The organism is Neobacillus massiliamazoniensis (genome assembly GCF_001048695.1).
Classification (GTDB): Bacteria; Bacillota; Bacilli; order Bacillales; family Cytobacillaceae; genus Neobacillus; species Neobacillus massiliamazoniensis.
Map to the genome: position 1 here is coordinate 1 of NZ_CVRB01000009.1, position 53787 is coordinate 53787.

A 53787-nucleotide genomic window follows, 5' to 3' on the forward strand; every position below is an offset into this window, starting at 1 on the left:
GATAGCGAGAAGGTCACACCCGTTCCCATACCGAACACGGAAGTTAAGCTTCTCAGCGCTGATGGTAGTTGGGGGCTATCCCCCTGTGAGAGTAAGACGTTGCCAGGCAAATGAATGAAAGACAACCGAATTTGGTTGTCTTTTTTGTATTTTATTACTATTTTTATAAGAATCATTACTTTTAACAGTAAATCGTCCTAGTTTTTAACTGTGAATTAAATTATATGCGCGAATCTAGAGATGATATGCGCGAATCGAAGACATCGGCCAGTAAATGGATTTTTGTCTAAGCACTATTTTCAATATATCTGCGATTTCGGTCGGTATATCTGCGGATTTTTTAATATATCTGTTAATCTAACCGATATATCTGCGAATCGCAAATCTCCTTTTATTGAGAAAACAAAGTAACGAACTGAACCAAAAAAGAACGAACTATTCGAAAATAGACATACACCCAAAGGCAAACGGTAACATAAAATAATAAATAAGGATAAGAGTATTCGAAAAAGTGTATACAAATTAAACTAATGGAAAGAATAGGTGTATGGAGGTGGAGGGATTTGAGTTCATTAGCACATTGTCAGCATGGGGAAACGTGTGTGATTTGTGAGGATTTAAAACCGGTAGGCTTACATCTATATACTTCTTTTATTTGTATTGATTGTGAAAAGGATTTAATCCATACGGGAACAAGTGACCCAAAATATAAATATTTTCTTAAACAGCTTAAAAAAATTACAAATCCAGAAATATTTTCATAACAAGTCCTAATAAGGGCTTTATTTTTTTGTTAAAATAGATGAGACGCTTAGAAGGAAGTTAATAATATGACCAAACAATTAAAAATACCTTTATACGAAGCTCTAATGGAGCATTTAAGTAAAAGTCCGGTTTCGTTTCACGTTCCGGGACATAAATATGGCTGTATTTTTCCACAGGGAGCAGATATTTTTCAACAACTATTAAAACTCGATGCAACAGAACTGTCCGGGTTAGATGACCTACATTCACCAGAGGGTGTTATTTTTGAGGCAGAATCACTGTTAGCGGAGTTATTCCAAGTAAAGAAAAGTTTTTTTCTCGTAAATGGTTCAACTGTTGGTAATCTTGCAATGATTATGGCAGTCTGCCCGGAAGAATCACATGTGCTGGTGCAGCGAAATTGTCATAAGTCGGTTTTAAATGCCTTAAAAATGGCGAACGTAAAGCCGATTTTTCTTGATCCGGAATACGATAGCGAATGGAAGGTTGCTTCAGGTGTTAGTCTTGAGACGGTTAAAGAGGCCATCCACTTATATCCTGAAGCAAAAGCGATCATATTGACCTATCCTAATTACTATGGAATGGTATATGATTTACAAGGTGTAATTCAACATGCACATCAACATCGGATCCCAGTATTAGTGGACGAGGCACATGGAGCCCATTTTATTGCGAGTACTATGTTTCCATCATCCGCTGTGCAAATGGGGGCTGATATTGTTGTGCAATCTGCTCATAAAACGTTGCCGGCCATGACGATGGGTTCTTTTTTGCATGTTAATAGCGATTTAGTTAACATTAATAGACTTACGGATTATCTGCAAATGCTTCAATCAAGCAGCCCCTCCTATCCCATTATGGCTTCATTAGATTTGGCACGGAGTTACTTAGCTGCATATGGAGAAAAGGATATACGGTATTTATCTTCAAAAATAAAACAGTTTAAAGAGGAATTAGCGGAAATTACCGCGATAAAGGTATTAGAATATCCAAACAGCCAAGGAGACCTATTAAAGGTAACGATACAATCCACGTGTGGATTAAGTGGCTTTGAGTTGCAGAGGAGATTGGAAGGGGTAGGTATTTATACGGAGCTGGCTGACCCGAATAATGTCTTATTGATTATGCCATTACTAAAGGAAAGACAAAGTTATCCGTTTAAAGACACAGTCATCAAAATGAAAAGTGAGCTGGCCAGTCAGTCGATTCAGCATACAATAGAAGAATTACCTGTAACGGGCCAGAAAATTTCTGAATTAGCAATCCCCTATAAAGAAATGGTGCATTATAAGGAAAAACAAGTAGTCATCGCGGATGCAATTAATCTAGTATGTGCAGAAACGGTTATTCCTTACCCTCCAGGCATTCCGCTGCTTTTAAGGGGAGAAAGAATAACAATGGAAAAAATAAAATACCTAAAAGAGCTATTACAGGTTGGAGGGAGGTTCCAAGGAGGGTCATCTTTGGAACACGGTTTATTAAAGGTTTTTTTGGAGGATTAATAAATGAACAAGGGAATATTTATTACATTTGAAGGCCCGGATGGTGCAGGTAAAACAACCATCATTAACATGGTTACAGAACAACTTGAAAACGTCTTGCTAACGAGAGAACCGGGCGGGATTGATATAGCTGAGCAGATAAGAAGGGTAATTTTGGCTAGGGAAAATACAGCTATGGATCCAAGGACAGAGGCATTACTGTATGCAGCGGCACGGAGACAGCATTTGATGGAAAAGGTTAAACCAGCCCTAGAAGAGGGTATAGTGGTGTTGTGTGACCGTTTCGTAGATAGTTCCTTGGCTTATCAAGGGCATGCACGTGGTTTAGGAATTGACGAAGTATTGAAGATAAATCAGTTTGCCATTGAGGATATGATGCCTGATTTAACTATATATTTTGACATTGAACCAGAGTTAGGTTTGAAACGGATTAATAAAAACAAAGGAAGAGAAGTAAATCGACTTGATTTAGAGAATCTTGATTTTCATCATAAGGTAAGAGAAGGGTACGCAATCTTAATGGAGCGTTTCCCCAACCGAATCGTCAAAATTGATGCTTCCGATACATTGGAGAAAGTTTTTGAAAAAACGATCAAGCTGGTGATTGAAAAGATTGAGCAAAAAAGGCCTTCTGTTTAAGGCTTTTTTCTATAAAATGGCTGTGTTAGACTTGCCTGTTGATTTGCGGTCAAGAAGCGAGCATCCGCGAGCGTTCCGGGGAGCCTCCTCGGCGCTTATGCGCCTGTGGGGTCTCTCCCGCAGGACATTGAATTACATCCTTGAATCTGGCCACGCACGAAGGAAATGCGATAGCATTTTCGAGGAGTCTCGCGCCTTCCGCTCCTATCAACATAGTTTCAAAAATCAACAATGATCTTTAACACATCCTATAAAATAAGAAAATAATGTCGACATCGAGAATTGTCCAGTACCATAAGAATAGGCTTTCGGCGGAGCAACTAGGGGTTCTAAGATCTACGGTCAAGCCGATATGAAGGTTAAAAGGCAACCTTCATATCGGCTTGTCTAGATTGGTGCCCTTGGCAAGTCGTTTCCACTTTTCTATGTAAGGCGAACGAATACCTGATATAATAGAGGAAAAGCAGGACAAATAGTGGAGAGGGTGGTTTAGATGAAACTAATCATTGCTGTTGTTCAGGATCAGGATAGTAACCGACTTTCAAGAGTGCTAGTAGAGAATAATTTTAGAGCAACAAAATTAGCTAGTACAGGTGGTTTTTTGAAATCGGGCAACACCACATTTATGATTGGCACCGAAGATATTCGTGTTGACCGTGCTCTCCAAATTATTAAGGAAAATTGTAGGGCGCGCGATCAATTAGTCGCACCCGTTTCGCCAATGGGGGGAAATGCCGATTCTTATGTCCCTTATCCGATCGAAGTGGAAGTAGGAGGGGCAACTGTATTCGTCCTGCCGATTGAGCAGTTCTTGCAATTTTAAACTTGGTAACAACTTGGTGATCTACAGTAATAGGTAAGAAGGTGATGATCGTGGTAAAGACATGGGAGCAGTTAGAAGTACTGCAGCCGACAGTGCTAAAAATGGTAAAAAACAGTTTAGTAAAAAATCGGGTGGCCCATGCCTACCTTTTCGAGGGAATGAGAGGGACAGGGAAAAAGGAGATTAGTTTGCTGCTAACAAAGGCCCTCTTTTGTCAATCCTTACTAGAAGGTTATAAACCATGTGAATCCTGCAATAATTGCCGGCGGATTAATAATGGGAATCACCCGGATGTTCATATTGTGGAGCCTGATGGGTTATCCATTAAAAAACAACAGATTCAAAATTTGCAGGAGGAATTTTCGAAAAAAGGTTTAGAATCCTCAAGCAAGGTTTATATAATTGTTCATGCTGACAAAATGAGTGGAAGTGCCTCTAATAGTTTGTTAAAGTTTCTCGAGGAGCCAACAGCGCAAACGACAGCCATCCTTTTAACAGAGCAGCCACAGCAAATGCTCCCCACGATCCTTTCTAGATGCCAAATTTTAACATTCAATCCATTATCACCTCAGGCAATGGTGAAACAGTTAACGGAAAACGGCGTGGAATCAACAAAGGCACCTATTTTAGCACATCTAACGAATAACCTTGACGAAGCTTTAGCGTTAAATGTCGATGATTGGTTTGCACAAGCCCAAAAAATAGTGTTAAAATTATATGAGGTGTTGAAAAAGCACCCACTTGAAGCGATGGTAACGCTTCAGGGGGAATGGTTTCAGCATTTTAAAGAAAAAGAGCAAATCAATCGTGGTTTAGATCTATTACTTCTTATTTTTAAGGATTTACTATATATACAGCTAGACAAGCAGGAGCAAATTGCTTATAAGGGAGAAAGTGAACGGTTACAGCAATTTGCTTTACAAGCATCAAGACGACGCTTATCGGATCAAATGTCTGCAATTCTTGAAGCAAAGAAAAGATTAGCGGCTAATATGAATCCTCAGCTTATGATGGAACAGCTTGTGTTAAAATTGCAGGAGGGATCTTCATTTGTATGATGTTATAGGAGTACGCTTCAAAAAAGCGGGAAAAATCTATTATTTTGATCCGGGAGACCTCTCTATTCAAAAAGATGATTATGTGATTGTCGAAACGGTACGTGGTGTCGAATTTGGGAAGGCGGTCATTGCTCGTAAACAAGTTGAGGACCACGATGTTGTTCTGCCACTCAAAAAAGTGGTCCGAATTGCGGATCAGAAGGATCGAATGATTGTTGATGAAAATAAACAAGCTGCCAAAGAAGCGTATGAAGTTTGTAATGGAAAAGTTATAGAACATCAGCTAGATATGAAGTTAGTGGATGTTGAATATACCTTTGATCGAAACAAGGTTATATTCTACTTTACCGCTGACGGAAGAGTTGATTTCCGTGAACTTGTTAAGGATTTAGCAGCCATTTTTCGAACCCGAATTGAATTGCGCCAAATTGGAGTTAGAGATGAAGCCAAAATGCTTGGCGGCATTGGTCCATGCGGAAGAATGCTTTGTTGCTCTACCTTTTTAGGCGACTTTGACCCTGTTTCGATTAAAATGGCAAAGGACCAGAACCTTTCCTTAAATCCAACGAAAATATCAGGTTTATGCGGCCGGCTGATGTGCTGTTTAAAATATGAAAACGATGAATACGAATCCGCAAAGGAGCAGCTGCCTGATTTAGGAGAAATCATTGCTACTCCACAAGGTGAAGGTAAAGTCGTAGGCTTAAATATTTTAGAGCGGGTTCTTCAAGTTGAACTAACGGAACAAGAACGGGTTCTCGAGTATACTTTGGATGAAATTATTAAAGAGGGTGCCTTTTCTATACAATCCACAGATTAATGAGGTGGAAGACGTGGATAAAAAAGAAATATTTGATTCAGTAAGTAATATGGAAACACAAATTGGCCATCTTTACCAACGGCTTGGGGAATTAAAGCAGCACTTAGCTGAAATAATTGAAGAGAATCATTATTTGAAGCTTGAAAATGAGCATTTAAGGCGTCGTCTAGATGTAACCACGGAAATTGAAAAAAAAGATGTGACAACCAAAAGGGATGTAGCTTCAAAGCAATTATCAAGAGCTGGAGTTAAGCCTTTTGATGTGGGTGAAGGGTATGATAATCTTGCCAGGCTTTATCAAGAGGGTTTTCATATTTGTAACCTTCATTTTGGAAGCTTGCGGAAGGATGGAGATTGTTTATTTTGTCTTTCCTTTCTTAATAAGAAATAAGCTAGAGCCTTCCTTAAAAGGGAGGCTATTTTTGAAAGATTAGATAGTATAAAATTATCCTTCCTGCCGGCTCGTCTTGCGCTTGTTGACGATTACGGGCGCCTAACGCTTTTCTAATAGGAGGATTCGATGATTAATTTGAAAGACGATGAACGGTTGGACTATTTACTTGCTGAAAATTTGCGAATTATTCAAAGTCCATCGGTATTTGCCTTTTCACTTGATGCCGTATTATTGGCGAGATTTGTATACGTTCCTATTCAGAAGGGGAACATCATTGACCTATGCAGCGGTAATGGGGTAATCCCATTATTTTTAAGTACTAGGACAAAAGGGAACATTATTGGTGTCGAAATACAAGAACGGCTATTTGATATGGCGCAAAGAAGTATTGAATTTAACGGGCTTCAGGATCGTCTTAAGATGATTCACGGTGATATTAAGGAAATGCCAAAGCAGTTAGGGTACGGAAAGTTTGATGTTATAACATGTAATCCGCCCTATTTTATTACGCCGAAAAAGGAAGAAATCAACCTTAACGAACACTTGGCAATTGCCCGCCATGAAATCCATTGTACGCTTGAGGATGCTGTTAAGGTCTCAAGTCAATTAGTAAAGCAAGGCGGAAAGGTTGCATTTGTACATCGGCCAGGCAGATTCATTGATCTTATTACCTTGATGCGGATGTATCGGCTTGAGCCAAAACGAATTCAATTTATTTATCCAAAGGCAGGGAAGGAAGCAAATACCGTCTTGGTTGAAGCAATCAAAGATGGAAATCCGGACTTAAAAATTCTCCCGCCATTAATTGTCTATAACGAAAAAGATGAATACACACCCGAATTGAGAGAGATTTTATATGGAGAATAACAGCCATTTCTTTTATGTATTAACTTGTAAGGATGGAAGTCTTTACGGAGGTTACACCAATCATCTTGAGCGTCGGATTAAGCAACATAATGAAGGCAAGGGAGCGAAATATACACGAGGAAGAGGCCCAGTTACGTTAACGTTTTATCAATGTTTTGATAATAAAAGTGAGGCAATGAAGGCGGAGTATTATTTTAAACATTTATCTCGGAAAGAAAAGCTTGAGTTTTTACGTATAGAAACGGGTGGTAATGATGTGGCAGCAGAAAAGCTTTGAGAATGAGGAACAAAAAGGAATTCTTTATCTTGTCCCTACTCCGATTGGGAATTTGGAGGATATGAGTTTTCGGGCCATTCGAATGTTAAAGGAAGCGGATGTGATTGCCGCTGAAGATACTAGGAATACAAAGAAACTGTGTAACTACTTTGAAATTGATACACCGATCATCAGTTATCATGAGCATAACAAGGAAACAAGCGGCGAAAGACTCCTTCAAAAGATAAAGGACGGAGGAAAGATTGCCGTAGTTAGCGATGCCGGAATGCCGACAATATCTGACCCTGGATATGAACTCGTTACTGCGGCTATTCAAGAGAAGGTGACAGTTGTCCCGTTACCGGGTGCGAATGCAGCTCTCACTGCCTTAATTGCATCCGGGCTCCCAAGCCAGCCTTTTTATTTTTACGGATTTTTAGACCGTAATAAGAAAGAAAAACAGCGAGAATTAGAAAGCTTGAAGCGGCAGAAGGCGACGATCATCTTTTATGAATCGCCACATAGGCTCAAAGAAACATTATCCTTTATGTTAGATATATTAGGAAATAGAAGAATCGCCATTAGCAGAGAACTAACAAAAAAATTTGAAGAATTTATTAGAGGCAATCTAAAAGAGGCGATAGAGTGGGCAAATCAAGATGAAATTCGCGGAGAATTCTGCCTGATTGTCGAAGGTGCTGAGGAAGAAACAGAGGAAGAAGTAAACTGGTGGAGTGAATTAACGGTGGAAGAACACGTAAACCATTACATAGCCCTGAAAAATATTTCTTCAAAAGAGGCAATCAAACTAACGGCTAAAGATCGAGACTTAAACAAAAGAGAAGTATACCAGGCTTATCATATAGAGCAATAGAAAAGCGCAAGGCGTCCGTTTAGCGAAGTTCACTAGTCGCTGGGCGCCTCCGCCGAAAAACTCACGTTTTTCGGCGTGCGAGGTATCGCTTTCGAAGCTTACTCTTATGAAGCTAGACAATTCTCGAAGCCAAAATATATCTTTCTTAATCTCATTAAAAAGAGGATGTCCCTAAAGTGTTAGGGACATCCTCATTCTTATTATTTCGCCATTTCAAATGCGTTTTCGATTTCTTTTACTAATTGCTCTGCACCCTCACGGCTAAGGATTAGTTTGCCGCCTGCAAGTGCAAAGTTGTCATCAGAAACTTCACCAGTTACTTGGCAAGTCATATTTGGCTTGTATTTTTTTAGAATAATACGCTCGTCATCAACGTAAATTTCAAGAGCATCTTTTTCTGCAATTCCAAGAGTACGTCTTAATTCGATCGGAATAACGACACGACCTAATTCATCAACTTTACGAACAATACCTGTAGATTTCATTTATATGAGCTCCTCTCACTCTAATATTCTATTTTAAAATTTTTTAATTCGTCATTATTCGACAAATTTCTTATGCCTTTATACTACCATCCATTCCCAGATACGTCAATTATTTTATTCTGAAAAAACGTAGAAAAATTATTTTTTTTTTCGAGGAAAAGTTGATTTGCTAGTGTTTATTGAATTATAATTCAATTTTAATTTGTTTTTAATAAAAGGGAATTGGAAATTAAGTAATCATTCAACCTTATAGTTTTCGACATAATTCTACATTATTTGATTTTTTTACTTAATATATTTCGAAACTCTTTTACCATTTTTGGGGGTTGGAATGGAATTTTTTAGATTTGGATCTTTTGTCATGTCGGTTTGTTGCAGAAAGGTTTGTTTTTCGGTAATATTTTGTTGATAGAAGAGGGCAAAAAAAGGTAATAATGGTGAAATCGAGCTATTTAAATTAGGAGGAATACCGATGGAGGAAAAACTAAAGACTTTTTATATTACGACACCCATTTATTATCCTAGTGGTAATCTACATATTGGACATGCATATACAACTGTCGCGGGTGATGCATTGGCACGTTATAAGAGGATGCGCGGCTACGATGTCATGTATTTAACTGGTACGGATGAACACGGTCAAAAAATCCAAAGGAAAGCAGAAGAAGCCGGTATTACGCCTCAAGCATATGTGGATGTAATTGTCGCTGGAATTCAGGAGTTATGGAAAAAGCTTGATATCTCTTATGATGATTTTATCCGCACCACACAAGAAAGACATAAACAAATAGTTGAAAAAATCTTTGCAAGGTTACTTGAGCAAGGGGACATCTACCTTGATCAATATGAAGGCTGGTATTGTACCCCTTGTGAATCATTCTATACGGATCGTCAGCTGGTGGATGGAAATTGCCCTGATTGCGGTAGATCGGTTGAAAAGGTAAAGGAAGAGTCGTACTTTTTCAAGATGGGCAAATATGTCGATCGCCTGCTTCAATATTACGAGGAAAATCCAGAATTCATTCAACCTGAATCTCGTAAAAATGAAATGATTAATAATTTCATCAAACCGGGACTTGAGGATTTAGCTGTTTCAAGGACTACGTTCGATTGGGGTATTAAAGTGCCAGGAGATCCAAAGCATGTAATTTATGTTTGGATTGATGCGTTGTCCAACTATATTACAGCATTAGGCTACGGCACAGAGAATGATAGTAAATATTTAAAATATTGGCCGGCAGATGTTCATTTAGTAGGAAAAGAAATTGTCCGGTTCCACACGATTTATTGGCCGATTATGTTAATGGCATTGGATCTTCCGCTTCCTAAGAAGGTTTTCGCTCATGGTTGGTTATTAATGAAGGATGGTAAAATGTCGAAGTCGAAAGGGAATGTTGTTGACCCTGTCACGTTGATTGATCGCTATGGACTCGACGCTCTTCGCTATTATTTACTGCGCGAAGTTCCTTTTGGAGCAGACGGAGTGTTCACACCGGAGGGATTTGTTGAAAGAATCAACTTTGATTTAGCGAACGATTTAGGTAACCTTCTTAATCGAACCGTTGCTATGGTTGAAAAATATTTTGACGGAATTATTCCTGATTATACTGGGGCTGTTACTGAATTTGATGATTCCTTGCTTCAGGTTAATCGCGAAACGGTTTTAAAATATGAGGAAGCGATGGAGAAAATGGAGTTTTCCATTGCATTAACGTCCATTTGGCAATTAGTAAGCAGAGCCAATAAATATATTGATGAAACACAGCCATGGACGCTGGCAAAGGACGAGAGCCGAAAAGGCGAATTGGAAAGTGTTATGGTCCATTTGGCAGAATCATTACGAAGAATTGGGATTCTACTGCAGCCGTTCTTAACACGCACTCCTAATGCTTTGCTTCAACAATTAGGAATACAAGATACGGCCCTTAAAACATGGGAAAGTCTTGAACAATTTGGTGTAATCCCTTCTGGAACAAAGGTTCAAAAGGATGCTCCATTATTCCCACGACTTGAAATTGCCGATGAAGTGGCATTTATTAAGACGAAAATGCAAGGTGCAGCACCATCAGTCGAAGAAAAGAAAGAGGAAAAGCCTGCAGAAATTGATGAAATTGCTATCGATGATTTCATGAAAATTGACCTACGGGTTGCGGAAGTCATCATGGCAGAACCTATTAAGAAAGCAGATAAGCTTTTGAAGCTGCAGCTTGATCTTGGATATGAAAAGCGTCAGGTCGTTTCAGGCATAGCACAATATTATAAACCGGAAGAATTAGTCGGTCGAAAGGTCATTTGTATTACAAACCTAAAACCGGTTAAGCTTCGTGGAGAATTGTCGCAGGGAATGATCTTGGCTGGCTCTAAAGATGGAGAACTATCTCTGGCAACGGTTGACCAAACTTTGCCAAATGGAGCAAAAGTAAAGTAACTTTCAGGTGACGATTTTCGATAGAAATGTTCCACGTGTAACAATTTTCGGGACATTTCTATTTTTTTATTTAAGATTCGACGTCGATTTTCTACAAAATTAAAGAGAGAGGTGGCTTTATTATGTTATTTGACACACATGCCCATTTAAATGCGGAACAATATAATGAGGATTTAGATGAAGTCATTGCCAGGGCGCAAAAAGAGGGGGTCACTCATATGGTCGTCGTAGGCTTTGACCGGCCTACTATTGAAAAGGCAATGGAACTGGCTGAAGGTTATGACTTTATTTATGCTTGTGTTGGATGGCATCCAGTTGATGCAATTGATATGACAGACGAAGATTTAAGGTGGATCGAGGAACTATCAGCACACCCTAAGGTAGTAGCCATTGGAGAAATGGGGCTTGATTATCATTGGGACAAGTCTCCAAAGGAAGTCCAAAAAGAAGTCTTTCGTAAACAAATTAGGCTTGCAAAAAAAGTAAATCTCCCAATAGTCATTCATAACCGTGAGGCAACAGCAGATATAATGGAAATTTTACAAGAAGAGCATGCTGAAGAGGTTGGGGGTATTATGCATTGCTTTAGTGGGAGCCCTGAAGTGGCTAAAGAATGTGTGAAAATGAATTTTTACATTTCACTTGGCGGGCCGGTTACATTTAAAAACGCGAAAAAGCCGAAGGAGGTTGCGGCGGAAATTCCTCTTGATAAGCTTTTAATCGAAACTGACTGCCCATATTTAGCCCCGCATCCTTATCGTGGACAGCGGAATGAACCGGGCTATGTAAAGCTAGTGGCCGAACAAATTGCCGAAATAAAGGGAATTCCATTTGACGAAGTAGCAGATGTTACGTCGCAAAATGCCAAAAAAGTGTTCGACATAAACTGATAAAGAAACGTGTCGAAGGCAAGGGAAACCTGTCCAATGTTTTTCTGATAACAAAAAGTTCTACAAGTCTCCTTTTCTTCATAGGATAATCGTGTCGATAAGTTTTTCTTTGCATCCATTCCAAGATTATGCATAATTAGGTTACGTTCTCAGGGAATGCAATAGTTGACAGTCGACGGCGTGGTTCTATAAATCTCTCCAAGAAAAGGAGGCGTTTTTCATCGTTTTAAGGCACATGAAAAACCTGTTTTCCAAGACTTTGAGCAAGAAAACATTGACCATCGCTTCTGCTAGTTTTGTAGTTTTCGCAACAACTCTTGGGATTCTTTATTATCAAGGCTCAAAGAAAACAGTTGCTATCACTCTTAATGGTCAGGAAAGGGTCGTAAAAACACATGCAGGTACGATCCAGGAACTATTGAAGGAAATGAATGTACCGGTTCGTTCACAAGATTTTTTAACTCCTTCAGCAAACACAAAGGTGAGAGACCATCTTAAAGTTGTTTTGAAGCAGGCAAAACAGGTCCAACTCGATGATAACCATAAAGAAAAAACGATTTGGACAACAGCTGATACAGTGGCTGAGCTTCTGAAGGAACGGAAAATTGTTTTGAACGAACACGACCAAATCTCACCCAAACCACAAGCGGCAATAAGAAATAAGATGAAAATAGGCATTCAAACGGCCATTCATCTTACTTACAATGATGGCGGAAAAGAGCAGCAAGTATGGTCCACTTCGGCTACGGTCGTTGACTTTTTGGTCCAGCAGGGCATCAAACTAAATGAATTTGACCGAGTTGAACCGTCATTAACTGCGACAGTATCAGAGAATGATGTGATAAACATTTTTCGGGTAGAAAAGGTCACCGATGTAGTGGAAGAACCAATTGATTTTGCTGTGATTACACAAGATGATAGCAGTTTAGAAAAAGGCCAACAGAAAACCATTAGTGCAGGGTTGCACGGACTTGTTTCTAAAGAATATGAAGTTATTCTTGAAAACGGCAAAGAGGTCGCGAGAAAACTGATAAATGAACAAAATGTTAGAGAAAAGCAGGATAAAGTAGTCGCTGTCGGAACAAATGAATTAGCTAACCAGATTTCCCGTGGTGCAACGGATACAGGTGTAGAGTATTATGTGAATTCTACCGCCTATACAGCAGATTGTAATGGCTGTTCCGGAGCTACAGCAACCGGGATCAATCTCCGTGCAAACCCGAACGCAAAAATAATTGCTGTTGACCCGAGTATTATTCCGCTTGGAACAAAAGTTTTTGTGGAGGGCTATGGCTATGCGATAGCTGCTGACACAGGTTCAGCAATTAAAGGATACAAAATTGATGTTTTCTTCCCGTCTACAGCGGATGCATATCGTTGGGGAGTGAGGAAGGTGAAAATCAAAATTTTAAACTAGTGGGTGCAGAGAATTCTTTCTCTGCATCTTTTTACTTTTTTCCTAAACTTCTTTATACTAACAACTGATACATACCGGATTCAGCTTTACTTTAGTGTATGAATGATTTCGTTAATATAGACGATAGACATTACAAAATTGTTTCAGTTTTTTTTCAATTTATTTTTATTTTTTGGAGGCAATAAATGAAGTTAAGAGAAGTTATTGTTGTTGAGGGTAAGGATGATACAGTAGCAATAAAACGGGCTGTTGATGCAGATACAATTGAGACGAATGGGTCTGCCGTTAACCAGGCAACCATTGAGAAAATTAAGCGGGTGCAGAAAACAAGAGGGGTGATTATTTTCACCGATCCTGATTTTCCAGGTGAGAAAATCAGGAAGACCATTGAGCAGCAAGTTTCAGGGTGTAAACATGCCTTTTTACCAAAAGAGGCTGCCATTGCAAAGGGTGGCAAAGGGCTTGGCGTTGAACATGCCCACCCCGATGCGATTAGAGAGGCATTAAAAGATGCTCACATGATGCAAGAAACGATTACGGAAGAAATTACTCAAGAAGATTTAATTACTGCTGGGTTGATTGGCGGGACAGGCGCAAAAGAGAGAAGAGAATGGTTAGGGAAACTTTTAAAGATAGGGTATACAAATGGAAAACAGCTACATAAACGCTTGATGATGTTTCAGATCAGCAAACAGGAATTTGCCGAAGCTCTAGAAGTGATACGAAAGGAGAAAACCAATGAATAAGGACATTGCAACACCTGTAAGGACGAGGGCAATCCTCGAAAAATATGGCTTTTCCTTTAAGAAAAGCCTTGGTCAAAATTTTCTTATTGATACCAATATTTTACGTAAAATCGTTGAGTTTGCCGATATGAGTGAAAATACTGGTGCCATTGAGGTAGGGCCGGGAATCGGGGCTCTTACAGAGCAGCTTGCCCGCAGCAGTAAGAAGGTGGTTTCATTTGAGATTGACCAGAGATTATTACCGATTTTAAATGATACGTTGGCCGACTATAAAAATGTAACGATTATTCATAAAGATATCCTCGAAGCGGATGTTCGTGCAGTAATGGAGGAAGAATTCCACGAGATAGATGATATCATGGTGGTGGCGAATTTACCTTATTATGTGACAACGCCGATTATCATGAAGCTGCTTGAAGAGCATCTGCCTATTCGTGGCATCGTGGTGATGCTTCAGAAGGAGGTAGCCGACCGAATATCGGCAAAGCCTGGTACAAAGGATTACGGATCATTATCGATTGCTGTTCAGTATTATACTAAAGCTGAGACGGTAATGATTGTTCCAAAAACAGTGTTTGTTCCGCAGCCTAATGTCGATTCAGCCGTAATTAGGCTGACCGTTCGGGAAAAACCTGCTGTAATCGTAAAAGATGAAAAATTCTTTTTCACTGTAACAAAGGCAAGTTTTGCACAAAGAAGAAAAACGTTACTAAATAATTTGACCAGCCAGCTTCCTAGTGGAAAAGAGAAGAAGGAGGAAATCCTTCAGGCACTAGAGAAAAGCGGGATTGAACCTTCAAGAAGGGGAGAAACTCTTTCATTAGACGAATTTGGTCGGTTAAGTGACGAATTATATCCCTATTTCCATTAAAGACCCGAGGTAAAGGGTCTTTTTTTCTTTTTCTATAGATAAGGCTGTGTTAAAGGTCATTGCTGATTTTTGAAACTATGTTGATTGGAGCGGAACGCCCGCGGATGCTCGCTTCTTGAGCGCAAATCAATAGGCAAGTTTAACACGGCCAAAGATAAAAAAGGTTTAACTTCCATCACTCCCTAGCCTAGCAAAGTAACATCTAAAAGGGCATTTGCATAGCCTATTTAAAGAAAACTTTATTTGAAAGGCCTATTTCCTGGTCTTATTGGAGTGACAGCAGTGGATATAAAATTAATGGAAATGGTCGGCAGACGGTCATATCACTGTGATATTCTGTTTCGAGTAATCGATATCCGGGAAACAAATGGTCGGAAAATGGCCGTTTTATATGGTGAAGATTTCCGTCTGATTGCGGATGCACCATGCGAAGATTTAGTCATCATTAATCAAAATGATAGGGTTAGGATGACACAGGAGTACAGAACCCTAGAAGAACAGTCTTTTCGGCTTTTTACGCAAGATGTGTATCTACTAAAGGAGAGGCAGGAATATGAGGCAACAAGCGGCTATGTGAAGCCAAGCAGTTATTTTCAGATTCCTGGCAAGGTTCTCCATTTAGATGGCGATCCAAATTATTTGAGGAAATGTATGGGGTTGTATGAAAAAATAGGCGTACCTGTCATTGGCATCCACTGTAATGAAAAGGAAATGCCGAATAAAATAGGTGAACTGATTGACCATTATCGGCCTGATATTTTGGTTATTACCGGACATGATGCTTATTCCAAGGCGAAGGGCAAGATTAGTGATATTAACGCCTACCGCCACTCGAAGCATTTCGTCCAGACGGTAATAGAAGCAAGAAGAAAAGTTCCTCATTTAGACCAACTTGTTATTTTTGCTGGTGCCTGTCAATCACACTTTGAGTCACTAATTAATGCTGGTGCCAATTTTGCCAGTTCTCCAACAAGAATTAATATTCACGCCCTCGACCCCGTATACATTGTCGCAAAAATAAGCTTCACACCGTTTATGGAAAGAATCAACGTTTGGGATGTGCTACGCAATACGTTAACAGGAGAAAAAGGATTGGGAGGTTTAGAAACAAAAGGAGTCTTACGAACAGGAATGCCCTATCGACCTGTAAATAATGAAGAAGAATAAGCCTTTACGGAAAATAGGGCTTATTTTTTTAGCTAATAGGGGAGTATAAATTTACTCAATTTATACTTTCCTATGTCACAAAAATTAAACTCAGTCTTACGAACGGTCTTAACGTTTTTTTCCTTTCGGCGAGTTTTCATTTATTTATACATAATTCTGTCCAAAATAGGCAACTATAACTAATGTTGAAATTTAGAAGAAAAAGTAGAGGAAAAAATGTTGACAATTAAATTGTTGTGCTGATATAATTTATATTTTTATTTGACATAACTGTGTCAATGTGATAAACTTTACATAGTGAGGTGGACCGAATGCCAAAAACTTTAGCCGATATAAAAAAGGCTCTTGATTCAAATTTGGGTAAAAGATTGTTACTTAAGGCAAACGGAGGACGCAGAAAAACAATTGAACGTTCAGGTGTGTTAGCTGAAACGTACCCATCTGTTTTTATTATTGAGTTAGATCAGGATGAAAATGCTTTTGAACGGGTTTCTTACAGTTACGCGGATGTTTTAACGGAAACAGTTCAAATCACCTTCTTTGAAGATACAACAGGACATGCAGCGTTAAGCTAAAGTATATAAGCAATGAATGGCAGTAAACGAGAGTTTACTGCTTTTTGCTTTTTTTAGAAACGTCTTAAACTAGTTGGGGCTGAGCAAGCGCTTTCGCTTTTCTTATTGTCTAGCTGCAGCGCCTAGCCCCTCGAGGTCATAAGCCACTTCCAAAATGAAGGCAAAGAGCGCCTTCTTTTTGGAAGCGTCTTATGCTTGTCGGGGCTGAGCAAGGCGCTTTCGCCTTTCGTATTGTCTAGCTGCAGCGCCTAGGGGCTCGGGTCATAAGCCAATCCGTCAAGAAGGTTAAAAAGCAACCTTCATGCCGGCTCGTCTTATGCCTGTCGCCCCTGGACGAGGCGCTTTCGCTTTTCGTTTTCCCTATCACTAATTCTAAAGGTTTTATTACATACTAATAATGCTGCATGTGATGAAAGGGGTTGTTTAGATGGGTAGAAGAAGAGGGATTATGTCCGATCAGTTTAAAGAAGAACTGGCAAAAGACCTTGGCTTTTATGACGTTGTTCAAAAGGAAGGCTGGGGCGGTATCCGGGCAAGAGATGCAGGAAATATGGTGAAACGCGCCATTGAGCTTGCAGAGGAACAGTTGCGGAGTCGGGGACAACAATCGTAAGCCCTAAGTTCGGACCAGGATGGTCTGGCTTCTAATAAGTTTAAACAAAAACAAATCATTCACTGCGGCAATGCCAGAGGGGTTAACCTTCTGGTATTTAATTTTTATAAGAAAAGTATATAATTTTGACTTTGAGAATGGTCCAGCTCCATAAGAGTTAGCTTCGAAAGCGATACCTCGCACGCCGAAAAACGTGAGTTTTTCGGCGGAGGTGCCATCGGCTCGAGGTCACAAGCCAATCCGTCACGAAGGTTAAAAAGCAAACCTTCATGCCAGCTCGTCTTGTGCTTGTCGACGATAAGCGGGCGCCTTCTTTTCTGAATTCAGGACTTTTTTCTCTATCGTTGATTTGGTAGGATTATCATAGTCGTGTCTTACAATAACCCTTTTGTGGTAAAATAGGACAAAACAGAACGGAATATACAGAAGTAGGTGGACAAGTTTGAAGCTTTTAGTAAAAGCACCGGCAAAGATTAATTTATCATTAGATGTTCTACATAAACGCCCTGATGGCTATCACGAGGTTGAAATGATTATGACCACAATTGATCTGTCCGACAGGGTTGAATTAACATTATTAAATCAAGACGCCATACATATTCTTTCCCATAATCGGTATGTCCCAGATGACCAGCGCAATCTAGCTTATCAAGCGGCGCAGCTTTTAAAGGATCGTTTTCAAATAAAACAAGGCGTAGTGATTTCAATAGAAAAAACCATTCCGGTTGCTGCGGGACTTGCTGGCGGGAGCAGTGATGCTGCTGCTACTTTAAGAGGGTTAAATAAGCTGTGGAATTTGGGCTTAACCTTAGATGAATTGGCTGTATTGGGGGCAGAAATTGGTTCAGATGTTTCGTTCTGCGTCTATGGAGGGACTGCTCTTGCAAAAGGACGTGGAGAAATCATTACAGAGCTTCCTGCACCGCCAACCTGTTGGGTGATTCTTGCCAAGCCTTTTATTGGTGTTTCGACATCTGATGTTTATCGGAGACTAGACGTAAATGGGATTAAACATCCGAGTATTCACGGCATGATTGAAGCGATTAAATGTAATGATTACCAAAGAGTGTGCCAGAATGTAGGCAATGTTCTCGAGGATGTGACGTTAAGCCTCCATCCGGAAGTTGCTCAGATAAAGGAGCAAATGAAGCGTTTCGGAGCAGATGCTGTTCTAATGAGCGGAAGCGGACCTACGGTGTTTGGAATTGTCCATCATGATTCAAGGATGCATCGAATTTATAATGGGTTGAGAGGGTTTTGTGATCAAGTTTTTGCGGTTCGGTTGTTAGGTGACCGTCATCCTCTTGAATAATTACGTACGATAATGGTATTATGTGGGTACAATATTCGCCTTTTAGGGGGGTCGCCATGAAATTTCGCCGTAGTGAAAGATTAATTGATATGACAAATTATTTACTTGATCATCCACGTCAGCTAGTACCGCTTACGTTCTTCGCAGAGCGCTACCAATCCGCTAAATCATCCATAAGTGAAGATTTAACAATCGTGAAAGAGACGTTAGAGCAAAGAGGAATTGGTACATTAAAGACCGTGCCGGGGGCTGCAGGAGGAGTCAAGTTTTTTGTAAAGGTAAGCGAAAAAGAGGTTACATTATTTATTAATGAACTTTGTGAGTTAATTGCACATTCTGATAGATTGCTACCTGGAGGGTATTTATATTTAACCGATATTCTTGGCAACCCCCAGATCGTGCAAAAGGCCGGACGAATTATTGCCTCTCGTTATGCAGATTCTCAAATTGATGTTGTGATGACGGTGGCTACTAAAGGAATACCTCTTGCCTATGCAGTTGCTAGTCAGTTAAATGTACCGGTTGTTATTGTGAGAAGAGATAATAAAGTAACAGAGGGGCCGACGGTAAGCATTAATTATGTTTCAGGTTCAGCTAAAAGAATCCAAACGATGGTCCTTTCAAAAAGAAGCCTCGCAGAAGGGTCTCGTGTCCTCATCGTCGACGATTTTATGAAAGCGGGCGGAACCGTAATGGGAATGATTAGTTTACTTGAGGAATTTAATGCAAGTGTTGCGGGTATTGCTGTTTTGGTTGAAGCAGAGAAAATCGAAGAGCGTCTCGTAGATGATTATTTGTCGCTTGTACAGTTATCGGACGTTGATGTAAAAGAAAAAAGGATTAATGTAAGAGAAGGAAATTATTTTAAGGGGCGAAAGTAAATGAAGATAGTTCAAACCAATCAAGCACCAGCAGCAATCGGTCCGTATTCTCAAGGAATGGTTGTCAATAATCTGTTCTTTAGTTCAGGACAAATCCCTTTGACTGCAGAAGGTACTATGATTCAAGGCGGGATAAAGGAGCAAACACACCAAGTTTTTCAGAATTTGAAAGCGGTCCTGTCAGCAGCAGGTGCATCTCTTGATACAGTAGTAAAAGCAACGGTATTTATCAAAAATATGGACGAATTTGCAGCTGTAAACGAAGTGTACGGAGAATACTTTTCTGCACATAAACCTGCACGTTCATGTGTTGAGGTTGCCAGGTTGCCAAAAGATGCCTTAATTGAAATTGAAGTGGTTGCGCTCGTAAAGTAAACGAGCGTTTTTTTTGTAGGCTGTGTTAAAGGTCATTGTTGATTTTTGAAACAATGTTGATTGGAGCGGAAGGCGCGAGACTCCTCGAAAATGCTATCGCATTTCCTTCGTGCGTGGGCGGATTCAAGGATGTAATTCAATGTCCTGCGGGAGTACGGGGCAGGGGAGATCCCACAGGCGCTTAAGCACCCAGGAGGCTCCCCGAAACGCCCGCGGATGCTTGCTTCTGGAGCGCAAATCAACAGGTAAGTTTAACACAGCCTTTTTGTAAATTAACAGGTTTCAACCATTAAGGTGGGTTTAATATTGTGAAAATAAAACCATTTTTTACAAACGTTCACTATTTTGACCTAATTTTTCAAAAATATTTTAAATTTAAGAAGGACTATTGAAGTTTTTGTGGAATTTATTAACTAGCATTTTATTTACAGAGAAAAGGGTGTGAGCACATGGAAGTAACAGACGTAAGATTACGCCGCGTTAATACTGATGGCCGTATGAGGGCAATCGCTTCAATTACATTAGATAACGAATTTGTTGTCCACGACATTCGTGTTATTGACGGAAACAACGGTTTATTTGTCGCTATGCCAAGTAAACGGACTCCAGACGGAGAATTTCGTGACATCGCGCATCCAATCAATTCTGGAACGCGCGGAAAAATCCAAGAAGCAGTTTTGGCTGAGTATCACCGTTTAGGTGAGATGGAAGTAGAATTTGAAGAAGCCGGAGCTTCATAAGGATTTTAACAACTAGGGCCTACTTCACAAGTAAGGCTCTTTTTATTTGATAAAGTTTATTAATTTCGACTTCGAGAATGGTCCGGCTCCAGCGCCTAGCCCCTTCCAAAATGAAGGCAAAAAACGCCTTCTTTTTGGAAGGGTCTTAGCTTGTCGGGGCTGATCAAGGCGCTTCCGCTTTTCTTTATTCTTCATCAACTCCACTAATTCCCTCTACATCCAGTAAATTTCCCTTATAAACAATTTTGACACTTTGCGTTCCTTCCTTGAAATGAATGACCAAGTACGATAATATTTGTAATGGATAAAAAGGTAAATGGAGGCCTGTTTATGTCTAATCGTTATGCTGTGATTTTGGCCGCGGGACAAGGAACGCGGATGAAATCAAAGCTTTATAAAGTATTGCACCCAGTATGCGGTAAACCGATGGTTGAGCATGTTATCGATCAAATCAAGAAGCTTCATATACAAGATATGGTCACCATTATCGGCCACGGGGCAGAAATGGTTAAAGCTCAGTTAGGAAACGTGTGTTCATATGCGCTTCAGGAAGAACAGCTTGGGACGGCACATGCTGTTATGCAAGCGTGTCCAAGATTAGAGGGGAAACAAGGGGTAACCCTTGTAGTGTGCGGTGATACCCCGTTAATTAGAGCAGAAACAATGGAAGCTCTTTTTAAGCAACATGAGGAATCATCTGCAAAGGCTACTATTCTCACAGCAAGCATTGAGAACCCGACAGGATATGGACGTATCATCCGTAATGATAGCGGCTTTGTGGAAAAAATTGTCGAACACAAGGACGCTACAGAGGAAGAGCGTAAAATAAATGAAATCAATACAGGGACATATTGCTTTGACAATATCGCATTATTTGAAGCATTAAAAAATGTTTCCAATGACAATGTTCAAGGGGAATATTATTTGCCAGATGTCATTGAAATATTGAAGAAACAAGGGGAAGTGGTAACGGCTTTCCAAACAAATGAATTTGAAGAAACATTAGGTGTCAATGATCGGGTAGCATTATCTGAAGCAGAGAGGATTATGCGACATCGTACGAATGAAGCTCATATGCGTAATGGGGTCACTATTATTGATCCTGCGACTACTTACATTGAAACAGATGTGGAAATTGGACGGGATACAGTTATTTATCCAGGTTCAATGGTAAAGGGTAAAACGATTATTGGTGCTGATTGCCAAATCGGCCCTAATACGGAAATTGATTCATGTAAAATTGGGGATGCAACCGTTATCCGCCATTCTGTAGCCAACGATAGCTTAATTGGGGACCGGGTCAATATTGGACCTTTCGCCCATATCCGCCCTAAATCAGCTATTAGTGATGACGTGAAAATTGGCAACTTTGTTGAGATTAAAAAGTCGAATTTCGGCACAGGAAGCAAAGCAAGTCACCTCAGCTATATTGGTGATGCGGAGGTTGGTAGCAATGTCAATATTGGCTGTGGTTCGATCACGGTTAATTATGATGGGAAAAATAAGTTCTTAACGAAAATTGAAGATGATGTCTTTATTGGCTGTAATTCTAATCTTGTTGCACCTGTTACAATCGGAAAAGGTTCTTATGTAGCAGCAGGCTCAACCATTACGAAAAACGTTCCTGGTGAGGCGTTGTCCATTGCCCGTGCTCGGCAGGAAAATAAAGAAAATTACGTTCAAAAGCTGAATTTTAAGAAATAAAGCTAATCATTCAGGAGGCCCTCATGTCAAATCAATATTTAGACCCAAATTTAAAGGTATTCAGTTTAAATTCAAATGTTTCCTTGGCGAGAGAAATTGCAAAAGTAATTGGTGTTGAATTAGGAAAAAGCTCTGTTATGAGATTCAGCGACGGAGAAATTCAAATTAATATTGAAGAAAGCGTACGTGGCTGTAATGTTTATGTGATTCAATCAACAAGTTCACCTGTTAATGAAAACCTCATGGAATTGCTTATCATGATTGATGCACTAAAGAGAGCATCTGCAAAAACGATTAATATTGTAATGCCATACTATGGCTATGCCCGTCAGGACCGTAAAGCACGCGCACGTGAGCCGATTACTGCGAAGTTGGTGGCAAACCTGCTTGAAACGGCCGGAGCCACTCGCGTATTATGTCTCGATTTGCACGCGCCGCAAATTCAAGGTTTCTTTGATATTCCAATTGATAATTTAATGGGTGTGCCTATTTTATCAGATTACTTTAAGAATAAAGAATTTAATGGGGATATTGTGATTGTTTCTCCGGACCATGGTGGAGTGACAAGAGCCAGGAAAATGGCAGAGCGCCTAAAAGCTCCTATTGCGATTATCGATAAACGTCGTCCAAGGCCAAATGTTGCTGAAGTCATGAATATTGTTGGTAATATTGAGGGTAAAATAGCAATCTTAATTGATGATATTATTGATACGGCTGGAACAATAACCCTTGCTGCCAATGCCTTGGTTGAGAACGGTGCAGCGGAAGTATACGCCTGCTGTACTCACGCTGTTTTATCAGGCCCGGCAATTGAAAGAATTCAAAATTCCAAAATTAAAGAATTAGTAGTAACAAATTCGATTGCGCTTCCGGAAGAGAAAAAATTTGACTGCATTATTAACCTCTCTGTTGCAGGGTTAATTGGTGAAGCGATTATCCGTATCCATGAGGATCAATCCGTAAGTACGTTGTTTGATTAATGTATGATGATAGGATCTGCTATTTAAGCAGGTCCTTCTGTTGTCATTTTTTCGTAGTTTTTAAGAGAATCTGTACTTTTATGTTTAGACCAACCTGTTTTGGGGAAATTTCTATATAGGAGTGAACTAAAATAGGAGGGTGATCAACACATGAGTACCGTTTTACAAGCAACCGAGAGAAAAGAGTTCCGAAATTCAGTCTTAAAGCAATTAAGGGATAATGGAAATATACCTGCAGTTATGTATGGAAAAAAGGTAGAAAGCAAGCCGATTTTTGTCAGCTCGGCTGACTTAACAAAAATCATTCGGACAGTAGGCAGGAATGGAGTCATTTCTTTGGATGTTAACGGCAGTAAACATGATGTCGTGTTAACGGATTATCAAGAGGATTCATTTAAAAAGGAACTTATTCATGTTGACTTTCTTGCCGTAGATCGGTCATCAAAAATAAATGTAATGGTAGTACTGATTCTCGTCGGTGATGCACCAGGTGTGAAGGACGGCGGTGTTCTGCAGCAGCCTGTACATGAACTATCGATTACCTCTACACCAAACGAAATACCACAGCATATTGAAGTAGACATTTCGAATCTTAAAGTCGGAGAAACAGTGACCATCGCTGACATTCTCTATCAAGGTAATTTTACGATCAACCATCCGGATGACGAATTAGTGGCATCGATTCTGCCGCCTAGACAAGAAGTGGAAATTAACGCAGGCGAACAACAAGCGGGCGGGCATCCTGATAACGAAGAAGGAAGAGAAACCGAACCGGTTAGTGAATAGAAAGCAAGACGTAACCATTAACGGTTACGTTTTTTGCGATTTTCTTTTACCCTTTTGGCTCTGTTAAACATTGACTTTGATTTTTATAAAAATTAGCACTCATTGTAAAACGATTTAATATTGATCATCAATAAATGCTTGTTAGAGGTTTAGTAATCTAAGCGACCGAAAACAGAGTGAAATCGAAAAAACAGTAGCTTATGGGGATTCTAAGCGACCGAAAACAGAGTGAAATCGAAAAAACGGTAGCTTATGGGGATTCTAAGCGACCGAAAATAGAGTAAAATCGAAAAAACGGTAGCTTATAAAGGTTCTAAGCGACCGAAAACAAAGTGAAATCGAAAAAACGGTAGCTTATAGAGGTTCTAAGCGACCGAAAACAGAGTGAAATCGAAAAAACAGTAGCTTATGGGGATTCTAAGCGACCGAAAATAGAGTAAAATCGAGAAAACGGTAGCTTATGTGGGTTTTAACCATGGCGATCCCCCTAAAAGGCGAATATTGTACTCTTGTAGCCGATTGGCGGGCGCCTTACTCTTTTCTTACAGGAGAAAAATAAATGTTAAAAAAAATATTTAGAGGATGGACTAAGCGGGAAGTGGTGGGGAAAATGAAATGGATTGTTGGTTTGGGGAATCCAGGAAAGCAGTACGAGCATACTCGGCATAATATTGGCTTTGAGGTAATCGACGCATTATCAAGCCAATTTGCTATACCGCTAGACCAGTCGAAATTCAAAGGACTGTATGGAATGGGCCATCACAAAGGGGAAAAAATTTTATTGCTGAAGCCTTTAACCTATATGAATTTATCTGGTGAATCCGTCAAAGCGGTAATGGATTATTATAAATTGGATTTGGAAGATTTACTTGTCATCTATGATGACCTTGATTTACCTGCTGGTAAAATAAGGCTTCGTCAAAAAGGGAGTCCAGGTGGTCATAACGGAATTAAGTCTACGGTGGCACATCTTGGTACACAACAGTTTAACCGAATTCGTATTGGGATTGACCGCCCTAAAAACGGGATGAGCGTGTCGGATTATGTATTAGGAAAATTCCATAAGGATGAGCAGCCGTTCATGCTTGAAGCCGTTAAAAAAAGTACAGATGCATGTGAGGCCTGGCTGGATAAACCGTTTTTACAAGTAATGAATGAATTTAATCAGTAAATGGTTCATGATAGCCCTTCTATTTTCATAAAATAAAGAAAACATCTATCGACAGTGATCTGACGGTGATGTGATCCGGTTGAAAATGTTGAATAATTTCTCCCTATCAAGTTAATACTAGTAGCGAATTGAGAATAGGGAGGGACGGGCGTGGCAATCCATTATCATTGTCGTCATTGTGGTACGAATTTGGGTTCTATTGAGAGGACATCTATACACAGCGAAACGCTTGGTCTTCATAAATTAACAGAGCGAGAAAGACAAGAAATGGTATCCTACGATTCATCAGGAGATATTCACATAGCTGCCATTTGTGAAAACTGTCAAGAAGCTTTGGAACGAACCCCAGACTACCATCAATATGATTATTTCATTCATTAACCGGCTTTGGAATGAACTCCAAAGCATTTTTCTGTTTAATAAATGGCATATTAGGGTATTAAGTATTTTGATTAATCAGAGTTTAAATCATTGGACATTGAGAATTGTCCAGTTACAGCGCCTAGGGGCTCGGGGTCATAAGCCAATCCGTCATGGAGGTTAAGAAGCAACCTCCATGACGGCTCGTCTTATGCCTGTCGCCCCTGAGCAAGGCGCTTCCGCATTTCTTATTGTCCAGCTACAGCGCCTAGGGGCTCTAAGGTCTACAGCCAATCCGTCATGAAGGTTAAAAAAGCAACCTTCAAGCCGGCTCGTCTAGCCTCGTGCCCCTGAGCAAGGCGCTTCCGCATTTCTATGAGAGGAGGATGATCGTTTGAAAGGTTTAAAATCATTGATTCTTCAGCAGGAGGATGTTCGCTCTATTATCTCCGGTGTGAAGGCAGGGCTAAAGGAACAGCTGATTGCCGGGCTATCTGGGTCGTCTCGAACCGTGCTGGCAGCTTCGATTTACGAACAAATGAAAAGGCCCATCATGATGGTTACTCATAATCTATTGCAAGCACAAAAGCTATATGATGACCTTGTGAATCTATTAAGTGAAGATGATGTTTTTCTTTTTCCGGCAAATGAATTAATTGCCGCTGAGATGAGCATTGCCAGCCCTGAATTAAAAGCCCAAAGAATTGAGACGTTGAACCATTGGAGCAAAAAGAACGAAGGAATATTAATTGTCCCCATCGCAGGATTACGAAAAATGATTCCACCTAAATCAAGGTGGAAAACCTATCAACTTTCAATCAAATTAGGGGAAGATATCGATATAGAGTCCCTATTAAATAAACTAGTTAAAATGGGCTATGTTAGGACGGAAATGGTCTCAACCCCGGGGGAATTTAGTGTAAGGGGCGGTATTATTGATATATATCCGCTGACTGAAGCTAATCCAATAAGAATTGAATTATTTGATACCGAAATTGTCTCGATTCGTTATTTCTCGCTCGAAGACCAGCGTTCGAAAGAAAAGGTCTCCGAAATGATGATTGGGCCGGCAACTGAGGTGTTGCTTGAAGCAGAGGACTATAGTCGAATCATAGGTAAACTAGAGGACAGCTTATCGGCTAGCTTAAGAAAAATAAAAGATGAAAAAGCCAAACTTCAACTGTCACAAAACATTAGTTATGAACTCGAACTTCTCAAAAATGGGCAGAAGCCTGACCAGGTCTTTAAATATTTATCACTAGCCTATGAAAGTAGAAATAGTTTGCTAGACTACCTGCCAAGCAATGGTATTGTGTTTATTGATGAAATAAGCAGAGTTCAAGAGATGAATGATTCCCTTGTCAAAGAAGAGGCAGAATGGTACATCTCATTGCTTGCAGAAGGTCAGATTGTTCATGATTTACATATGTCACATGACATTCAAGGGCTACTTCAAAAAAGGGAATTTCCTGTTCTCTATTTATCATTATTTCTTCGCCATGTAGCGAATACTAGCCCGCAAAATATTATTAATCTCTCCTGTAAGCAAATGCAAAATTTCCATGGGCAGATGCATTTGTTAAAGTCAGAAGTAGAACGGTGGAAAAAAGGCCATTATTCGATTCTATTTTTAGGACAGGATGAAGAGCGGGTACACAAACTTGAGCGTGTATTAGAGGATTACGATATTGATGTTACCCCTTTAACAGGAGACCAGCAGCTTTTACCTGGTAAGGTACAGATTATGAAAGGGAACCTGCAAACAGGCTTTGAGCTTTCCATTCAAAAGATTGCTGTCATTACAGAGGAAGAGTTATTCAATAAACGGGTAAAAAAACCAAAAAGCAGGCAAAAGTTATCAAATGCCGAAAGGATTAAAAGTTATTCTGAACTTCGGGTCGGCGATTATGTTGTCCACGTCAGTCATGGAATTGGAAAATATTTAGGGATTGAGACACTTGTTATTAACGGAATCCATAAAGATTATCTTCATATCCGCTATCAAGGAACAGATAAGCTTTACGTTCCGGTAGATCAAATTAATCTTGTTCAGAAATATGTAGGTTCGGAAGGAAAGGAACCAAAGATTTATAAGCTTGGCGGAACCGATTGGAAAAAAGTGAAAACGAAGGTCCAATCGTCTGTTCAGGATATTGCCGATGATCTCATCAAGTTATATGCGGAGCGGGAAGCGGCTGTGGGTTATGCCTTTACCCCGGATGGGGATATGCAAAGGGAATTTGATGCATCCTTCGCCTATCAAGAAACTGAAGATCAGTTGCGCTCCATTCATGAAATTAAAAAGGATATGGAAAGACCGCGCCCAATGGACCGATTATTATGTGGTGATGTTGGTTACGGTAAGACTGAGGTGGCCATTCGGGCAGCGTTTAAAGCGATTGCGGATGGGAAGCAGGTAGCCCTCCTTGTGCCGACGACAATTTTGGCACAGCAGCATTTTGAAACGTTAAGAGAAAGGTTTCAAGACTTCCCTATCAGTATTGGTCTATTAAGCCGCTTCCGTTCAAAAAAGCAACAAACGGAAACGCTTAAAGGACTTAAAGCTGGTACAGTTGATATTACCGTCGGCACACATCGCTTGCTGTCAAAGGATGTGGTTTATCGGGATTTAGGTTTATTGATTATTGATGAAGAGCAAAGGTTTGGGGTTACCCATAAAGAAAAGATTAAAAAGTTAAAAACAAATGTAGACGTGTTAACGTTAACCGCAACTCCTATCCCAAGAACTCTTCATATGTCCATGCTCGGTGTTCGGGATTTATCTGTCATTGAAACACCGCCTGAGAACCGTTTCCCTGTTCAAACCTATGTAATGGAATATAACGGTTCGTTAGTAAGGGAAGCCATCGAACGGGAGCTTGCCCGCGACGGACAAGTTTATTTTCTCTATAACAGGGTAGAGGATATTGAACGGAAAGCAGAAGAAATTTCTATGCTTGTACCGGATGCACGTGTTACCTATGCACACGGTCAAATGACGGAAAATGAACTAGAATCCGTGATGATTAGTTTTTTAGCTGGGGAATTTGATGTGCTTGTCAGCACGACAATCATTGAAACAGGGGTAGATATTCCCAATGTCAATACGCTGATTGTCTTCGATGCCGATCGAATGGGACTTTCCCAGCTCTATCAGCTGAGGGGCCGGGTGGGCAGGTCGAATCGTGTTGCCTATTCCTATTTTACGTATCGGAAGGACAAGGTTCTGACAGAAGTAGCAGAAAAACGACTCCAGGCCATCAAGGAGTTTACAGAATTAGGGTCCGGTTTTAAAATTGCGATGCGAGATTTATCAATTCGCGGGGCCGGTAATTTGTTAGGTGCACAGCAGCATGGTTTTATTGATTCCGTTGGTTTTGATCTTTATTCGCAAATGTTAAAAGAAGCGATTGAAGAAAGAAAAGGGGATCTTGTAGCTGAACAAAAAACAGCCACCGTCGAAATGGATTTAGAAATTGATGCGTATATTCCAGATTCATACATTAAGGATGGGCATCTAAAAATAGAAATGTATAAGCGGTTTAGGGGTGCGCAGACATTAGAAGATATTGAAGAACTACAAAAGGAAATTATTGACCGTTTTGGTGAATATCCGGATGAAGTCGCCTACCTTTTTCAAATCGCTGAAATGAAGGTCTATGCCATCCTCGCAGGTGTCGAGCTTGTAAAGCAGGTGAAACAGGAAGTTACGATCTTACTTAATGAAAGGGTAAGTGAAGAAATTGATGTTCACAAGCTCAAAAAGATTTGCAGTCAGTATGGAAGAACCGTTAACCCTGGAATGGAAGGTAAAAAGTTTAAGATGGTTATTCAAATAAGAGGATATGAAACAACAGCGTGGTTAAATATAGTTTATGAAACAATAAAAGGATTAAACGAGGCAAAAAAAGGCAAGGAAGAAACAGTAAAATAAGGTTGCTCCTGCCTCTAAATAAATCTGATTTTTAGACCTATCCAAGTTTGGAAAATTTATTGTAAATGTGACAAAAAATATAAACGTTTGTGTATAGAAGTTTCCAGATGAAAGATACTAAGTTCAAAGTTGGCGATTGCTAGAAAAGCGGAAGCGCCTTGGTCAGGGGCGACAGGCATAAGACGAGCCGGCGTGAAGGTTGGGTTTTACCTTCATGACGGATTGGCTTATGACCCCGAGCCCCTAGGCGCTGAAGCTAGACAAAGAAAAGCGGAAGCGCCTTCGGAACAAGCACAGCTTGTTCCTGCGAAGAGCATTCTAATGAGCATTCCTTAATGCTCAGGGGCGCTGAAGCCAGACAGTTATCTATGTTCAAAGCTATATTTCATATATTTAGCACTCAATCGCCAAGTTGAAAAAATCATCAGATGAAAGTGAGGCAACATTGGATGAAAGCAACTGGAATAGTTCGTCGAATTGATGATTTGGGGCGTGTTGTCATTCCGAAAGAAATACGCAGAACCCTGCGTATCCGCGAAGGGGATCCGTTAGAGATCTTTGTCGATCGAGACGGAGAAGTGATCTTGAAGAAGTATTCACCAATCAGCGAGTTAGGCGATTTTGCCAAAGAGTATGCAGAAGCCCTTTTTGACAGCCTCGGAAATCCTGTTTTGATTTGTGATAGAGACGCTTATATCTCCGTTGCTGGAGGATCTAAAAAAGATTATTTAAATAAAAACATTAGCGATCTAGTGGAAAAAACAATGGAAGAACGCAATTCCGTTCTTGTTACCCATCACGGAGATATTTCTTTGGCCGAAGGAAGCCAGGAAACTGTTACATCTTATACAATTGGGCCCATCATTGCAAATGGTGATCCAATTGGAGCAGTTATTATTTTTTCAAAAGAGGGAACGCTTAGCGAAGTAGAGAAAAAAGCGGTGGAAACAGCAGCAGGATTTTTAGCAAGACAAATGGAACAATAAAATAGAAAAGCGGAAGGCGCCATCGTCTCGAGGACACGAGCCGATGGCGCCTTCCGCTTTTTTTATTATTACTATATAATACTCTGTAGTTTGTTTTTGGTGGTGTATGAATGAAGCCTGTGAATCAATCGAAGGCTCTTTTTCGGGGAGCTTTCATTTTAACTCTTGCCTCTCTCATTACAAAAATTTTGAGTGCCTTTTACCGAATCCCGTTTCAAAACATCGTTGGGGATGTTGGTTTTTACATTTATCAGCAAATTTATCCATTTTATGGGATGGCTATTGTGCTTTCTACAACTGGCTTCCCAGTCGTCATTTCCAAGCTATATGCTGAACAGAAAGAAAAAGGCGATGAAGATAGGAATCGGCTCCTTCTTTTAACCTCGTTTCTCTTTTTGCAAGCTTTTGGGTTTCTTTGTTTTCTTGTGTTATATTTTGGTGCCGGACTAATCGCAGATTGGATGCATGATGAGCAGTTATCGGTTTTACTAAGAGTGGTTTCTGTTGTATTTTTAACTTTTCCGATTGTTTCTTTACTAAGAGGCTATTATCAAGGGATTGGGGAAATGGTTCCTACTGCCTTGTCGCAAGTTGGCGAGCAGACCACCCGTGTTTTAACGATTGTCCTGCTGGCGTACTTCTTCACAAAAGAGGGTTACTCCCTTTATTTTGTTGGTGGCGGTGCGATGTTTGGATCGATTACGGGAAGCATTCTTTCTGCTCTTATTTTGTTTACTTTTATCTGGATACGTAAAGAATGGGGAATAATTGCCCCAAAACGTGGGATGCTTAAGAATTACTCCCATGAGGCAAAGCTAATTTTAAAAGCTCTTGTGTTTCAAGGATTAGCTATTTGCATTAGCGGAATGCTGATGATTTTTATCCAAATGGCGGATGCTTTAAACCTTTATTCTTTGCTTGTATCAAACGGTGTTGGTAAAGATGTAGCCAAAAGCTTAAAAGGAGTATTTGACCGCGGTCAACCGTTAATTCAATTAGGTACGGTTGCTGCGACTTCGATGTCATTGTCGCTTGTTCCGCTCATTTCCAGTGGAAGGGTAAAGGAAAATCCCTCCTTTTTAAAAAATAAAATGATAACTGCCATCAAGATTAGTATGGTGATTGGTGTCGGAGCTTCTGTGGGATTATGGGCCATTATTCGCCCAACGAATATGATGCTTTTTGAAAATGAATCTGGCTCCTCCGTATTGGGTGTACTTAGTTTTGTGATTTTGTTTACTTCCATAATCACAACTATCATTGCCATTATGCAGGGGCTGGGGAAGATGCTCTTTCCTGCTGTTGCTGTTGCTGCCTCATTTCCAATCAAGTATGGTTTAAATGCTTTATTAATTCCATTATTCGGGACAATGGGTGCGGCAATATCCAGCGTCATCACATTAGCGCTAATCACACTGCTTTTGATATTTAAATTTAAACATAGTTTAGGCATAAGGATCTTTTCTTTAAGATTTCTGTTGACGCTTATAACAGCGGCGGCTGCGATGATTTTGTTTTTAAAGGGCTATTTATTTGTGACACATTTCATGTTGGGCGGTTATGTCGGTCCTCGAATAGAAGCAGCTTTTCAATCATTAAGCTCAGCGTTATTGGGAGGATTTTTGTTCCTGCTGATTATTGTAAGAGGGGGCGTGTTCCTACCTCATGAACTTACCTTATTTCCGTTTGGAAGCAAATTAATGCTGTTATTGCCTAAAAAGGATAGGAGTTAATGATATGAGAAAAAAAATTGAAATTATCGGCCTAGGGGCTGGGGACATAGACCAGCTGTCATTAGGGGTATATAAGAAATTAAAAAATTCGAATCATGTATACCTTAGGACAAAGGAACATCCTGTTGTGCAGGAACTGGAGAAGGAAGGCTTTCACTATCTATCTTTTGACTCCATCTATGAAAAGCATGATCAATTTGCGGATGTTTACGAGGAAATTGTCCAAACCTTATTGAATAATGCACAAAATGATTCGCTTATTTATGCTGTTCCGGGACACCCGCTTGTAGCGGAGCAAGCCGTACAGACTCTACTAGAAAAAGGACCATTAGCGGGTGTAGAAATCGCGATTGGCGGCGGACAAAGCTTTATCGATCCGCTATTTCAAGCACTAAAAATAGATCCTATTGAAGGTTTTCAGTTGCTAGATGGTACATCCCTTTCTTCAAACCAGCTACAAATTGACCAGCATATTTTTATCAGTCAGGTATATGATTCATTTGTTGCATCCAACGTAAAGCTAACTCTTATGGAAAAATTACCGGATGAGTATGAGGTCTATATCGTTACAGCTGCAGGCAGCAAGGATGAGGCCGTAGAAAAGGTCCCATTGTATGAGTTAGACAGAAGGGTAACCGTAAATAACCTCACCACTCTTTACGTTCCGCCTGTTAAGAATGAGCAAATCATGCTCAAGAGCTTCTCGAAGCTACGTGAAATTATTGCGGAATTAAGGGGGCCAAATGGCTGCCCATGGGATAAGGAACAAACCCATGAATCGCTAAAAAAATATTTAATAGAAGAAACGTATGAGGTGATGGCTGCGATTGACAGTGGTGATATAGATAACTTAATCGAGGAGCTTGGCGATGTTCTCCTTCAGGTGATGCTTCATGCACAAATTGGCGAAGATGAAGGGTATTTTTCGATTGATGAGGTAATTGAGACCCTTTCTGCGAAGATGATTCGCAGACATCCCCATGTCTTTGGTGAAACACAAGCTGACAACGCAGAAGAGGTCGTTCGTAACTGGGAAGAAATCAAGAAACAGGAAAAGGGAGAAACAACAAAGTCATTTCTTGATGGTGTTGAAAAATCACTGCCTAATCTTTTAAAAGCTTATGAATTGCAAAAAAAGGCTGCAAAAGTTGGTTTTGATTGGAAGGAAATAACGCCTGCATTAGAGAAAGTAAAGGAAGAGCTACAGGAGTTTGAGGATGAACTAACCGGGTTAAATGGCGATCAAGTCCGAGCTAAAAAAGAATTTGGCGATATATTGTTTGCGTTTGTGAATGTGGCAAGGTTCTTAAGGATCCATCCTGAAGAGGCTTTGTTTGAAACGAATGAAAAGTTTATTCGCAGATTCCGCTATGTTGAGGAAAAGGTAATGGCAAGCGGGAAGCCATTCGAGGAACATTCCCTTGAGGAACTGGATCTATATTGGGATGAAGCGAAAGTAAAGGGACTTTAAAATAGGGGGAGTAAGGATGCGCTTAGATAAGTTTTTGAAGGTTTCAAGATTAATTAAAAGGAGGACCTTAGCAAAAGAGGTTTCTGATCAGGGCAGAATTGAAGTGAACGGAAAAGAGGCAAAGGCAAGTACAACAGTTAAAGTTGGGGATGAGTTGACACTCCGCCTCGGGCAAAAGCGAGTTACAGTCAGAATTGACCGAATTCAAGAAACCTCACGGAAAGAGGATGCCGCTGAAATGTATACCATTTTGAAAGAAGAAAAGGTAGGTTCAGTAGAAAACGACATTGACTAGCTTGTTCTATTTCATCGTTTCTGCACATACATATGTACTAAATGGTTGTACAAATGATTGTGAGGGATGAATGATGAGCCAATTTTATGAGACGAACACAACAAAGGCGAATATTCCAGACCATGATGTCATCATGAGAGGCCGAAAGCTGCTTGATATTACTGGTGTTAAACAAGTAGAAAGTTTTGATAATGAAGAATTTTTATTAGAAACTTCGATGGGCTTTTTAGCTATTAAGGGTCAAAACCTTCAAATGAAAAATCTTGATGTCGAAAAAGGAGTCGTTTCCATAAAGGGAAAAGTCTATGAATTAGTCTATTTAGATGAACAACACGGGGAGAAAGCTAAAGGCTTCTTTAGTAAGTTGTTCCGATGACACTATCGACTCAATTTCTCACGATGCTATCCATGGTTGGGATGGGTTCGGCGTTTGGTGCGATGTTTGATACGTACCAGCGCTTTTTAAATCGACCGCAAAGAAAGTATTGGATTGTGTTCGTAAACGATGTATTATTTTGGATTCTTCAAGCTGTTTTAATCTTTTATACGCTATTTTTAGTAAATAACGGGGAATTAAGGTTCTATATTTTTGTTGCCCTCCTTTGCGGTTTTGCGGCGTATCAGAGCTTGTTTAAACGGATTTATTTAAGGTTCTTAGAAATTCTTATTTATTCTGTCCTTACGATCTGTAGATTTATAAAAAGCACCTTTCAAATTCTCGTATATAAGCCGATTGTTGGATTGATCCATTTGGTCCTCTTCATTGCCCTTTTTCTTGGGAGGGGAATCTATACCCTTGTTAAATTTGTATTAAAAGTTTTATTTACTGTTGTAAAATTTTGTATTTTCATTCCGTTCAAAAAAATATTTTTAATTTTATGGGATCTTTTGCCGAAAGGTCTTAAAAAAAACGTCGAGAAGTTATATAATAAAACAGCAGGAAATTTCAAGGAAATAAAGAATTATTGTAGTAAATGGTTTCATAAATGGAAAAAGCGAAAAAAGTAAGGAGGCTATGGGATGAGTGCGGTACGAGAAAAAAATGTGGCAAAAATTCAGACAACCTATGTAAAACAGCAGGAGTTTGCTGAAATTGCTTCAGCGAGGAAAAGGAAACTATTGCTTCGGAGGCTATCATTGTTCTTGGCTTTTGCCGTTTTTGTCTCGTATATCATGATCTCAAGCATTCTTTCTCAAAAAGCTACCTTGGATGCAAAAACTACTCAAAAAAAGCAGGCTGTAAAGCAATTAGCTGATTTAAAAAAGCAGCAGGATAACCTGAAACAAGATATTGTCAATTTAAATGATGATAATTACATTGCCAAGCTTGCAAGAAAAGATTATTTTTTCTCGGATAAGAATGAAGTCATTTTTAATATCCCTGAAAAAAAGAAGGAAAAATGAACCAACGAGTAGTCTTGTTGACACTGAATTTTTCCTTTCTGTATAATATATAGTAAGATTGATTTTTTATATTTTTAAGGAGGAACATTCTTTTTATGTCAATTGAAGTAGGCAGCAAGTTACAAGGAAAGGTAACAGGGATTACAAATTTCGGAGCGTTTGTGGAGCTACCGGATGGTTCAACTGGACTCGTGCACATCAGCGAGGTTGCGGACAACTACGTAAAAGATATTAATGATCATCTTAAGGTTGGCGACCAAGTAGAAGTGAAGGTCATCAACATGGAAAAAGATGGAAAAATTGGACTATCGATAAAAAAAGCAAAAGATAGGCCGGAGACACCAAGGTCTCATTCACACTCCCACACCGGGCGTCCTCGTCAGGGCAGAGCAAATGATCGGAATAACACTAAACCCGAAAACTTTGAATCAAAAATGGCACGTTTTTTAAAAGATAGTGAGGATCGTCTATCTTCCTTGAAACGTAATACAGAGTCTAAGCGTGGTGGACGTGGAGCTAGAAGAGGTTAACTTGCTGCTTATTGTTTAAAATAGAAGGCAGGTTTTTTGGGCTATTGAATAAGTAAAGACAAGTCACAGCGACTTGTCTTTTTTGTATTTCTAATATTTTTACAATTTTCCGACATATATTTAGTTTATTCATATTAATTGGGTAAAAATAGTGAAAACGGTCGAACGAATTTTTAAATTTTTTCAATAGTTTGACAAATTTTTAACTCTATCACTTTTATAATAGTTTTCAACGATAAAATGATAGGGGAGTGTAATTTATGGAAAAGGTAGAACGGAGATTCATAGAGCCAATTAGTGAAGTCAGCTTTGATCCAATAAAGCAGGATATGGCTAAGGGAATGAAAAAATTCTTAGTCAAGATCGAGTCCTTTTTTATCAAAAAGGGATACATTTTAGTGTTGTTAGGTTTTCTGCTCGGCCGTGCCTTAATCTTGTCTAAATTAACTCCTTTTAGTCTCCCGTTCTTTGCCACTATTTTTTTGCTGAAGCGGGATCTTGCACCACTTGCTCTGATTGGATTGATTGCTGGTGGGGCGACTCTTTCACTCGAAAATTCTGCTTTTACTTTCTTCATTAGCCTAACATTTCTAATTATCTTTCGAATTAGTAGGAAATGGCTCAAAAATGAGATGCGTGCCATGCCCTTTTTTGTCGGGATTATTCTAGGGGCCGGTAAAATAGCCGAAACCTTTTTACTTACAAAACAGTTGACATTGTATGATGGAATGATGGCAGGCGTACAGATGAGCTTATCGTTTATTTTAACGCTTATCTTTTTGCAAAGCATTCCATTGATCACCTTTAATAAACGCAGGCAATTGTTAAAAACGGAGGAAATTGTCTGTTTAATTATCATGATTGCCTCAATTATGACAGGTACCATTGGCTGGAACGTATATGGTTTATCTGTTGAACATATTATGTCGAGATATTTGGTCTTAATCTTTGCGTTTGTTGCGGGTGCAACGGTAGGGTCGACAGTAGGGGTCGTTACCGGGTTGATTTTTAGTCTTGCTAGTGTTTCGAGTTTCTACCATATGAGCCTGCTCGCTTTCTCAGGCGTCTTAAGCGGATTAATGAAGGAAGGGAGAAAGATTGGTGTAGCAATTGGTTTATTTATAGCAACACTGCTCATCGGAATGTATGGCGATGGAGGAGGGGGAGGCAATCTCTCCATCAATGTACTAGAAACGACAGTAGCCGTCATCCTATTTCTATTAACTCCACAGTACCTTACTTCTAGATTGGCAAAGTATATTCCAGGAACGCCGGAATTTACGTCAGAGCAGCAGAAATACTTGCGAAAAATGCGAGATGTAACAGCACATCGAGTGACTCAATTCTCAAATGTTTTCCAGGCCCTTTCAAAAAGTTTTTCACAAATAGACGTAGAACATGATGAGGACCAAAATCAGCGGGAAATGGACTTTTTCTTGAGTAATGTGACAAGAAAAACATGTCAAACATGCTTTAGAAAGGATCAATGTTGGTCTAAGAATTTTACTACAACCTATTCCTTTATGGAAGAGATGATCCATGAAATGGACCAAAATGGTGGAATTGTATCTAAAAAGCTATCAAGAGAATGGGAAAAATTATGTTCGCGTTCAAATAGAGTCTTTGATGCAATCGGGCAAGAATTGACTTTTTATCAAGCAAATCAAAAATTAAAAAAACAAGTACATGAAAGTAGAAAACTAGTAGCTGAACAATTATTAGGAGTTTCCGAAGTAATGGATGACTTTGCAAAGGAAATCCTGAAAGAGAGGGAAAATCATCATAAACAGGAAGAACAAATATTAGAGGCGATTCAGGAGTTTGGCATTCATATCGAACAAGTGGAGATTTATAGTCTAGAAAAAGGAAATGTCGATATTGAAATATCGATCCCTTATTGCCGTGGCCACGGGGAATGTGAAAAGTTAATCGCCCCGATGTTGTCAGATATTCTCGGGGAAACGATCGTCGTAAAAAGGGAGGAATGTGCCACATATCCAAGTGGTTTTTGCCATGCTACATTCAGTTCTTCGAAAGCCTACAAGGTAGAAACAGGGGTTGCCCATGCTGCTAAGGGTGGGGGATTTGTATCGGGAGACAGCTTTTCCACAGTTGAACTTGGTGGCGGCAAGTATGCAATTGCCATCAGTGATGGGATGGGAAATGGAGAAAGAGCCCATTATGAAAGCAATGAGACTTTACAGCTTTTGAAAAAAATCCTCCAGTCAGGTATTGAAGAAAAGACAGCGATCAAATCGATAAATTCAATTCTTTCCCTTCGGACAACAGATGAAATTTTTGCAACCTTGGATTTGGCCATGATCGACCTGCAAAACGCATCAGCAAGATTTCTAAAAGTCGGCTCAACCCCAAGTTTTATTAAACGAGGAAAAAAAATCATAAAAATTCAGGCAAGCAATTTGCCCATTGGTATTCTAGATGATGTTGAAGTGGATGTGGTAAGCGAACAGTTAAAAGCAGGCGACTTATTAATTATGATGAGCGATGGTGTCTTTGAAGGACCTAAGCATGTGGAAAATGTTGAAGCATGGATGAAGAGAAAAATTCAGGAGATAGAAACAGATGACCCACAAGAGGTTTGTGATTTAATCATGGAGGAAGTCATTCGTTCACGAGAGGGTTTCATTGAGGACGATATGACGGTGGCAGTTGCAAGAATAAAACACAATACTCCTAAATGGGCAAGTATTCCAGTCCAAAAAGTTAAGCGGATGGCCTAAACGATTATTTTGATCCTCTAGTCAAGGAAATATGTATAAATCCCGATGTCCTAGTCGAAAATGGTACTAATTACATGACTGGAGGGAGAAGGACTATGTACACTGGTAAAATACGTCAAATATTATTGATTACAGATGGCTGTTCAAATCAAGGCGAAAATCCTATTGCTATGGCTGCCCTTGCAAAGGAACAAGGTATCACCGTGAATGTCATTGGTGTAATGGAGCGTGATGTCATTGACGAAAAGGGAGTGACAGAAATTGAAGAAATTGCCCTATCAGGCGGCGGAGTAAGTCAGATTGTCTATGCCCAGCAGCTTAGTCAAACAGTGCAGATGGTGACTCGTAAAGGGATGACCCAAACAATCCAAGGAGTTGTCAATCGAGAATTACAGCAGATTTTAGGACGTTCGAAAACGATCGAGGACCTTCCGCCTGAAAAACGCGGCGAAGTCATGGAGGTTGTCGATGAATTGGGGGAAACTGTCGAATTAGAGGTGTTGATTCTTGTCGATACAAGTGCAAGCATGAAGCACAAGCTACCAACGGTTAAAGAGGCGTTACTTGACCTTTCCCTTAGTCTTAATGCCCGCTCAGGCAATAACTACTATTCTGTTTTTATATTTCCCGGGAAAAAGAATGATGTCGAAAATTTGCTGGACTGGACACCAAATCTACAAAAACTGACAACTGTTTTTTCCCAGCTTTCAACAGGTGGCATTACACCGACAGGACCCGCCTTAAGGACAGCGCTGTCATCCTTTAATCAACAGAAATCGGTAAGGAGCCTACTTTCAAACGATGATGAATCCTATCTCGAAGAATCAATGTAAAGTACCTTCTGGCACAGTTATTATCGGCAAATGGCATTCCAATCACTATACCATCTTAAAGGAACTAGGATATGGAGCAAACGGGATTGTCTACCTTGCACAGCATAGAAACACTCATGTCGCATTGAAAATGAGTGAGAACAGTATGTCCATTACTTCTGAGGTGAATGTATTAAAATCCTTTGCAAAGGTCCAAGGGTCAGCCCTCGGGCCTTCTTTGCTTGATGTTGATGATTGGCTCAAAGGGCGTGGTCAAATCTCCTTTTATGTAATGGAATATATCCATGGGCCAGACTTACTTAGCTTTCTTCAGCAAAAGGGAAAGTCCTGGACGACCGTTTTATTTTTGCAGCTTTTACATGATTTAAATAGGCTTCATGAAAATGGGTGGGTCTTCGGTGATCTAAAGCCTGAAAACCTGATTGTAACCGGGCCGCCTCCGAGGATTCGCTGCATTGATGTTGGCGGCACTACCATTCAGGGAAGGGCCATTAAAGAATATACAGAATTTTTTGACCGGGGGTATTGGGGATTGGGCACGAGAAAGGCAGAGCCCTCATATGATTTGTTTTCAGTTGCCATGATGATGATTAACACTGCCTATCCCAAAAGATTTAATAAAACAACCGGGGGAATTGAACAGCTAAAAGCGATGATAAGACAAAAATCAGAATTACTCCCACTTGAAAAAGTCATTCTCAAATCGCTGCAAGGGTATTACACCAGTGCAAAGCAAATGAGGTCTGATCTAGTAGATATAATGATGGATAAAAAAATAACAGAACCACCTACAAGACACTCAGGTTTACCCAACCAAAAGCAAACGCAATCTCCGTTACCGAAATCTAACACAAATGGAAAAAATACCAGACAAGCTTACCGAAAGAAGAAGAAAAAGAGCGGCTTGATTGAAACGTGGATCATTACCATTTTAATGATCATTATACTTGGAATAGGAATGTGGTATATTACTACAAAATAAATTTGAAACCATTCTTATGAATTTGCGTATAAATTAAGAAATATTTTTTTATTTTTCTTAATAAAATGAAGCCTTTGTTTTTGATAGATAATTTATAATAATGGTAAGCTATAAAGAAAAGCGAAAGCGCCTTGGTCAGGGGCGCTGGAGCTGGACAATTTTCAAAGTCAGATGTTTAAGGAAGAGCGCAAATGTTAGAAGGAAAGGTAGAGGCATTTCTCGATCGTCACTCGTTTACATTAGAACATAAAAAAATAGTTGTGGGTGTTTCGGGGGGGCCTGATTCGCTTGCATTACTTCATTATCTCTTGAGGCAAAAAGAAAAGAGAAGCCTCTCCATTGTAGTAGCACATGTTGACCATATGTTTCGTGGTCAGGAGTCCTTTGATGATGCAATGTTTGTGAAAAACTATTGTGAACAAAATGCCATTCCGTTTGAAATGGCACAAATAAATGTACCTGAAAGAATGAAACTGTCAGGGAAAAGTTCAGAATTAGAAGCAAGGGAAGCTAGATATGAATTCTTTGCAAAAGTCATGAAAAAGTATGGGTATTCCATTTTAGCGCTTGCTCATCACGGAGACGACCAGGTCGAGACGATTCTTATGCGATTAACAAGAGGTAGCACGGGGAAGGCACGTGCAGGGATCCCATTTACCAGACCATTTGAAAATGGAGTAATTTTCCGCCCCTTTTTATGTGTAACAAAGGATGAGATTAAGCAATATTGTAATCAGTACTACTTAGAGCCAAGGATTGACTCGACCAATGAAACAGATCTATATAGTAGGAATCGCTTTAGGAAGAAAGTATTACCCTTTTTAAAGAAGGAAAATGGTCATGTCCACGAACATTTTCAGCGATATAGTGAAGAATTACAAAGTGATGAATCCTTCTTGCAGGAATTAACGGTTCAAAGCATGAATACAGTAATGAAAATAGATGAAGTGAATGGAATATCTATTGATATTAAAAAATTTCTTGAAATGCCTTTGCCTTTACAAAGAAGAGGGATTCAACTAATATTAAACTATCTTTACAAGGAAAAGCCTGCTTCACTTTCCGCAATACATATCGATCAAATTTTATCGTTCATTCATCAGCCTCGGTCCTCGGGACAACTTGATTTACCCAATGGGTTAAAAGTCATTAGGTCTTATTTTGACCTTTGCTTTCAATTTCAAGTAATCGAGTCGGAATCGTATCATATTGAAATGAACGGTCCAGGAGTGGTTGATTTACCGTATGGCGGAAGCATTCAATTGTCCTTAATCGAGAAACCTGTCATTACACACCATTCCTATGCTGTGTTTAATGCAGATAAACTGAAATGGCCGATCACAATCCGCTCAAGGAAAACAGGGGATCGAATGACCTTGAAAGGGATGCCAGGATCAAAGAAGCTAAAGAGCATTTTTATTGATTCTAAAGTTCCACTTTCGGATCGAAATAAGTGGCCTGTCATTACCGATGGAGAAGGATGTATCATTTGGCTTCCCGGTTTAAAAAAATCTTCAGATGAAGGCATGGATGATAAAGCAAATCATTATATATTACTCACATATTTATCTTCTAGGGGGCACAATTTATCATGAAACACGACATTGAAAAGGTGTTAATTTCGGAAGAAGAAATTCAGGAAAAGACAAAGGAACTAGCAGTTCGTCTTACAGAAGAATATAAGGATCGCTTCCCTCTCGCAATTGGTGTCTTGAAGGGTGCAATGCCTTTTATGGCCGATCTACTTAAAGGGATGGATTGCTATCTTGAGATGGATTTTATGGATGTCTCAAGTTACGGTAATTCCACAGTATCTTCCGGTGAAGTTAAAATTCTTAAGGATTTAGATACTTCAGTAGAAGGAAGAGACATTTTAATCATTGAGGATATCATTGACAGCGGTTTAACTCTTAGCTATTTGGTTGATTTATTTCGTTACCGAAAAGCTAAATCCATAAAAATCTGTACACTTCTCGATAAGCCTACTGGTCGAAAAAGCGACATTAAGGCAGATTATGTTGGTTTTATTGTGCCAGATGAGTTTGTTGTAGGTTATGGTTTAGATTACGTTCAAAAATATCGAAACCTTCCATACATTGGTGTATTGAAACCAGAAGTATATAGCAAATAACTTTTACGAAAAGGCTATATTCTTCCTTTTTGGGAAGAATACATAAAAGATTGTTACTAGTTGTAATTGCTTGAATTGGAATGATTTTCTATGATACTATTTAATATAGTTTGTTTACCCGTGGGAGGAGGTAAGAGATGAATCGGATTTTCCGTAATACCATCTTTTATTTATTGATATTTTTAGTCATTATTGGCGTTGTCAGCTTCTTTAATGGAACTAATGAGCCTACGAATCATATATCGTATGATCAATTTGTTTCTTCTTTAGACAAAAATGAGGTCAAATCCTTTACGATGCAGCCAGACCGAGGAGTATTTGAAGTCCGGGGTGAAATGAAAGATACGAATAAAGGGAAAAACTTTATCACTTATGTTCCAAACAGTGAAAAAATTCTTGATCGTATCGATAAATCCCCTGCAAAGGTCGAAGTGATGCCTGCGAAGGAAACAAGCGGATGGGTAACCTTTTTTACTTCCATCATCCCGTTTGTGATTATCTTTATTCTTTTCTTCTTCTTATTGAACCAAGCTCAAGGCGGCGGAAGCCGAGTAATGAACTTTGGGAAAAGTAAAGCAAGGCTTTATAACGATGATAAGAAAAAGGTCCGTTTCAGAGATGTAGCGGGAGCGGATGAAGAAAAAGCCGAATTGGTCGAAGTAGTGGAGTTTTTAAAGGACCCACGAAAATTTGCTGAGCTAGGTGCCCGTATTCCTAAAGGGGTGCTTCTAGTTGGACCTCCAGGAACAGGTAAAACATTACTTGCCCGTGCTGTTGCTGGTGAAGCAGGCGTACCGTTTTTCTCAATCAGCGGATCTGATTTCGTTGAAATGTTTGTTGGGGTCGGGGCATCCCGTGTTCGTGATTTATTTGAGAACGCAAAGAAAAATGCTCCATGTATTATATTCATTGATGAGATTGATGCGGTGGGACGTCAGCGTGGTGCCGGTCTTGGCGGCGGTCACGATGAACGTGAACAAACTTTAAACCAATTATTGGTTGAAATGGATGGATTCGGCGCAAATGAAGGTATCATCATTATTGCTGCGACCAACCGTCCCGATATTTTGGACCCTGCCCTATTACGTCCAGGTCGTTTTGACCGTCAAATCACTGTTGACCGTCCAGATGTCAATGGCCGTGAAGCCGTTTTAAAAGTGCACGCAAGAAACAAGCCTTTGGATGAATCGGTTAATTTGAAAAATATCGCTATGCGTACACCTGGTTTTTCAGGTGCAGACTTAGAAAATCTTTTGAACGAAGCAGCCTTAGTTGCAGCTCGGTTTAATAAAAAGAAAATTGACATGGTTGATATTGATGAAGCAACAGATCGTGTCATTGCCGGTCCAGCGAAAAAGAGCCGGGTAATTTCTGAAAAAGAACGGAACATTGTGGCCTTCCATGAAGGTGGTCATACTGTCATTGGTTTAGTGCTTGATGAAGCGGAAATGGTTCATAAAGTGACCATTGTACCGCGTGGCCAAGCGGGCGGCTATGCCGTTATGCTTCCAAAAGAAGACCGTTACTTTATGACAAAGCCGGAATTACTTGATAAAATCGTTGGCTTATTGGGCGGACGTGTGGCAGAAGAAATTGTCTTTGGGGAAGCGAGTACAGGTGCTCACAATGACTTCCAACGCGCCACAGGAATTGCTCGCAAAATGGTTACTGAATTTGGTATGAGCGAAAAGCTCGGTCCATTGCAGTTCGGTCAAGCTCAAGGCGGTCAAGTATTCTTAGGTCGTGACCTTCATAATGAGCAAAATTATTCTGATGCAATTGCCTATGAAATTGACCTTGAAATTCAGCGGATTATTAAAGAATCATATGCAAGGTGTAAAAAGATTCTTACAGAAAATCGTGATAAGCTTGACTTAATCGCGAAAACATTGCTTGAAGTAGAAACCCTAAATGCAGAACAAATCAAATATTTAGTGGATAATGGGCAATTACCGGACAATCCTGAGGAATTAGCTAAGGTAGATCCAAAGAAAACAGAAGATGTTAAGGTAAACATCAATATAAAAAAGGAAGAGAAGGAGAAAGAGGAAACATCTTTCTTGGACCTTCCTCCTGATGATATTGATTATAAGTAATAAGTAAATGGGGTGCTTCATTGAAGCACTCTTTTTTTTGTCTTATGCCTGTTGGGGCTGGACGAGGCGCTTAAGCTTTTCTTATCATGATTGTCATAATTATGGTATTATGTTTGCAGTTGAAAAGAATAATCTGAAAAAGTGAGTGATCATTTTGATTTTCGTATTTGATGTAGGAAATACCAATATTGTTTTAGGTGTGTATAAAGGGGATGAGCTTTGTCATCATTGGAGGATTGAGACAAATCGTAACCGGACGGAAGATGAGTTTGGAATGATAATAAAATCATTGTTTGAACATGCGGGCCTTTCCCTTTCGGATATTGATGGGATTATTATCTCTTCCGTTGTTCCCCCGATCATGTTTGCCTTAGAGAGAATGTGTCAAAAGTATTTCCATCGAAAACCACTTATTGTCGGCCCTGGTATCAAAACAGGATTGAACATAAAATATGAAAATCCGCGCGAGGTGGGGGCAGACCGAATTGTAAATGCCGTTGCTGCCATCCATGAATACGGAAGCCCGCTGATCATTGTCGATTTTGGAACAGCGACAACCTATTGTTATATCAATGAACAGCGTCAGTATTTGGGTGGTGCAATTGCTCCTGGCATTGGAATTTCAACTGAAGCTCTATATTCAAGAGCAGCAAAATTGCCGCGAATTGAAATCACCCGCCCAGAAGGTGTGATTGGAAAAAATACCGTTGCAGCGATGCAGGCGGGGATTGTGTATGGATATGTGGGACAAGTGGAAGGCATCGTCAAGCGCATGATGGAACAAAGCGAGAAGAAGCCAACCGTAATCGCCACGGGGGGGTTATCCACTTTAATTGCCCAAGAATCAAAGATCATTGATATTGTTGATCCATATTTAACCTTAAAAGGCTTAAAGCTTATCTATAAAAGAAATATGGAGAACCTAAAAACGAATAGCTAGAAAGGAGATAGGTGATGAACGATTATTTAGTAAAGGCACTTGCTTATGATGGCTATATTAGGGCTTATGCTGTCCGCACAACGGAGACAGTCAGCGAGGCGCAAAGGCGCCACAAAACATGGAGAACGGCTTCGGCTGCTTTAGGTCGTACTCTCACAGCAGGGGTGATGATGGGGGCCATGCTTAAGGGAGAGGAAAAATTAACAATAAAAATTGACGGCGGAGGTCCTATTGGCGTCATTCTTGTTGACAGCAATGCTAAGGGTGAAGTCCGCGGTTATGTTTCCAACCCTGAGGTAGATTTTGAGGCCAATGAACTTGGAAAGCTTGATGTCCGCCGTGCGGTTGGTACTACGGGCTCCTTAACGGTTGTCAAGGACATCGGCTTGCGTGACTTTTTCTCCGGTCAGATTCAGCTTGTTTCAGGAGAATTAGGGGAAGATTTCACCTACTATTTTGCTACGTCTGAACAGGTACCTTCTTCGGTTGGTGTTGGCGTTTTAGTGAATCCGGATGATACCATCTTGGCGGCAGGCGGTTTTATTTTTCAATTGATGCCTGGTATTGAAGAAGCAGTCATTACAAAAATAGAGAATCGCTTAAAAGAGATTCCACCCATTTCTAAGTTAATTGAAAAAGGATTAACTCCTGAAGAAATATTGACAGAGCTTTTTGGCAAAGAACAGGTAAAGATATTGGAAACCATTCCTGTGAAGTTTCAATGCACATGTTCGAAGGAGCGTTTTGCTGATGCGATTGTTAGCTTGGGGGCAGCAGAAATTACCGATATGATTAATGAGGACGGTAAGGCGGAGGCTCACTGCCATTTTTGCAATGAGAGATATCAATATTCTAAAGAAGAATTAGAAGAGTTGCGAAACGCAGCGAAATAAATGTTTTTATGGGGGGAGGAGTAGTTTGAAAAAACAGCAGCTTTGGCTAATCATTGCCGCCTTATTGCTACTAAATGTCTTTACGTTTACCTTTTTTCTTTCGAAATCGAAGGAAACGAGCGGAAATGCTTCCGAGAACGAGGTAATAGCCAATGTGGGGAAGAACACGATTTCACGTCAGCAATGGCTTGATGAACTAGTAGCGAGATACGGAAAAGATGTTCTAAAAGATATGATCGATCAACAAGTCATTAAAAATATGGCAGAAAAATATAAAATTCAAGTATCAGATCAGGAAGTAGAGCGGGAATATAGATTACTGGAAACCACTAATTACTCTCCTGGGAACAATAAAAATAGGGATGAAAAAAAGTGGAAGGAGCAAATTCACAATACCCTTCTTCTTGAAGAAATCCTGACGAAGGATGTTGTCCTCTCAGATAAAGATATGCAAGCTTATTATCAAAAAAATAAAGCTCAATTTAATATTCCGACTGCTTATCACTTATCCCAGATTATTGTTCCAACAAAGGAAGAAGCAGTTAAGGCAATAAAAGAATTAGAACAAGGATCGAACTTTTCTGCTTTAGCCATGGAACGTTCAACTGATCAGTTTTCAGCGAATGAAGGCGGAGATATTGGTTACATAACTGAAAATGATGAGCGATATCCTGCTGAATATATTCAGTCAGCTAAAAAGCTGAAGTCAGGAGATGTCAGCTCCCCGATTAAGGTCGACCAAGGATACGCAATTGTAAAGCTTGAAGGAAAAATAACGGGCAAGGATTATTCGTATAGTGAGGTAAAAGAGCAAGTTCGCAGGCAAATGGCTCTTGAGCAAATAAAAACACCGGTCTCAGCAGGAACTTTTTGGAAGGAAGCAAATGTAGACTGGGTTTATGGGAAAAAGGGTACAAACTAGTCAGAGGCTGTCATAAAAGAGTCTACCCCTTCACAAAACACAATATATCTCGGTTGAATTAGAGTATATTGTGATTGAAAGGTATGACCTTTTGGGCAGTCTTATTTTTAATAATTTGTCTGTGTTAAAGGTCATTGTTGATTTTTAAAACTATGTTGATTGGAGTGAAATGCCCGCCGAAAACGAAGCGCCTGGAACTCAAATCAACAGGCAAGTTTAACACAGCCAATAATTTATCAAAATATTAGGGAAAGTAATTGACAAAACAAGCATAATACTGGTAAATTGTTAATAAATCCAATCAAAATACTCGGAATAGGGGTGCCCTAAATGGTTCGTGTAGCAAATTCAGTTGCCGATCTAGTCGGTCAAACGCCAATTGTTAAGTTAAACAGAATAGTAGACGAAAACAGTGCTGATGTGTATTTGAAGCTTGAGTATTTTAATCCAGGTAGTAGTGTAAAGGACAGAATTGGTTTATCGATGATTGAGGCTGCTGAAGAACAAGGTTTAATAAAACCGGGTGCTGATACCATTATTGAGCCTACGAGTGGAAATACCGGTATTGGTCTTGCTATGATTGCAGCCGCAAAAGGTTACAAAGCAATTTTTGTTATGCCTGAAACAATGAGCTTGGAAAGACGGAACCTCCTTCGTGCTTATGGTGCTGAGCTTGTATTAACACCAGGACCAGAAGGAATGAAAGGGGCCATTGCTAGGGCGGAGGCATTAGCTGCTGAACATGGTTATTTTATGCCGCAGCAATTCAAAAACGAAGCCAATCCTGAGGTTCATCGAAGAACAACAGGGAAAGAAATTGTTGAGCAAATGGATCAACTCGACGCATTTGTTTCAGGAATTGGCACGGGAGGAACGATTTCGGGAGCAGGCAGCGTACTACGTGAAAATTTCCCGAATGTAAAAATATATGCCGTTGAGCCGCAGGATTCTCCTGTCCTATCCGGTGGTAAACCAGGTCCTCATAAGCTTCAAGGACTTGGTGCAGGGTTTGTTCCTGATACTTTAAATACAAAGATTTATGATGAAATTGTTCAAGTTGGAACGGAAGAGGCTTTCGCTGCATCAAGACGCGCAGCAAGAGAAGAAGGAATCCTTGGAGGAATTTCGTCAGGTGCCGCTATTCATGTGGCGTTACAGGTTGCGAAGAAGTTGGGAAAAGGGAAAAAAGTGCTAGCAATCATTCCGGATAACGGCGAACGTTATTTAAGTACATCACTTTATCAATATGAAGCTGAATAAAACCATAGAGGTGCTGGCGTAGTTGGCCGGCGCCTCTTTTTTGTAAATGCTATGTTAAAGCTTAATGTTGATATTGCTCTATGTTGATTGGAGCGGAAATCAACAGTCAAGTTTAAAAGAGCCTTTGCGAAAAAAATAAACCTTTTGTATGATGAAACAAGACAAGATTTTTTTAGGAAGAAAAAGGGGATGAAAGCTGTGAATGAACAGAAAATCGATTGCGGTCCATATACCTTAGACATTAGCAAAAAGACGATGGTGATGGGAATATTAAATATCACACCGGATTCGTTTTCGGACGGCGGAAGGTTTAATGATAGGGAGAAGGCTGTTCTTCAAGCAAAAGAAATGGTTGCAAATGGTGCTGATATTATTGATATTGGCGGAGAGTCTACTAGACCGGGATTCGCAAAGGTTCCTTTGGAAGAGGAGCTCAGACGCGTTATTCCCATCATCGAGGCTATTTCAAAGCAAGTTAACGTACCGATTTCTATCGATACATATAAAGCGGAGGTTGCTAAACAGGCAATTGAAGCAGGAGCCCATATCATTAATGATGTTTGGGGGGCAAAAGCAGATGAAAGAATGGCCGATGTAGCAGCAGCGTACAATGTGCCAATAATCTTAATGCACAACCGCCATGATCGAAACTACTCTTCTTTTTTCCGAGATGTACTCAATGATTTATATGAAAGCATTGCAATAGTAAAAAAAGCCGGCGTAAAGGATGAGAACATTATCTTGGACCCGGGCATCGGTTTTGCGAAGGACTTTCACGAAAATATCCTCATGATGCAACATTTAGATAAGCTTACGGCAATTGGCTATCCTGTCTTGTTAGGCACTTCCCGAAAATCCATGATTGGTACGGCACTGGACTTGCCTGTGAACGAAAGAATGGAAGGGACGGGTGCGACCATTTGTTATGGAATTCAACAGGGGTGTAAAATCATTCGTGTTCATGATGTTAAAGAAATGAGCAGAATGGCCAAAATGATGGATGCCCTAATGGGAAAGGGTGAAGGTATTGGATAAAATATATGTGGATCGAATGGAGTTTTATGGCTACCATGGTGTCTTTCCAGAGGAAAACCGTCTCGGGCAGCGCTTTGCAGTTGACCTCACTGTTTCCTTGGATTTAAAAAAAGCGGGAGAGACAGATGATCTAGATTACTCCGTTAATTACGGCGAGCTTTATCAAGTTTGTAAAGAAATTGTTGAAGGGAAGCCGTACAAGCTGGTTGAATCAGTTGCTGAAAAAATAGCAGGCAGCCTGCTGCAGCAATTTCCTCTTATTGAGGAAGTAAAGGTTAAAGTGATAAAACCAGATCCGCCAATACCGGGCCATTACAGGTCTGTAGCAGTAGAAATTACAAGGGGTAGATAATAGTGGAAAATTCGGCATTTATTGCTCTTGGATCAAATTTAGGAATTCGGTATGATTATTTAATGAATGCTATCAAGCTATTAAAGCATGATACCAAAATCCAGTTAGTAAATATTTCTTCGATCTATGAAACCGACCCTGTCGGATATGAAGATCAAGATTTATTTTTAAATATGGTAATAGAGATCAAAACGGATTATAATGCTCAGGAGTTATTAGATGTGTGTTTAAATACTGAAGCAAAACTTGGTAGAAAAAGGGAAATAAAATGGGGTCCCAGAACAATAGACCTTGACATTCTCCTCTTTAACCAAGAAAATATTGAAACAGAGAAGCTAATGGTTCCTCACCCGCGCATGCATGAGAGGGCCTTTGTACTGATTCCTTTGCTAGAGATTCAATCAGACCTTTTCATTCCAAGGATGGAAAAGCCTCTTAAAACCTACTTAAATGAATTAGCAGACAAAGAAGGAGTGCGAGTATGGAAGCAGAAAAATGGGGAAGACGTATCCGGGCCTATCGAAAACTAAAGGGTTTTACCCAAGAAAGCTTTTCAAAGCAATTAGGTGTTTCTGTATCAATCATGGGGGAGATTGAGAGAGGAAACCGTCTGCCGGGAGAAGATTTGCTTAAAAAAATCCAACAAACTTTAAATATAAGCTTAGATGAATTAGCACCACCAAGTGAAGATTATTAGAATAGGAGAGGAGAGTATTTCGTGTTAAAAATCGGCGATATTGTTATGAAAAACCCGGTTGTTTTAGCACCGATGGCCGGTGTCTGTAACTCCGCCTTCCGGTTAACGGTTAAGGAGTTTGGCGCAGGACTGGTTTGTGCTGAAATGGTCAGTGATAAAGGCATCGTGTTTAAAAATGAAAAAACCATGAATATGCTGTATATGGATGAGCGAGAAAAACCGCTCAGCTTGCAAATTTTTGGCGGTGAAAAAGAAACATTAGTAGAAGCAGCCCGATTTGTTGATCAAAATACCAATGCGGATATTATTGATATTAACATGGGTTGCCCAGTACCGAAGATTACAAAATGTGATGCGGGAGCAAAATGGCTTCTTGATCCAAACAAAATCTATGAAATGGTTTCTGCTGTTGTTGATGTTGTTGAAAAACCAGTTACTGTAAAAATGCGGATGGGCTGGGATGAAGATCATATTTTTGCCGTTAAAAATGCCCAAGCAGTCGAACGTGCGGGCGGTAAGGCAGTTGCTCTCCATGGTCGTACACGTGTGCAAATGTATGAAGGGAAAGCAAACTGGGACATCATCCGTGAAGTAAAACAATCCGTTAACATCCCTATCATTGGCAATGGCGATGTGCAAACACCTCAGGATGCAAAAAGAATGCTGGATGAGACAGGTGTTGACGGCGTGATGATCGGCCGTGCAGCCTTAGGAAACCCATGGATGATTTACCGTACTGTTCTATACCTTGAAACAGGGAAACTAATGGATGAACCATCTGTTCGCAAAAAAATGGATGTTTGTATCCTCCACTTAGATCGCTTGATTGCATTGAAAAATGAGGATATTGCTGTTCGGGAAATGCGCAAGCATGCGGCTTGGTATCTAAAAGGGGTCCAAGGAAATGCAAGAGTTCGGAATGCTATCAATGAGTGTGACACAAGAGATCAATTAGTTACGTTATTAAACGATTTAGTTTTAGAAGTAGAGGAAAAAGAACAGGCTCAAGTCATTTGACATAAAGAATCTTTTTTTCTATAATTTTGTAAAAGATTGAACTGCCAGTAGGACTGGCAGTTTTTATTCTATTTAGAACTTTTTTAATGTCTGAACCTCTTAAATTGTGTAAAATATAAAGTATATAGAAAAATTAATACTTTTGTTTGTGTAGAATTCTACATCATAAGAAACTATTGGAGTTGATTAGGAAATGAATTTGGAAGAATTAAATGACCAATTGCTGGTCAGACGCGAAAAAATGGCTGCCATGCGTAAAGAGGGACTTGATCCTTTTGGTAAGCGTTTTGAACGCACTCATAGTGCGATGGATTTGATTAATCAATATGGCGACCTTGATCACGATGAACTGGAAGCTAAAAATATATCCGCTATACTAGCGGGACGCATCATGACAAAACGCGGAAAAGGGAAAGCTGGGTTTGCTCATATTCAGGATTTATCTGGCCAAATCCAAATTTACGTTAGACAAGACGCGATTGGGGAAGAACAATATAACATTTTCGATTCTGCTGATTTAGGGGACATTATTGGGGTTTCCGGAACGGTATTTAAAACAAAAACAGGTGAACTTTCTGTAAAAGTACTGGATTTTACGTTTTTGTCGAAGGCACTTCGTCCATTACCAGATAAATTTCATGGCTTAAAGGATATTGAGCAGCGTTACCGTCAACGCTATCTAGATTTAATCATGAATCAAGAAAGCAGAGAGACGTTTATTGCTAGAAGCCGTATTATTAGCGAAATACGTAACTATTTAGATGCACATGGCTACCTGGAAGTTGAAACCCCTATGTTGCATGCAATTCCAGGAGGCGCAGCTGCACGTCCATTTATTACGCATCACAATGCCCTTGATCTTCCGTTTTATATTAGGATAGCCCTTGAACTTTATTTAAAGCGGCTGGTTGTCGGAGGATTTGAAAAAGTATATGAAATAGGCCGCGTATTTAGAAATGAGGGTGTTTCGACTCGTCATAATCCAGAATTTACAATGATTGAGCTCTATGAGGCATATGCCGATTATCGAGATATCATGAGCCTAACTGAAAACTTAGTTGCCCATGTTGCTCAAAAAGTTCACGGCACAACCAAGATTCAATATGGGGAGTATGAGGTTGATTTAACGCCAGAATGGACAAGACTCCACATGGTTGATGCGATTAAAGAATATACCGGTGTAGATTTATGGAATGTTGACCTAGAAGAGGCACGCCGATTAGCGAAAGAAAACGGTATCGAAATTAATGAACATATGCTTTATGGTCATATCGTAAATGAATTCTTTGAACAAAAAGTAGAAGAAAAACTAATACAACCGACGTTCATTTATGGACATCCAGTGGAAATCTCTCCTCTTGCTAAGAAAAATGATGAGGATCCAAGATTTACTGATCGCTTTGAACTATTTATCGTAGCTCGTGAACATGCGAATGCCTTCACAGAGTTAAACGATCCAATCGATCAAAGAGAGCGTTTTGAAGAGCAATTAAAAGAGCGTGAACAAGGAAATGATGAAGCACATCCAATGGATGAGGACTTCATTGAAGCATTAGAATATGGAATGCCTCCAACAGGTGGATTAGGAATCGGAATTGACCGATTGGTCATGTTGTTAACAAATTCTCCATCTATACGTGATGTTCTATTATTCCCGTTAATGCGTAATAAATAAATGGAAAAAGTGCCGGACAAACCGGCACTTTTTCATTTCTAGCAGAAAATAAAAATTTAGAATATTATTTCTTTAAATAAACCTATTGCGCTTCGCTTTGTATGATGATATATTAGTATCCGTTGCTGTGAAACAGTTAGGCAGCAACAAAAAAAGAAATAAAAAAAGTTATTGACTTTTAAACGATAACTTGGTAAGATAATATAGTCGCTTTCGAGCGATGATAAAGATTGCTCTTTGAAAACTAAACAAACAAAAACGTCAACAAACAATAATTATTCACTTCATTTAATGATGTGAAGCCAACGTAAATTTCGAGCTAAATCAACTTTCTTGGAGAGTTTGATCCTGGCTCCCATAG

Annotated in this window: 54 protein-coding genes and 1 rRNA gene; 54 read left to right on the plus strand and 1 reads right to left on the minus strand. The window is 39.8% G+C overall.

Annotation, left to right across the window (positions count from 1 at the left end; all coding sequences use genetic code 11):
- The 11 genes from rrf to rsmI all read left to right on the plus strand — a co-directional run.
- Positions 1 to 108 (plus strand): 5S ribosomal RNA (gene rrf, locus BN1082_RS26425); the annotation flags it as partial.
- A gap of 422 nt (positions 109 to 530) precedes the next feature.
- Entirely contained in the window at positions 531 to 764 is a 234-nt protein-coding gene (locus BN1082_RS26430; protein WP_090640379.1) for a sigma factor G inhibitor Gin, read from the plus strand.
- 66 nt (positions 765 to 830) lie between these two features.
- On the plus strand, positions 831 to 2267 hold the full coding sequence (locus BN1082_RS26435) for an aminotransferase class I/II-fold pyridoxal phosphate-dependent enzyme (protein ID WP_090640381.1): 1437 nt from the start codon (positions 831 to 833) through the stop codon (positions 2265 to 2267).
- Between the two features lie 3 nt (positions 2268 to 2270).
- Positions 2271 to 2906 (plus strand): dTMP kinase, encoded by a 636-nt coding sequence (gene tmk / locus BN1082_RS26440; RefSeq protein ID WP_090640383.1) that lies wholly within the window; start codon positions 2271 to 2273, stop codon positions 2904 to 2906.
- Between the two features lie 493 nt (positions 2907 to 3399).
- Positions 3400 to 3729, plus strand: a complete 330-nt coding sequence (locus BN1082_RS26445; protein WP_090640386.1) for a cyclic-di-AMP receptor — start codon at positions 3400 to 3402, stop codon at positions 3727 to 3729.
- A 50-nt stretch (positions 3730 to 3779) separates the two neighbouring features.
- Positions 3780 to 4787: a DNA polymerase III subunit delta' gene (gene holB / locus BN1082_RS26450; RefSeq protein WP_090640389.1), complete on the plus strand. Its 1008-nt coding sequence runs from the start codon at positions 3780 to 3782 to the stop codon at positions 4785 to 4787.
- Positions 4780 to 5607, plus strand: coding sequence for a PSP1 domain-containing protein (locus BN1082_RS26455; RefSeq protein ID WP_090640392.1), 828 nt, complete (start codon positions 4780 to 4782; stop codon positions 5605 to 5607). The genes holB and BN1082_RS26455 overlap by 8 nt, the downstream gene beginning before the upstream one ends.
- 13 nt (positions 5608 to 5620) lie before the next feature.
- Complete coding sequence (gene yabA, locus BN1082_RS26460) at positions 5621 to 5998, plus strand: DNA replication initiation control protein YabA (protein WP_090640396.1); 378 nt, start codon at positions 5621 to 5623, stop codon at positions 5996 to 5998.
- 129 nt (positions 5999 to 6127) lie between these two features.
- The gene (locus BN1082_RS26465; protein WP_090640399.1) at positions 6128 to 6868 is read left to right on the plus strand and encodes a tRNA1(Val) (adenine(37)-N6)-methyltransferase; all 741 of its coding nucleotides are present in this window, start codon (positions 6128 to 6130) and stop codon (positions 6866 to 6868) included.
- Positions 6858 to 7145 (plus strand): GIY-YIG nuclease family protein, encoded by a 288-nt coding sequence (locus BN1082_RS26470; RefSeq protein ID WP_090640401.1) that lies wholly within the window; start codon positions 6858 to 6860, stop codon positions 7143 to 7145. The genes BN1082_RS26465 and BN1082_RS26470 overlap by 11 nt, the downstream gene beginning before the upstream one ends.
- Positions 7123 to 7998, plus strand: coding sequence for a 16S rRNA (cytidine(1402)-2'-O)-methyltransferase (gene rsmI / locus BN1082_RS26475; protein WP_090640404.1), 876 nt, complete (start codon positions 7123 to 7125; stop codon positions 7996 to 7998). Before BN1082_RS26470 ends, rsmI begins: the two co-directional genes overlap by 23 nt.
- A 200-nt stretch (positions 7999 to 8198) precedes the next feature.
- On the opposite strand, the gene BN1082_RS26480 is transcribed toward rsmI, so the two are convergent.
- Positions 8199 to 8483, minus strand: a complete 285-nt coding sequence (locus BN1082_RS26480) for a transition state genes transcriptional regulator AbrB (RefSeq protein ID WP_090640407.1) — start codon at positions 8481 to 8483, stop codon at positions 8199 to 8201.
- Positions 8484 to 8955: 472 nt separating this feature from the next.
- Between BN1082_RS26480 and metG the strand changes: the two genes are divergently transcribed.
- From metG to lysS, 43 genes are all read left to right on the plus strand, one after another.
- Entirely contained in the window at positions 8956 to 10911 is a 1956-nt protein-coding gene (gene metG / locus BN1082_RS26485) for a methionine--tRNA ligase (RefSeq protein ID WP_090640410.1), read from the plus strand.
- 122 nt (positions 10912 to 11033) lie between these two features.
- Positions 11034 to 11801 carry a TatD family hydrolase gene (locus BN1082_RS26490; RefSeq protein ID WP_090640412.1) on the plus strand — a complete coding sequence of 256 codons (768 nt, stop codon included), beginning with the start codon at positions 11034 to 11036 and terminating at the stop codon, positions 11799 to 11801.
- A 235-nt stretch (positions 11802 to 12036) separates the two neighbouring features.
- The gene (locus BN1082_RS26495) at positions 12037 to 13218 is read left to right on the plus strand and encodes a G5 and 3D domain-containing protein (protein ID WP_090640416.1); all 1182 of its coding nucleotides are present in this window, start codon (positions 12037 to 12039) and stop codon (positions 13216 to 13218) included.
- A gap of 185 nt (positions 13219 to 13403) precedes the next feature.
- Positions 13404 to 13964, plus strand: coding sequence for a ribonuclease M5 (rnmV, locus tag BN1082_RS26500; protein WP_090640419.1), 561 nt, complete (start codon positions 13404 to 13406; stop codon positions 13962 to 13964).
- Positions 13957 to 14835, plus strand: a complete 879-nt coding sequence (gene rsmA, locus BN1082_RS26505) for a 16S rRNA (adenine(1518)-N(6)/adenine(1519)-N(6))-dimethyltransferase RsmA (protein ID WP_090640421.1) — start codon at positions 13957 to 13959, stop codon at positions 14833 to 14835. Before rnmV ends, rsmA begins: the two co-directional genes overlap by 8 nt.
- 297 nt (positions 14836 to 15132) lie before the next feature.
- Positions 15133 to 16002 carry a sporulation peptidase YabG gene (yabG, locus tag BN1082_RS26510; protein ID WP_425412238.1) on the plus strand — a complete coding sequence of 290 codons (870 nt, stop codon included), beginning with the start codon at positions 15133 to 15135 and terminating at the stop codon, positions 16000 to 16002.
- A 311-nt stretch (positions 16003 to 16313) separates the two neighbouring features.
- The gene (gene veg / locus BN1082_RS26515) at positions 16314 to 16577 is read left to right on the plus strand and encodes a biofilm formation stimulator Veg (RefSeq protein WP_090640424.1); all 264 of its coding nucleotides are present in this window, start codon (positions 16314 to 16316) and stop codon (positions 16575 to 16577) included.
- Positions 16578 to 17004: 427 nt separating this feature from the next.
- Entirely contained in the window at positions 17005 to 17190 is a 186-nt protein-coding gene (locus BN1082_RS26520) for a small, acid-soluble spore protein, alpha/beta type (protein WP_090640426.1), read from the plus strand.
- A 442-nt stretch (positions 17191 to 17632) separates the two neighbouring features.
- A complete protein-coding gene (gene ispE / locus BN1082_RS26525; RefSeq protein ID WP_090640429.1) occupies positions 17633 to 18502 on the plus strand; it encodes a 4-(cytidine 5'-diphospho)-2-C-methyl-D-erythritol kinase in 870 nt (289 codons plus the stop codon).
- 56 nt (positions 18503 to 18558) lie between these two features.
- Complete coding sequence (gene purR, locus BN1082_RS26530) at positions 18559 to 19383, plus strand: pur operon repressor (RefSeq protein ID WP_090640431.1); 825 nt, start codon at positions 18559 to 18561, stop codon at positions 19381 to 19383.
- Positions 19384 to 19758, plus strand: a complete 375-nt coding sequence (locus BN1082_RS26535) for a RidA family protein (protein WP_090640434.1) — start codon at positions 19384 to 19386, stop codon at positions 19756 to 19758.
- Positions 19759 to 20207: 449 nt separating this feature from the next.
- Entirely contained in the window at positions 20208 to 20498 is a 291-nt protein-coding gene (spoVG, locus tag BN1082_RS26540) for a septation regulator SpoVG (protein ID WP_007084183.1), read from the plus strand.
- 330 nt (positions 20499 to 20828) lie between these two features.
- Positions 20829 to 22202, plus strand: a complete 1374-nt coding sequence (gene glmU, locus BN1082_RS26545) for a bifunctional UDP-N-acetylglucosamine diphosphorylase/glucosamine-1-phosphate N-acetyltransferase GlmU (protein ID WP_090640435.1) — start codon at positions 20829 to 20831, stop codon at positions 22200 to 22202.
- A 23-nt stretch (positions 22203 to 22225) separates the two neighbouring features.
- Complete coding sequence (locus BN1082_RS26550) at positions 22226 to 23182, plus strand: ribose-phosphate diphosphokinase (protein ID WP_090640438.1); 957 nt, start codon at positions 22226 to 22228, stop codon at positions 23180 to 23182.
- Positions 23183 to 23332: 150 nt separating this feature from the next.
- Entirely contained in the window at positions 23333 to 23968 is a 636-nt protein-coding gene (locus tag BN1082_RS26555; RefSeq protein ID WP_090640440.1) for a 50S ribosomal protein L25/general stress protein Ctc, read from the plus strand.
- Positions 23969 to 24578: 610 nt separating this feature from the next.
- Positions 24579 to 25139, plus strand: a complete 561-nt coding sequence (pth, locus tag BN1082_RS26560) for an aminoacyl-tRNA hydrolase (protein ID WP_090640517.1) — start codon at positions 24579 to 24581, stop codon at positions 25137 to 25139.
- 150 nt (positions 25140 to 25289) lie between these two features.
- Positions 25290 to 25520 carry an anti-sigma-F factor Fin gene (fin, locus tag BN1082_RS26565; RefSeq protein WP_090640443.1) on the plus strand — a complete coding sequence of 77 codons (231 nt, stop codon included), beginning with the start codon at positions 25290 to 25292 and terminating at the stop codon, positions 25518 to 25520.
- A gap of 373 nt (positions 25521 to 25893) precedes the next feature.
- Positions 25894 to 29433 (plus strand): transcription-repair coupling factor, encoded by a 3540-nt coding sequence (mfd, locus tag BN1082_RS26570; RefSeq protein WP_090640445.1) that lies wholly within the window; start codon positions 25894 to 25896, stop codon positions 29431 to 29433.
- A 129-nt stretch (positions 29434 to 29562) separates the two neighbouring features.
- Positions 29563 to 29769 (plus strand): hypothetical protein, encoded by a 207-nt coding sequence (locus BN1082_RS27930; RefSeq protein ID WP_090640448.1) that lies wholly within the window; start codon positions 29563 to 29565, stop codon positions 29767 to 29769.
- Between the two features lie 113 nt (positions 29770 to 29882).
- On the plus strand, positions 29883 to 30419 hold the full coding sequence (spoVT, locus tag BN1082_RS26580) for a stage V sporulation protein T (protein ID WP_090640451.1): 537 nt from the start codon (positions 29883 to 29885) through the stop codon (positions 30417 to 30419).
- A gap of 110 nt (positions 30420 to 30529) precedes the next feature.
- Positions 30530 to 32152: a putative polysaccharide biosynthesis protein gene (locus BN1082_RS26585; protein ID WP_090640453.1), complete on the plus strand. Its 1623-nt coding sequence runs from the start codon at positions 30530 to 30532 to the stop codon at positions 32150 to 32152.
- Between the two features lie 4 nt (positions 32153 to 32156).
- Complete coding sequence (gene yabN / locus BN1082_RS26590; RefSeq protein WP_090640456.1) at positions 32157 to 33623, plus strand: bifunctional methyltransferase/pyrophosphohydrolase YabN; 1467 nt, start codon at positions 32157 to 32159, stop codon at positions 33621 to 33623.
- A 16-nt stretch (positions 33624 to 33639) separates the two neighbouring features.
- Positions 33640 to 33918 (plus strand): RNA-binding S4 domain-containing protein, encoded by a 279-nt coding sequence (locus BN1082_RS26595; protein WP_090640459.1) that lies wholly within the window; start codon positions 33640 to 33642, stop codon positions 33916 to 33918.
- Between the two features lie 73 nt (positions 33919 to 33991).
- The gene (gene yabP / locus BN1082_RS26600; protein ID WP_090640463.1) at positions 33992 to 34294 is read left to right on the plus strand and encodes a sporulation protein YabP; all 303 of its coding nucleotides are present in this window, start codon (positions 33992 to 33994) and stop codon (positions 34292 to 34294) included.
- A complete protein-coding gene (gene yabQ, locus BN1082_RS26605; protein WP_090640466.1) occupies positions 34291 to 34926 on the plus strand; it encodes a spore cortex biosynthesis protein YabQ in 636 nt (211 codons plus the stop codon). Before yabP ends, yabQ begins: the two co-directional genes overlap by 4 nt.
- Positions 34927 to 34938: 12 nt before the next feature.
- A complete protein-coding gene (locus tag BN1082_RS26610) occupies positions 34939 to 35322 on the plus strand; it encodes an FtsB family cell division protein (RefSeq protein ID WP_090640469.1) in 384 nt (127 codons plus the stop codon).
- A 95-nt stretch (positions 35323 to 35417) separates the two neighbouring features.
- Entirely contained in the window at positions 35418 to 35852 is a 435-nt protein-coding gene (locus BN1082_RS26615; RefSeq protein WP_090640471.1) for a S1 domain-containing RNA-binding protein, read from the plus strand.
- Between the two features lie 260 nt (positions 35853 to 36112).
- The gene (gene spoIIE / locus BN1082_RS26620) at positions 36113 to 38593 is read left to right on the plus strand and encodes a stage II sporulation protein E (protein WP_090640474.1); all 2481 of its coding nucleotides are present in this window, start codon (positions 36113 to 36115) and stop codon (positions 38591 to 38593) included.
- Positions 38594 to 38688: 95 nt separating this feature from the next.
- The gene (locus BN1082_RS26625) at positions 38689 to 39426 is read left to right on the plus strand and encodes a vWA domain-containing protein (RefSeq protein ID WP_090640476.1); all 738 of its coding nucleotides are present in this window, start codon (positions 38689 to 38691) and stop codon (positions 39424 to 39426) included.
- Entirely contained in the window at positions 39395 to 40408 is a 1014-nt protein-coding gene (locus BN1082_RS26630) for a serine/threonine protein kinase (RefSeq protein WP_090640479.1), read from the plus strand. Before BN1082_RS26625 ends, BN1082_RS26630 begins: the two co-directional genes overlap by 32 nt.
- 191 nt (positions 40409 to 40599) lie before the next feature.
- Positions 40600 to 42003 (plus strand): tRNA lysidine(34) synthetase TilS, encoded by a 1404-nt coding sequence (gene tilS / locus BN1082_RS26635; protein WP_090640482.1) that lies wholly within the window; start codon positions 40600 to 40602, stop codon positions 42001 to 42003.
- Positions 42000 to 42539 (plus strand): hypoxanthine phosphoribosyltransferase, encoded by a 540-nt coding sequence (gene hpt, locus BN1082_RS26640; protein WP_218055186.1) that lies wholly within the window; start codon positions 42000 to 42002, stop codon positions 42537 to 42539. The genes tilS and hpt overlap by 4 nt, the downstream gene beginning before the upstream one ends.
- A 137-nt stretch (positions 42540 to 42676) precedes the next feature.
- Positions 42677 to 44635: an ATP-dependent zinc metalloprotease FtsH gene (gene ftsH / locus BN1082_RS26645; protein WP_090640486.1), complete on the plus strand. Its 1959-nt coding sequence runs from the start codon at positions 42677 to 42679 to the stop codon at positions 44633 to 44635.
- Positions 44636 to 44789: 154 nt separating this feature from the next.
- Entirely contained in the window at positions 44790 to 45575 is a 786-nt protein-coding gene (locus BN1082_RS26650; protein ID WP_176699966.1) for a type III pantothenate kinase, read from the plus strand.
- 14 nt (positions 45576 to 45589) lie between these two features.
- Positions 45590 to 46468 (plus strand): Hsp33 family molecular chaperone HslO, encoded by an 879-nt coding sequence (gene hslO / locus BN1082_RS26655; protein ID WP_090640491.1) that lies wholly within the window; start codon positions 45590 to 45592, stop codon positions 46466 to 46468.
- A gap of 25 nt (positions 46469 to 46493) precedes the next feature.
- On the plus strand, positions 46494 to 47390 hold the full coding sequence (locus BN1082_RS26660; protein WP_090640494.1) for a peptidyl-prolyl cis-trans isomerase: 897 nt from the start codon (positions 46494 to 46496) through the stop codon (positions 47388 to 47390).
- A gap of 330 nt (positions 47391 to 47720) precedes the next feature.
- Positions 47721 to 48650, plus strand: a complete 930-nt coding sequence (gene cysK / locus BN1082_RS26665; RefSeq protein WP_090640496.1) for a cysteine synthase A — start codon at positions 47721 to 47723, stop codon at positions 48648 to 48650.
- 189 nt (positions 48651 to 48839) lie between these two features.
- Positions 48840 to 49685 carry a dihydropteroate synthase gene (folP, locus tag BN1082_RS26670; RefSeq protein WP_176699965.1) on the plus strand — a complete coding sequence of 282 codons (846 nt, stop codon included), beginning with the start codon at positions 48840 to 48842 and terminating at the stop codon, positions 49683 to 49685.
- Positions 49678 to 50037, plus strand: a complete 360-nt coding sequence (gene folB / locus BN1082_RS26675; RefSeq protein WP_090640499.1) for a dihydroneopterin aldolase — start codon at positions 49678 to 49680, stop codon at positions 50035 to 50037. The genes folP and folB overlap by 8 nt, the downstream gene beginning before the upstream one ends.
- A gap of 2 nt (positions 50038 to 50039) precedes the next feature.
- On the plus strand, positions 50040 to 50567 hold the full coding sequence (folK, locus tag BN1082_RS26680; RefSeq protein ID WP_090640502.1) for a 2-amino-4-hydroxy-6-hydroxymethyldihydropteridine diphosphokinase: 528 nt from the start codon (positions 50040 to 50042) through the stop codon (positions 50565 to 50567).
- On the plus strand, positions 50519 to 50734 hold the full coding sequence (locus BN1082_RS26685) for a helix-turn-helix domain-containing protein (RefSeq protein WP_090640505.1): 216 nt from the start codon (positions 50519 to 50521) through the stop codon (positions 50732 to 50734). The genes folK and BN1082_RS26685 overlap by 49 nt, the downstream gene beginning before the upstream one ends.
- A gap of 21 nt (positions 50735 to 50755) precedes the next feature.
- The gene (gene dusB, locus BN1082_RS26690) at positions 50756 to 51751 is read left to right on the plus strand and encodes a tRNA dihydrouridine synthase DusB (protein ID WP_090640509.1); all 996 of its coding nucleotides are present in this window, start codon (positions 50756 to 50758) and stop codon (positions 51749 to 51751) included.
- Between the two features lie 193 nt (positions 51752 to 51944).
- Positions 51945 to 53426: a lysine--tRNA ligase gene (gene lysS / locus BN1082_RS26695; RefSeq protein ID WP_090640512.1), complete on the plus strand. Its 1482-nt coding sequence runs from the start codon at positions 51945 to 51947 to the stop codon at positions 53424 to 53426.
- Positions 53427 to 53787: the final 361 nt, after the last annotated feature.

What these genes read in the sequence shown, in the direction of transcription:
- BN1082_RS26430 (WP_090640379.1), top strand. Translation starts at nt 531, where the DNA reads ATGGAAAGAATAGGTGTATGGAGGTGGAGGGATTTGAGTTCATTAGCA.
- BN1082_RS26435 (WP_090640381.1), top strand. Translation starts at nt 831, where the DNA reads ATGACCAAACAATTAAAAATACCTTTATACGAAGCTCTAATGGAGCAT.
- tmk (WP_090640383.1), top strand. Translation starts at nt 2,271, where the DNA reads ATGAACAAGGGAATATTTATTACATTTGAAGGCCCGGATGGTGCAGGT.
- BN1082_RS26445 (WP_090640386.1), top strand. Translation starts at nt 3,400, where the DNA reads ATGAAACTAATCATTGCTGTTGTTCAGGATCAGGATAGTAACCGACTT.
- BN1082_RS26465 (WP_090640399.1), top strand. Translation starts at nt 6,128, where the DNA reads ATGATTAATTTGAAAGACGATGAACGGTTGGACTATTTACTTGCTGAA.
- BN1082_RS26470 (WP_090640401.1), top strand. Translation starts at nt 6,858, where the DNA reads ATGGAGAATAACAGCCATTTCTTTTATGTATTAACTTGTAAGGATGGA.
- rsmI (WP_090640404.1), top strand. Translation starts at nt 7,123, where the DNA reads ATGTGGCAGCAGAAAAGCTTTGAGAATGAGGAACAAAAAGGAATTCTT.
- BN1082_RS26480 (WP_090640407.1), bottom strand. Translation starts at nt 8,483, where the DNA reads ATGAAATCTACAGGTATTGTTCGTAAAGTTGATGAATTAGGTCGTGTC.
- metG (WP_090640410.1), top strand. Translation starts at nt 8,956, where the DNA reads ATGGAGGAAAAACTAAAGACTTTTTATATTACGACACCCATTTATTAT.
- BN1082_RS26490 (WP_090640412.1), top strand. Translation starts at nt 11,034, where the DNA reads ATGTTATTTGACACACATGCCCATTTAAATGCGGAACAATATAATGAG.
- BN1082_RS26495 (WP_090640416.1), top strand. Translation starts at nt 12,037, where the DNA reads ATGAAAAACCTGTTTTCCAAGACTTTGAGCAAGAAAACATTGACCATC.
- rnmV (WP_090640419.1), top strand. Translation starts at nt 13,404, where the DNA reads ATGAAGTTAAGAGAAGTTATTGTTGTTGAGGGTAAGGATGATACAGTA.
- rsmA (WP_090640421.1), top strand. Translation starts at nt 13,957, where the DNA reads ATGAATAAGGACATTGCAACACCTGTAAGGACGAGGGCAATCCTCGAA.
- yabG (WP_425412238.1), top strand. Translation starts at nt 15,133, where the DNA reads ATGGAAATGGTCGGCAGACGGTCATATCACTGTGATATTCTGTTTCGA.
- veg (WP_090640424.1), top strand. Translation starts at nt 16,314, where the DNA reads ATGCCAAAAACTTTAGCCGATATAAAAAAGGCTCTTGATTCAAATTTG.
- BN1082_RS26520 (WP_090640426.1), top strand. Translation starts at nt 17,005, where the DNA reads ATGGGTAGAAGAAGAGGGATTATGTCCGATCAGTTTAAAGAAGAACTG.
- purR (WP_090640431.1), top strand. Translation starts at nt 18,559, where the DNA reads ATGAAATTTCGCCGTAGTGAAAGATTAATTGATATGACAAATTATTTA.
- BN1082_RS26535 (WP_090640434.1), top strand. Translation starts at nt 19,384, where the DNA reads ATGAAGATAGTTCAAACCAATCAAGCACCAGCAGCAATCGGTCCGTAT.
- spoVG (WP_007084183.1), top strand. Translation starts at nt 20,208, where the DNA reads ATGGAAGTAACAGACGTAAGATTACGCCGCGTTAATACTGATGGCCGT.
- glmU (WP_090640435.1), top strand. Translation starts at nt 20,829, where the DNA reads ATGTCTAATCGTTATGCTGTGATTTTGGCCGCGGGACAAGGAACGCGG.
- BN1082_RS26550 (WP_090640438.1), top strand. Translation starts at nt 22,226, where the DNA reads ATGTCAAATCAATATTTAGACCCAAATTTAAAGGTATTCAGTTTAAAT.
- BN1082_RS26555 (WP_090640440.1), top strand. Translation starts at nt 23,333, where the DNA reads ATGAGTACCGTTTTACAAGCAACCGAGAGAAAAGAGTTCCGAAATTCA.
- pth (WP_090640517.1), top strand. Translation starts at nt 24,579, where the DNA reads ATGAAATGGATTGTTGGTTTGGGGAATCCAGGAAAGCAGTACGAGCAT.
- spoVT (WP_090640451.1), top strand. Translation starts at nt 29,883, where the DNA reads ATGAAAGCAACTGGAATAGTTCGTCGAATTGATGATTTGGGGCGTGTT.
- BN1082_RS26585 (WP_090640453.1), top strand. Translation starts at nt 30,530, where the DNA reads ATGAAGCCTGTGAATCAATCGAAGGCTCTTTTTCGGGGAGCTTTCATT.
- yabN (WP_090640456.1), top strand. Translation starts at nt 32,157, where the DNA reads ATGAGAAAAAAAATTGAAATTATCGGCCTAGGGGCTGGGGACATAGAC.
- BN1082_RS26595 (WP_090640459.1), top strand. Translation starts at nt 33,640, where the DNA reads ATGCGCTTAGATAAGTTTTTGAAGGTTTCAAGATTAATTAAAAGGAGG.
- yabP (WP_090640463.1), top strand. Translation starts at nt 33,992, where the DNA reads ATGAGCCAATTTTATGAGACGAACACAACAAAGGCGAATATTCCAGAC.
- yabQ (WP_090640466.1), top strand. Translation starts at nt 34,291, where the DNA reads ATGACACTATCGACTCAATTTCTCACGATGCTATCCATGGTTGGGATG.
- BN1082_RS26610 (WP_090640469.1), top strand. Translation starts at nt 34,939, where the DNA reads ATGAGTGCGGTACGAGAAAAAAATGTGGCAAAAATTCAGACAACCTAT.
- BN1082_RS26615 (WP_090640471.1), top strand. Translation starts at nt 35,418, where the DNA reads ATGTCAATTGAAGTAGGCAGCAAGTTACAAGGAAAGGTAACAGGGATT.
- spoIIE (WP_090640474.1), top strand. Translation starts at nt 36,113, where the DNA reads ATGGAAAAGGTAGAACGGAGATTCATAGAGCCAATTAGTGAAGTCAGC.
- BN1082_RS26625 (WP_090640476.1), top strand. Translation starts at nt 38,689, where the DNA reads ATGTACACTGGTAAAATACGTCAAATATTATTGATTACAGATGGCTGT.
- BN1082_RS26630 (WP_090640479.1), top strand. Translation starts at nt 39,395, where the DNA reads ATGATGAATCCTATCTCGAAGAATCAATGTAAAGTACCTTCTGGCACA.
- tilS (WP_090640482.1), top strand. Translation starts at nt 40,600, where the DNA reads ATGTTAGAAGGAAAGGTAGAGGCATTTCTCGATCGTCACTCGTTTACA.
- hpt (WP_218055186.1), top strand. Translation starts at nt 42,000, where the DNA reads ATGAAACACGACATTGAAAAGGTGTTAATTTCGGAAGAAGAAATTCAG.
- ftsH (WP_090640486.1), top strand. Translation starts at nt 42,677, where the DNA reads ATGAATCGGATTTTCCGTAATACCATCTTTTATTTATTGATATTTTTA.
- hslO (WP_090640491.1), top strand. Translation starts at nt 45,590, where the DNA reads ATGAACGATTATTTAGTAAAGGCACTTGCTTATGATGGCTATATTAGG.
- cysK (WP_090640496.1), top strand. Translation starts at nt 47,721, where the DNA reads ATGGTTCGTGTAGCAAATTCAGTTGCCGATCTAGTCGGTCAAACGCCA.
- folP (WP_176699965.1), top strand. Translation starts at nt 48,840, where the DNA reads ATGAAAGCTGTGAATGAACAGAAAATCGATTGCGGTCCATATACCTTA.
- BN1082_RS26685 (WP_090640505.1), top strand. Translation starts at nt 50,519, where the DNA reads ATGGAAGCAGAAAAATGGGGAAGACGTATCCGGGCCTATCGAAAACTA.
- lysS (WP_090640512.1), top strand. Translation starts at nt 51,945, where the DNA reads ATGAATTTGGAAGAATTAAATGACCAATTGCTGGTCAGACGCGAAAAA.